Raw genomic sequence first — 56,012 nt, 5'->3', positions numbered from 1 at the left:
GTCGTCCGCGAGCAGCGTGCGGTATTTCGCGACGTCGCGCGTCACCAGTTGCTGCAACGCCTCGGGTGCGAGCTCATCGGCGTCGGGCGCAACCGTCGACAGGTCGACGAAGCGCTTCTTCACCGCTTCGCTTGCGACCGCGGTGCGCGCGGCGGCGTTGAGCTTGGCGACGATCTCGGGCGGCGTGCCCTTCGGCGCGAACAGGCCGTTCCAGCCCTGCGCCTCGAACTCGGGCAGCCCGGCCTCGCTCGAGGTCGGCAGCTCCGGCAGCGAGGCGAGCCGCACCGTCGAGCCGACCACGACCGCCTTCACCAGCTTGTCGTCGATCGCCTGCGACACCGAGGCCGCGGCATCGCAGACCCCGTCGATCTGGCTGCCGATCGCATCCGTCAGCGCGAGCGCGGCGCCGCGATAGCCGACCAGCTGCACGTCGATCCCGGCAGCATGCACGAAGCTCTTGCAGATCAGGTAGTTCGACGAGCCGACGCCGGCGTGGCCGAGATTGACCTTGCCCGGATTCTTCTTGGCGTAGTCGATGAAGTCCTTGAGGTCCTTGGCCGGGAAATCCTTGCGCAGCGCGACGATGCCGAAGGTCTTCGCCACCACGGCGATCGGCGCGAAGGAATCGGGCGTGAACGACAGTTTTGGATAGATCGTGTAGGTCGCGGCATTGGTGCCGGCATTGCCGATCGCGATCGTGTAGCCGTCCGGCTCGGCGCGCGCGGCGCGGGTCAGCGCGGTCGAGCCGCCAGCGCCGCCGACATTCTCGATGATGATGCTCTGGCCGAGCGCCGCGCTCATCTGGTCGGCGACCGCGCGCGCAATCACGTCCGAGGTGCCGCCGGCGGTGAACGGCACGATCATCGTGATCGGGCGCTTGGGAAAGACCTGCTTTGGGAGATCCTGGGCGTTGACTGCCGACGCAAAAACGAGTGCCGCAGCAGCGGCAAGGCACCACCGCCCCAGCATTTCCGTTATGCCGCCTTCTCGAACTGCTGGACCAGCCCGGCGAACAGGCCACGGCCGTCGGTGCAGCCCATGATCTCTTCGACGTGATTTTCCGGATGCGGCATCATGCCGAGCACGTTGCCGCGCTCGTTGACGATGCCGGCGATCGAATGCGCGGCGCCGTTGAAGTTGGAGGCCTCGTCGACCACGCCATCGGTCGAGCAATAGCGGTAGAGCACCCGCCCCTCGCCCTCGAGCCGCTTCAGCGTTTCCTCGTCCGCTTCGTAATTGCCCTCGCCATGCGCCACCGGCACGCGGATCACCTGGCCGGCATTGTAGCCGCGGGTGAACGGCGTGTCGGAGCGCTCGACCTTCATGTGCACGTCACGGCAGACGAATTTCAGCCCGGCATTGCGCATCAAGACGCCGGGCAGCAGGCCGGACTCGCAGAGGATCTGGAAACCGTTGCAGACACCGAGCACCAGCCCGCCCTTGGCGGCGAAGTCGCGCACCGCGTCCATCACGGGCGCGCGCGCTGCGATCGCGCCGCAGCGCAGATAGTCGCCGTAGGAGAAGCCGCCGGGCACCACCACGAGGTCGGTACCCCTGGGCAGCGCGGTCTCGGCGTGCCAGACCATCGCGGTCTCGTTACCGGATGCGAGCTTGAGCGCGCGCGCCATGTCACGCTCGCGATTGATGCCGGGGAAGACGAGGACGGCTGATTTCATCGGATCACCTGGTTTTGGGCGCCAGCACGAGCTTCGCTGCGGCGGCAAACTTTGCGTAATTGTCGTTGCTGGCCTTCTCGTCGCGCGCCGAACTGATCAGGCTGGCAGAGCCTTGTCCGCCGATCAGCAAGCCGCTGACTTGATACTCGCTTGCGCCATCGGCCGTCACGGTCAGACGCCGTGCCTTGAACATGCGCGGCGTCGCCGTGCCCTTGTCGCCGTCAACGCCGAGCAGCGTAATCCGCTGTCCGGGCGTCCGCTGCTCCAGCGCCTTGATGATCTGCTCCTGCCCTGCACGGAACTGGTCGAGCGTCATCTGCTTTCCGCCGGTATAATACCGGTAGCTCACCTTGGAGCCCGCGCCGCAGGACGACTGCGCGCAGCGGAACATGTGCACATCTGAGCCGCGGCGCTCGTAGCTCCATCCGCTGACCGTGAACGGCGGCGCCTGCGTCGCGGCGGAAGGTGGCGGCGGCGCCGATTGCGCCGAGACACCGCCGCTTCCAGCAACCGTCAGCAGGGCAGCCAACAACGATCGGACGACGATACGGTCACCGCCAGCAGCGAGGGTGGCTGTTGTCATCTGGCTCGCCCGGCTAGCTCAGGACCTCGACCCGGTAGTTCTCGATCACGGTGTTCGCCAGCAGCTTGTCGGCGGCGGCCTTCAGCGCCGCCTCCGCCTTGGCCTTGTCGGTCGCGGCGAGCTCGATGTCGAACACCTTGCCCTGCCGAACGCTGGCGATGCCATCGACGCCGAGCGACTTCAGCGCGCCCTCGATCGCCTTGCCCTGCGGATCGAGGATGCCCGACTTCAATGTGACAGTGACGCGTGCCTTCACGATTGCCCCTTAAACTTAGCTCTTCACCAGCACCGGGCCGCTGCCGGCCGGACGCTCGTTTTCGATCAGGATGCCGAGCCGTTTTGCCACCTCGGTATAGGCTTCCAGCAGACCGCCGAGATCGCGGCGGAAACGGTCCTTGTCGAGCTTCTCGTTCGACTTGATGTCCCACAGCCGGCAGGAGTCCGGCGAGATCTCGTCAGCGACGATGATCCGCATCATCTCGTTCTCGAACAGCCGACCGCACTCCATCTTGAAATCGACGAGGCGGATGCCGATGCCGAGGAAAAGACCAGTCAGGAAGTCGTTGACACGGATGGCCAGCGCCATGATGTCGTCGATCTCCTGCGGCGTCGCCCAGCCGAACGCGGTGATGTGCTCTTCCGACACCATCGGGTCGTTGAGCTGGTCGTTCTTGTAATAGAACTCGATGATCGAGCGCGGCAGCTGGGTGCCCTCCTCGATCCCGAGCCGCTGCGACAGCGAGCCGGCGGCGACGTTCCGCACCACCACCTCGAGCGGCACGATCTCGACCTCGCGAATCAGCTGTTCGCGCATGTTGAGGCGGCGGATGAAGTGGGTCGGCACCCCGATGTCGTTGAGGTGCTGAAACAGGTACTCCGAAATCCGGTTGTTGAGGACGCCCTTGCCCTCGATCACCTGGTGTTTCTTGGCATTGAACGCAGTCGCGTCGTCCTTGAAGTGCTGGATCAGGGTTCCCGGCTCGGGGCCTTCGTAAAGCACCTTGGCCTTGCCTTCATAAATGCGGCGTCGACGGCTCATTGGGATGTACCGTGTTTTGTTGAAATCCATGAATTTGGGTGCTCCGGATGACTTGGGGTTACGACCCACGACGGAGCTGCCGCGGAGGCCTGGAACCTGAGCTATCCAACTGGAAACAGAACAAGAACCACACCTGTTGGCAACCTATCCGATTGGCCCATTCAGCACAATCGATAGTGCCCCCTTGCGGGTACTTATACCGCCCTATCGAAAAGGGCCGATTCCGCCTGTTTTGCCTGCGGCTTAACGGCTCGTTGTCTTGCCGATTCCTCCCACCTATCTAGGCAGGCATCGGGGCTGCCGCAACGGAGCTGCGGCCCGCATTCAGCAGGGGATTGGAACTTCGGCCATGAGCGAATTCGACAAGCGCGAGGAAGGTTTCGAGAAGAAGTTCGCCCTCGACGAGGAGCAGAAGTTCAAGGCGGAAGCGCGCCGGAACAAGCTGCTGGGCCTGTGGGCCGCCGAGAAGCTCGGCATCACGGGCGACGCGGCCAACGCCTATGCCAAGGACGTGGTGGCCGCCGACTTCGCGGAAGCCGGCGACAATGACGTCCTGCACAAGGTGCTGAAGGACCTCACCGCCAAGGGCCAGCCCGCCACCGAGCGCGATATCCGCGCCAAGATGGACGAGCTGCTGGCCGTGGCCGTGGCCCAGGTGAAAGCGGGGACCTAGGTTCACGCCCGGCTACGCTCCCGTCATCTGCTACGCGCGCCGGACATTGTTCCGGCGCGACGCGTTTGTACCCCTCGCCCTGGTGAACTCAGCGCGGATGATGTCGAGCAGACGGCGCGACGCGGCGCTGAGGAAGCCGCCATGCCGCGTCACCGCGACGACCTCGTGGCTTGCGCTGAGATTGCCGACGCGAATCGTCGCGATCGTCGAGGCGCGCAGCTCCTCCGCCGCATTGCTTTGTGACAAGAGCGCGATCCCGAGTCCGGCCTCGACCAGCCGCTTCTGCGCCGTGAGGCTGTCGACCGGCGTCCAGTCGATCTCGCCGAGCCCGTGGGTCAGGAACAGGGCGAACACGTGCGAGGCGGCGATCTCCCGCCGTCCCGGCACCTCGGGAAACGCGATCCATCGCTCGTCCCTCAGATCGGCGAGCCTGCCGACCCGGCGTCCGGCCAGCGGATGGTCCGGCGCACAGACCACCCCGAGCGGCTCGGCGAACAGCACCTCGCAATCGAGGTCAGCTGAGCGGTCGCGATCGTAGCGCAGCCCGATGGTCGCCTCGCCGCGCCGGATCAAATCGCTGACCTCCGCGCTGGTCGCAGTGCGCAGCGTCAGCGCGACATCGGGATGCCGGCGGGCGAAGCGCTTCAGCACCTTCGAGAGCCGCTCGCCCGCAAGTGTGCCCGTCACCGCCAGCGCCACCGGACCGGAATTGTCGCGCAGCAGCGCGCGCACCGCGTTCTCGGCATCCTGCGCCGCCGCCACCGCGCGTTCGGCATAGGGCACCATCACCCGTCCGGCATCGCTGAGCCGCGTCTTGCCTCCGATGCGCTCGAACAACGGCACACCGAGCTCCTGCTCGAGCAGCGCGATGCGCCTCGATATCGCAGGCTGCGAGCGATGCAGCGCCTTGGCGGCATTCGAGATCCCGCCGCGCCGATGCACCACCAGGAACGTGTTGAGCGCGTCGCTATCCATTGCCGCCTCATGCAAAAAGCTGATGATATCGAGAGAAATAACAAATTTGTCTGATAGTCGAAACCGCCCTATCGCTACTGCCAGTCGCTTTCTTCCAACCATCAGGAGTTCACATGCGCACCCAGGCAGACAAGGCAGCACGGTTTCGCGAGCTGCATCAGCGGAGCGGTGCCTTCATCATTCCAAATCCGTGGGACGCCGGCACGGCGAAGCTGCTCGCGGCGATGGGCTTCGAGGCACTCGCGACCACCAGCCTCGGGGTCGCCAACACGCTCGGCCAGTCCACCATCAGCCTCGATGCCATCATCGAGAACTGCCGGGTGATAGCGGAGGCCACCGACCTGCCGGTCAATGCCGACCTCGAGAATTGCGGCGCCGACGACCCGACGACCGCGGCAAAGGCGATCGCGCGCGCGCCGAAGCCGGCGTCGTCGGCGGCTCGATTGAGGATTCGACCGGCAATCGCGAGCACCCGATCTACGACTTCTCGCTCGCGGTCGAGCGGGTGCAGGCGGCGGTCGAAGCGGCACGGGCCCTGCCGTTCCCGTTCACGCTGACGGCGCGGGCGGAAAACTTCCTCTGGGGGCGCCAGGATCTCGACGACACCATCAAGCGCCTGCAGGCCTTCGAGGCGGTCGGCGCCGACGTGCTCTATTCACCGGGTCTGTACGACCTCGGCACCATCAAGACCGTGGTCTCGGCACTGAAGCGGCCGTTCAATCTCGTGATGGGTTTTGCCGATCCGACCCTGACCGTCGAGCAGTTGTCGGCCGCCGGCGTCAAGCGCATCAGCGTTGGTGGCGCGATGGAGCGCCACGCGCTGGCTGCATTCCTGCGATGTGCCCGGGAAATGAAGGACAATGGCGCGTTCACCTTCGTCCGCGACATGGCACCGGTGAAGGAGGTGCGCGAAGCGTTCGTTGCGGGGTCAGCGGCACCTTGATGACCATCATCACGGCGAGTCGACGGATCGCGCCAACGCGCGCCCGATAACAAGCCCAGCGAAGCATCCATCGCGCAACGCGCAGTGGGACGGATTTGTTTCGTCCACAAAGTGCCTTGCAACTTCTCCGCTCGCTCGTAGCAACGACGGCTGAAACCGCTACGCGCCGCGGGCGATCCTGCAGTGAATTGCGAGTAACGGACAGAGTCAAAGGGCCCCATCGTGGGTCCCCGTTCGGGCGGTCACGGACTAGCGCGCAACGTTTTGAGTTCGATGGCGGCAGCCCAGCCTTCGACAAAGGGCTTCGGACAATCGGCTGCGGCCAACTCAAGCGACCGCCTCGCGTCATCCCTGGCGCCGCGCTGCAAGGCAAGCTCCGCAACATAGAAGTTCGCCTCGCAGACTTTGCTTCTCTTCTTTTCTGGATTGGAATCATCGGCAGCGTCGAGCACTTGCTGCGATGTCAACGTGCCCAGAAAGAGGTTGACGATCGGGGCGGGCCACTTCGTCATGTCGAGATGCGTTGCCACGTCTGCCAACCGGCTCGGTTGATCACTGCGCCGGGCAATGATGTCGCGCCACAAGGCCGCATAAGCGCTTTTCGGATTGAGCCGACCTGCCTCGTCAAAATCCGCCAAAGACTGGGAAAGGGACCCGCGCTGCCAATGGATCATAGCGCGACCAAAATACGCGAATGCGAACGTAGGATTGATCTCGATCGCTTTGCTGTAATCAGCGATACCATGATCAAGCTCACCCTTCGCTCGATACGCGTCCCCGCGATAGATATAGGCAAACGAGCCCTTTGGCTCGATCTCGATCACACGGGTGTAGTCTGCAATCGCAGGGTCGAAGTTGCGCTGCCTGAAATATGCGGCTGCACGTACCTGGAGTCCCTGCACGTTGTTGGGGTAGGAATGAAGAAACTGTGAGACGTCGGCGACGGCGGCCTCAAAATTCTGCTCATCAAAATGCGCTTGGCCGCGAAGATAGTAAGCCCTGCTGTAAGCCCAGCTATCAGATCTCGAGGCCAGCGCGGCAGTGCAACCTGAAATCCGCTCCGAAGGTGGAATTTTCTCGATACTCAGGCACTTTGCCCAGTCCTCGGTGGAATTCGCTCTGACGCCTGGCAACGATAGACTCGTTGCCAACACCGCCATCGCACCTGCAAATAGGCCGCATGTACTTCGTTTCACGTGACTTCCCGCCCCGACCGACAGTCAAGTGAGATAGCATGAGGTTGCAGGACGAGTCAGCAGCTACTTGTATTTGCGATAGCGCGCTCCATTCGGAAAGGCGCGCAGAAAGCGACGCCTTATGTATCCCGGAAATAGTATCGATTGAGAAGGTGCGAACGGAGTTTGAGCGACGGGCCTCACCCTGTCGTTCCGGGATGATCCAAGGGGACCAAACCCGGAATCCTTATGTTCCGGATCGCCGCTCCGCGCCGCCCTCACCCTTCCTTGAAGCCGTATTCCGGCACGTTGCCGCTGGCACCATAATATTTGTAGGGCAGGAACTTGCCGCTCATGGTGATCTTGACGCGATCGCCCTTCGGATTGGCGACGCGCTCCATCGCCATGTCGAAGTCGATCGCCGACATGATGCCGTCGCCGAACTCCTCCTCGATCAACGCCTTCCACGCCGGGCCGTTGACCATCACCATCTCGTAGAAGCGGTAGATCAGGGGATCGGTCGGCGGCATCGGCGTGCCGGTGCCGCGCATCGGCACCTCGTTGAGCATCGCGGTCTCGGCCTTCGACAGGCCGAACAGCTCGCCGGCATTGGCCGCCTGCGGTTTTGTCAATTTCATCTGGCCGAGGATCGCGCCAACGATCAAGACCTCGGAATAGCCGCCGATCTTCTCGCAGATATGCTTCCAGCTCCAGCCCTTCTCGCGCTTGATGTCGAGCAGCTTTTCGGTGAGGTCTTCGCGTTTCATGAGGCTTCCTCCGTGGGGACCGGCACGCAGTAACGACGCCGGCATTGATCAGCGTCCGGCCGCATCTTATGCCGCCGGACGCCGACAAACATGCAGATTTTATGCCGCTTTGCCTGTTACGACGGCAGCGGTCGGCAAGCCTTCGTCGATCGGCAGTGCCGGATCGCGCGACCATTCGTTCCAGGAGCCGAAGTACATCCGCACGTCCTTTACGCCGGCGTTCTTCAGCGCCAGGAAGGTGTTCGAGGCACGTGCCCCCTTGAAGCAGTAGAGATAGACCGGCGTGGTCTGCGAGATGCCGACGGTCGCGCATTCGGCGAGGATCTCGTCCTTTGACTTGAAGCGCGGCCCCTCGCCGGTCGGCTTCATCATCCGATACCATTCGAGCCAGACCGCGCCGGGGATGCGACCCTTGCGCGGGCAGAAATCCTTCCCGTAAGGCGACGAGCTCTCGCCGATCCACTCGTCGACGTCGCGCACGTCGAGGATCGCGACACCCGGCTTGCCGACCGCCGCCAGCATCGCCTTGGCATCGATCATGATGTCGCCGGCCTCCGGCACGATGGCGAATCCGGCCTTCGCCGGCACCGCAACGTCAGTCGTGACCGGCAGGTCCGCCGCCTTCCAGGCATCGAAGCCGCCGTGCAGCACCTTGATCTTGGGATAGCCCAGCATCGCCAGCAGGTAGTAACCGCGGCAGGACTGGCCGAAACCGGAATTCATCGACTGCTCGTAGATCACGGCAGTCTCCTTGCCGGAGAGGCCGGCGGCGCCGAAGGCGTCGGCGAACTTGGTCTTCAGCGCGTGCATGCCCTCCGGCGTCGAAGTCGCAAGATAGGTGAAGATGTCATGCACATTGACCGCGCCGGGCAGATGTCCCGCCGCATAGGCATCCGGATTGCGCGTGTCGATGACGACACACGGCTCCTTTGTGACGAGCTCGGCTAGTTCGCCGGCGGTGATCAGAACGTCCGTCATGGCTCTCTCCTGTTTGCGGTTGCAGTCGTGGTGGTCCCGAACTTGTTTGAGCATGATCTCTTCGGAAAACCGGTCCCCACTTTTCCGGATCATGCTTCAGCCGTCCGCCAGCATCTTGCGCAGCTGCTTGGTGGCGGGCGTGACGATGGCGACGAAATAGGCTTCGCGCAGCCGGCGCTGGGCGCGGTGGCTCATCAGGTAGCCGCGCGCGCCGCAATGGAGCATCGCCGCATGCGCGACCGCGACGCTGGCATCGCCGATACGCAAGCGGAGCGCGACGACGCGGCGCCAGTAGCTATCGTCGGCGTTGTAGGGATCGCCCGCCAGCGTCATCGCCTCCTTCTCGAACTCGGCATAGAGCTCGCGGAATTGCAGCGGCTGCTGCGGCAGATAGCGGTTGACGTGACCGAGCGGCGCGTGGACCTCGTCCATGATGTTGATGCAGTCCCGCATCAGCCCGAGGCCGATGCCGGCCTGCAGCAGGATGAATCCGGCGCGGATCTTCCTGACGAAGGGAGCGGCGGGCTCGGCGAGGATCAATTCATCCGGCACGAACACGTCGCGGAACTGAACGCCGTAGGTGCCGGTGCCGTCCATCGCCAGGAACGGCTTGCACGGCGTCAGCGTGATCGCGGGATCGGAGCAATCGGCCAGGAACATGACCGTGCCGCCGTCCTCCTCCTCGCGCTCGAAGATGGTGCCGAAGTAATGGCCGGGCCCGAGGTTCGACACCCAGGGCAGCGCGCCGCGGACGATGTAGCCGCCGTCGACCTTGCGACCCCTGAGCTTCAGCCGCTCGATGCCGAAGAAGCTCTTCATGGGGTTGGAAAGCCCGGTGCCGCCCAGCACGCGCCCGCGGGAGAAGCAGTCGCCGAAGCGCGCGGCGAGCTTCACATTGGTGGAATTGGCGACGTACCAGACCAGCGTGTTCTGGCACCAGGCCATGAAGGCGGTGGCGCCACAGACCTCGCCGATCGCGGCCATCGACTGGATGGCCCAGCGCAGGTCGGCGGGGCCCTCCTGCGGCACATGGCTGCTCCACGCCCCGACCTCGCCGAGCCGGCGCAGGAATTCGCCGGGATAGATTGAGCCGGCATCGATCGCGGATGCGATTGGTGCCAGCTCCTGGCGGGCGAGGCGCGCGACCTCGTCCGTGATGGTCGGTGCGGGATCTTGAGCTGCGACCCGCGACAAAGCCAGTGAACCCATGGGTGATCTCCGCACCTTGAATTGCCGATTGGCGCCTAAGCGCTGACCTCGAGATTGACGGGGCGGGTGAAGGTGTTGGCGACCGGCGACCACTTCTTCACATGCGCCACCAGCGCGTCGATCTCGCCCTGCGCGATGCCTTCACACTCCATGTCGACCTTGACGCGGACGTCGGTGAAGCCGACCGGCTTCTCGCTGACGTCGCCGGTGCCCCACACCGCCGTGATGTTGAGGTCGCCCTCGAGCTCGAGCTCGAGCTTGTTGACGATCCAGCCGCGATGCACGGCGTTGGCGTGCAGGCCGACTGCAAGGCAGGAGCCGAGCGCGGCGAGCGAGGCTTCGGAGGGATTGGGCGCAGTGTCGTCACCAAGCAGGCCCGGCGGCTCGTCGACGATGTAGGGCGCGAGGTTGCGGATGTAGTTGGCGTGGCGGAACTTGCCCTCGGCCACCGTCTTGCACTTCAAGGTCTTGACGACCTTCGGGTTGGCCTTGCCGTTGGCAATGAGCTGCTCGAGCCCGCCTCTGTCGATCGGCGCGAGGCAGCCGGTCAGTGCGGTTTTCTGGGCGACAGCGGTCATCAGTTTTCTCCCTGGGAGCGATGGAATTGGTCAGGATACCGAACGGTCTGTTTCCTGCACGAAGCGTGCCAGTCCGGCCCCAGATCAAAAGGCGAAATTCCGCAGGCGCTTAAGGGGGTCTGCCTGCGGATTGATCAGCGCCGTCTTGCTCAATCGCCAAGCAGATGCCGCGGGCCTGCGATTATTTTCAGCGCAGGAAGGCGCGCATGAAGATGCGGCTTGATGATTTCGCCGCGCTCCGATTTACTGCCGCGCATGGCCAAATCGATTGCGAAGAAAAAACCAGCCGCGGCGTTCAGCGCCGGCGACGATGAATCGGCGCGCGGACGCCTGCTCAATGCGGCGACGCATCTGTTCTGCAAGAACGGCATCAACGCCACCGGGATCGATGCGATCATCGACGAGGCTGGAACCGCGAAGACCACGCTCTACAAACTGTTCGGCTCGAAAACCAACCTCGTGCATGCGGTGCTCGAGAGCGAAGGCCGGCAGTGGCGCGAATGGTTCATCGGCGCGATCGAGGCCGGCGGCGGCGATCCGCAGACGAAGCTGTCGCGGATCTTCCCTGCCCTGAAATCCTGGTTCGCCGAGGAACGCTTCTACGGCTGCCCCTTCATCAATGCGGTCGCCGAGCACGACAAGGATGCCAAGCAGTTCCGCAACATCGCACTGAAGCACAAGAAGGTGGTGCTGGCGCATATCGAGAAGCTCGCCGCCGAGATGGGCGCGACCGAGCCGGCCGTGCTGGCGCATCAGCTCGCGCTGTTGATCGACGGCGCCATCGTCGCCGCCATGGTGTCGGGTGATCCGGCCGTCGCCGATACCGCAGGCCTCGCCGCAGGCAACCTGTTCGCACCGGCCAGGGCGAAGAAGGCGAAGCGCGCCGGCAGCGCCGTGGAAGAGCTACTCGCGGTCTAAAGCGCGATGAGATTGGGTTGAATTGTCATCGCGCTTTAGTTCATTGTTTGAGCATGATCTTTTCGGAAGACCGCCAAGCACTTTTCCGGATCATGCTTTAGCAGCGGGGGGCGCCGCGCGATCCGCAACGCCCACCGCCTTGTCATCATATCGTCTCTCGGCGCTATTTCAGCGCGTCCGCCACCTTCGCAATGCCGGCATTGGCGCAGACCTCATCCTTCTCGCCGCCGGGCGCGCCCGAGACGCCGACAGCCCCGATCACCTCGCTGCCGGCCTTGATCGGAACGCCGCCGCCGACGCCGACAACATTCGGGATCTGCTTGAGGAAGGCGTTAGCGGGATCTTCCATCTGCTTCATCGTCGCGAGCGAGGTCTGGCTGCGGGTGCGCGCCGTGTAGGCTTTCATTCGCGCGAATTCCATGGTGTGCGGGCCGGTGCCGTCGCCGCGAACCGAGGCCGCGACATTGCCGCCCTTGTCGACGATCACGACCGACACCTTGTAGCCGTCCTTGGTGCACTGATCGATCGCCGCCTGCATGATCGCCAGCGACATCGCCATCGAGACGTTCTTCTCGACCAACGGTGCCTGCGCCAGCGCAGGCGTGGCGGCGAGGATGGTGATGGATTGGAACAAAGACAGACTGACACGACGCATGAAAAAGCCTCCCTGAGAGATGTTGTTGTGCGCCCTATTGAACCCTCGCAGGCGCGGAATAATCCCGCTGCGCCGGACAAAATTCGGAGCCCGCGCGGGCCCCCGCCTTACAGATCGAAATTCGTCGGCAGCATGACGACGTCGCGGATCGTCATGCCGCGCGGCCTAGTCAGCATGAACAGCACGACCTCGGCGACTTCGCTTGCCTCAAGCAGACTGCCCGACGCTTTGGCTTCCGCGAGCTTCTCCGCCGGCCAGTCGGCGAGCAGCGCGCTGATCACCGGCCCCGGCGAGATCGAGCCGACGCGGATGCCGTGCTTGAACACCTGGCGGCGCACCGTCTGGACGAAGCAGTTGATCGCCCATTTCGACGACGCGTAGACCGGCTCCCAGGGCGTCGGAAAATGCGCGGCGAGCGAGCTCGTGACGATGATGTCGCCGGTCCCCCGGGCGATCATGTGCGGCAACACGTCGTGCACGTTCTTCATCACGACATTGACGTTGAGGTTCAGCATCCGGTCGATCGCGGCGCTGTCGGCATCGACGAGGTCGCCGCCGACATAGATGCCGGCATTGGCGTGCAGGATGTCGAGCTGGCCCGCCTTCTCCAGCACGCGCGGCAGCAGCGTCGCGCAGGCCGCGGGATCGAGCAGGTCGATGACCAGCGGGATCACCGCATCGCCGTGCCTGCCGGCGAGCGCCGCGAGCGCGGCGGCGTCGCGGTCGACCATCACCACGCGCGCGCCGACTGCCAGCATCGCCTCGCTGCTCGCAAGTCCGATGCCGGACGCCGCCCCGGTCACGGCCGCGACCTTGCCTTCCAATTGCTTCGCCATCGTCTCCACCCTGTCAGGTCAGTGCGACAGGCATGGCAACACATCGCGGTCGCGCTGTCAGCTGCCATGCGATGCACGACGCGCGCGTCCGGCGCTCACAGGCGGAGCATCGGCGGCCGCGTGGCGAAACGGCGGCGCAGCCATTTTGCCGCCGGTCCAGCCGGCCGCTGCTTGTGCCAGACCACTTCGAGCGCGACGGGATGCGCACCCTCGTCGAAGTCGAGTTCGGGAACCGCCAGTTCCTCGGCGACCTGCGAGCTCGCCATGATGTGCGCCGGGATCAACGCCCAGCCAACGCCGTGCTTGAGGATCTGCAGGATCACCCAATGGCTCTCGACCCACCACACCTCCGCCGCGACGCGCAGCCGGTGCCGCTCGGTTCCTTCGTTGCGCACCGTGACCATGATCTGGCGATGCCGCTTCAGCTCCTCCCAGTCCACCTTTCCATGCGCGAGCGGATGGTTCTTGCCGCACACCAGCTGCAGCGGCACCCAGCCGATGGTCTTGAAGCCGAGCTCGGGCGGCAGCTGCTCCTGCCGCCACATCACGCCGACATCGGCCTTGCCGTCGAGCACGAGGCGGCTGACGTCCTCCATGATCGGAAACAGCAGCTCAAGCTCGACATGAGGAAAGCGCGTGGCGAATTCCGCGAACAGTTCGCCGACCGCGCTCTCCGGATAGAGCTCGTCGATCGCCACCACCAGGCGCTTCTCGACATGCGCCTCGAAGCTGCTGGCAACGCCGATCAGGTGCTCGCGGCGATCGAGGATCAGCTTCGCTTCCGGCAACAGCCGCGCCCCCGCTTCGGTCAGCACCGGGTTGCGCCCGGCCCGGTCGAACAGCGCAATGCCGAGGTCGGTTTCCAAATTGGCGACATGCGTGCTGACGGCCGATTGCGCCTTCTTCAGCAGCCGCGCCGCGCCCGAGAACGAGCCCTGCTCGGCGGCCGCCACGAACGATTCGAGCTGGTCCATGGAAATGGCCATCTATCTCTTTTCCAGATATTATCTAACTTTGTAATCCCACAATATCAGATAGAAACCCGATCACAACGACAAGAAAGGGTTTCCAAATGTCCATGCGTTCCTTCTCCGACCGGATCAGGCACGCAGTCCTGTTCGAATTGATCGGTATCGCCATCTTCACGCCGGCAGCCGCTTGGCTGTTCAATCAGCCGGTCGCCCATATGGGCGTCATCGGCGTCGTCTCGGCGACGGTGGCGACGATCTGGAACTTGCTGTTCAATCTCGGCTTCGACCATGCGCTGGTCCGCTTCACCGGCCGCGTCGTCAAGACGATGCCGATCCGCGTTGCGCACGCGATGCTGTTCGAGGCCGGACTGATCGTGCTGCTGATCCCGTTCGTCGCCTGGTATCTCGCGTCTCGCTGTGGGCCGCGCTGATGATGGATATCTCGATCGTCGCGTTCTATCTGGTCTACGCGTTCGTGTTCAACATCGCCTACGATCGCGTCTTCCCCGTGCGCCCGTTGAAGGCCCACGGTCGCGCGGCGGGCCGGGCGCTGCCGGCCTGATCGGCTGCGATACGCGGCGCGGCTCGGATTATCAGATCCGCCGCGCCGCTCCGCACCCTGACACCGCGCCAATATTCATGATGGCAGCGACTACACACAAGTTCTGCCGCGCTCCTCACATAGATTGATTTGATCCGGCTTGAGCCCTGCGTGGTATTCGAGCCGGCACGCCCGTCAGAGGCTGCCAAACGGCCAACAATGCCAAAACGGCCAACAAGAAGAAGCGGAGGACTGCAATGCCTTGGAACCGTTCGATCCAACCAACTCGCCGTCATCTCATCAAGGGCGCAGCCGCCACGTCGGCCACGCTGCTGCTCGGCAGGCCCGCGATCGCCAAGGGCAAAGCCGAGATCGTGATCGGCAACATCGACGCCTATTCAGGACCGGCTGCGGTCTATTCGTCGATCGGCCGCACGCCCGGCGGCTATTTCAAGATGATCAACGAGCAAGGCGGCATCAACGGCCGCATGATCAAGTACATCACCTATGACGACGCCTACAGCCCGGCCAAGACCGTCGAGCAGGCGCGCAAGCTCGTCGAAGGCGACGAGATCGACGTCCTGTTTGCGCCGCTCGGTGCGCCCACCAATGCGGCGATCATGAAGTACATGAACCAGAAGAAGGTCCCGCACCTCTTCATCGCCTCGGGCGCGACCAAGTTCGGCGACTACAAGAATTTCCCCTACACCATGGGTTTCCAGCCCTGCTACCAGATCGAAGGGCGCGCCTTCGCGCAACACGTGCTCGCGACCCAGGCCGACCCCAAGATCGGCATCGTCTACCAGAACGACGATTTCGGCCGCGACGTGCTGAAAGGCTTCAAGGACGGACTTGGCGCCAAGACCTCCGCAATCGTGGCCGAGCTGTCGTATGAGACCGCGGACCCGACCATCGACAGCCAGGTGGTGCGCTGCAAATCCGCCGGCGCCAACGTGTTCATGAGCATGACCACGCCGAAATTCGCAGCACAGGGCATCAAGAAGATCGCCGAGCTCGGCTGGCAGCCGGCGCATTACATCGGCAACAACGCCTCGTCCGCCGGATCGACGCTGAAGGCCGCGGGGTTCGACGTATCGAAGGGGATCATCTCGAGCGCCTATTTGAAGGATCCCGTCGACGCGGCCTGGGACAGCGATCCCGCGATCCAGAAATGGCGCGCCTTCCTCGACAAATACGATCCGGCCGCCGCCAAGAACGACATCTACGCGGTGACAGGCTATCTCACCAGCCAGATCCTGGTTCAGGTGCTCAAGCAGTGCGGCGATGACGTCTCGTCCGAAAACATCATCAAGCAGGCGGCGAATTTGAAGAATGTCGAATCCGACATGCTGCTGCCGGGCATCAGGATCAACACCTCGTCGACCGACTACTATCCGCTCGAGCAACTGCAGCTGACGCGCTTCAGCGGCGAACGCTACGAGGCGATGGGACCGGTGATCGACGGCGGCATCTCGAAGGCGTGAAGGCAGCAGGCGATATGCGAAGCGCGGACCCTCACCTGGTCTGCGCCTCTCCATCGTCATTGCCTGCCAAAAGCGGCTTTCAGACTATTCTTTTGCCGGCACCGTACGCAAATAGGCGACGATGGCGTCGAGGTCGGCAGCTGCCAGAGTGGCGTAGTAATGGAAGCCCATGGGCGGATTGAGCTTGCTGCCGTCCTTGCTGACGCCCTGAGTGATGGCGCGCTTGATCTCGTCATCAGTCCAGCCGCCAATGCCTTTCGTCTTGCTGGAGCTAATGTTCCGCGAAACCGAGACGCCCCAAGGTCCCGGAAACTTGCCGCCGCCGGCGCCCATGCTGGTCGCAAATTCTCGCCCTTGCGGCCCCATCGGCGTGTGGCACTCCATACAGTGTGCAATCGTGACGAGGTAGAATCCTTGCTGCACCTTGTCGCCCAACATCGCTTCGGTGTACGGGCTTTCACCACCTGGGGGAACAGGATGTCCTTGCGGCATCTTGTAGACTGGCTCCGGCACCGCATTCCTGATCGGCTGGATGGTGTGCAGATAAGCGATCACTGCATCGAGATCGCGATCGGTCATGATCTCGTAGAAGCCGCTTGGCATGATCATGGCGACGTGCGCGCCGTTGCGCTTGATGCCCTTACGTATCAGTTGCTTGAGCTCTGCGTCAGTGTAATTGCCGATGCCGGTTTCCTTGTCTTGCGTGATATTCGGGGCCGTGACCTTGAACGGCGGCTCATCCCATGACAGGCCGCCGGAAAAAGCCTTATCCCGGATCTCGCCCGATGGTCCCTTCGGGGTATGGCAGTTGCCGCAGGTCAGGATGCCATTGACCAGATAATTGCCGCGCTCGACTAGGTCCGATTGTGCGCCGGCCGGGCTGGTCAATACCGCGCCGATAACGAGCGCTAACGATCCGATACGGATCATGACGACGCCTCCAATCAATTGAAATATGCCGATAGAACTCAGATCGATTTCTGACTTCAAGAAGGTCCGTCAACGAAATGCGCGCACGAGTGCCGACGCTGCGAAGGCCGTGCGTAAATCGAGATAGCCGACGCGCAAGAAAAACGAGCGCGCGGATCAATGGTACGATCGCCGCCCTTTCTTTCGGCGCGTGACTGCCGAGGGCTGGCCAGACAAAATCTAGCAGATTTTCCGTGCTTGAGAAGCCAACATGACTCCGCCGAAATTCGGGGCGCGAGACATCAGGATCAACGCCTCGCCGACCAATCGTCATCCGCCCGAGCACGGCGCGGTGGGCTAGCGTTTCCAACCGATCATTCTTGAGGTAGCCTCATCCATCCTGAACGTGACGAGCCGCCATGCTCACGCTCTATTCCTATCCGCCGTTGTTCGGCGTCGCCGACAACAATGGCTATGGCCTGAAGGTGTTCGCTTTTCTGAAGCTCGCCGGCGTACCGTTCCGGCACGAGCACATTTTTGATGCGTCGAAGGCGCCGCGCCAGCAATTGCCCTACATCGTCGATGGCGATGACACCGTCGGCGACAGCGAGACCATTCTCCGCTACGTCACCGAAAAATACGGCGTGACGCTGGATGCCGCGCTGACGCCGGCGCAACGCACCACCGATCTCCTCGTCACGCGCACGCTCGACGATCTCTACTGGGTGATGTCCTACTCGCGCTGGAAGGACGAGCGCTACTGGCCGAAATTTCGCGACGCGCTCAAGCGTGAGCATCCCGACCTCACCGACGACGGCTTGATGAAGGCCAGGGAGTTCAACGCGCAGCGCTACCATTACCAGGGCATCGGCCGCTTCGAGCCCGATGCCGCGATGGCCCGCGGGCTCGCCGATCTCGCCGCACTGGCGAGCCTGATCCCGCCGCAAGGCTATGTGCACGGCAACACGCCGACGTCCATCGACGCCGGCATCTATGGCTTCGTGGCCAACATCTACTTCTACGACATCGACACGCCGTTGAAGGCATTCGTGGTCGCGCACGACGCACTGGCGAAGCACTGCAGGGCCATCCACGCGGCGGTCGCTGGTGTCGCATAGCGCCGGCTCGGCCCAGGGCGCGCACTCGTCAACATGACGAGCCCGCGCCCCGGTTCAGCTCTAACCCGACAAGCGGTCAGTAGTCCCAGAACGCCGGGACCCAACGAAAGGCCTCGCCGGCGACCGCGACATGGCCGATCGACGGGAACGGCATATGCGTCGCCACCAGCAGTTCGCCGCTCTCGGCCAGCTCCCGCAACAGGCGGATGCGAACGCGCGCCGCCTCGTCGGGGTCGTGCTCGAAGCCGTTGTGCCATTCGGGCTGGTCGAATCCGACCGTGAACACGGCGTCGCCAGCGAAGGTCAGCGCCTCGCCGCCGGACGCCATGCGGACCACGCTGTGTCCGGGGGTGTGGCCGCCGGTGCGACGAACGACCACGCCCGGCGCCACCTCGTGCTGCTCATCAAAGGTCCACAGATTGTTGCGGTACTCGTTCGCGAACCGCTTGGCGGTCGCCCGCAGCGCGTCCGGGAATCCCTGCGGCATGTCGGTGCGGGTGAAATCCGGCGCCTCCCAGAACTTGACTTCGGCGGCAGCAACATGGATCCGCAGGTCCGGACGCAGCCTTTCCTTGACGCCATCGACGAGCAGCCCGCCGACGTGGTCCATGTGCATGTGGGTCAGCACCACATCGGTCACCGACGCAAGGTCGATGCCGGCAGCTTCCAGCCGCTTGATCGTCTGACCGGCGCGCGGAAGGTGCAGGTCAGGATCCGACCCCAGCCCGGCGTCGATCAGGATGGTCTTTCCGCCGCTGCGGACCATCACCACGTTCAGCGCCCAGTCGAACGCATCCGCCGGCAGGAACATGTCGTGCAGCCAGGCCGCGCGGACCGCGGGATCGGCGTTGTGCGCAAGCATTTTGGACGGCAGCGGCAGCACGCCGTCGCTGACCACGAGCACGTCAATCTCGCCGATCCGCAGCGCGTAGCGCGACGGAACCAGCTCTTCGGGCTTCGACCCGACGGCCTCTAAGGGGTTGTGTTGGTTCATGATCGTCTCCTGCTGACCGACCACGCCGCGTGGGGCGCGGTTGCGGTGAATGGAGAGATGTCTAGCGAACCGGCCCTGCCGCTGCCCCAGAGCGATTGTCGTCGTTGCAGAGAGATTGCTGACGATGCAGCTGACAGCTAGCTCGGAATAGCGACGGATGCGTGACTCGCCGGCCGCGCAGCCTACTCGGTGTCGTCCCTATCCTACTCGGTGTCGTCCCTGCCTAGTGCGCAATTGCGCACTAGGCAGGGAGACAAGTGGGGAGAATTGTGTACTCACTCCGCTGTCATCGCCCGACTCGACGCGCTGGTGATGACACCGAACGTGGCGCTTCACTTCCCCTGCTGAAGCCCCGCCTCCAGCCGCAGCAACTCACCATCGAGATCACGCTCGACATCATCCACCTTGATGTCGACCACCCGGTAGTCGCGCGCCTCGAGCCAGGCGCGGCGCTTGGCGCGGTCTGCGGCGATGGCCTCGCTCTCGTTCGCGTTGACCAGCTCGATCGCGGTCCGGTGCACGAAGGAGACGAAGTCGGGGATGTGGCGGCCGACCGGGGTCTGGCGCTTGAACTGGCCAGCGAAGCGGCGGTCCCGCGTCAGCGCCTGCCACAGGATCCGCTCGGCGTCCGTCGGGTTGCGGCGGAGCAGCCGGGCAAGCCCGCGCACCGTGCTGGAATTGTCAGCGGTCGCGCCGCCCCCGCCCTGTTCGGCGAGCAGCGCCCGAAGCCTCGTTGCCTGGGCGCCGTCGAGCACGCCGCCCTTGGCCGGGCCCTTGCGGCCTTCCGCGATCGCCATCACCACGCCGTGCAGCGTGTGCATGTCCTGCTTGGTCGGGTCCATCCGGGTGAAGATGTTGCGCAGGTTCACCAGCATGGTGTCGCGCTTCTCGGCCGGACGCAGGAACTCGACCTTGTCGAGCTCGGCGACCAGATTGTCGAAGAACGCCTGCATCTGGTGCTGGGAGGCCGGCTCGGACCGCTCCGGCATCGCGAACGGCAGCGCACCCGCGGTCGAGAGCTTGAACCATTCATAGCCCATCAGCAGCACCGCTTGCGCCAGGTTGAGCGAGGCGAAGCCGGGGTTGACCGGGAAGGTGATGATGCGATTGGCGAGCGCGACCTCGTCGTTGGTCAGGCCGGAGCGCTCCCGCCCGAACAGGATGCCGGCGCCGCCGCCGGACGCGACATGGCGGACGATCTCGCTGGCCGCCCCTTCCGGCCCGACCACCGGCTTGGCCTGGTCGTGGGCGCGCGCGGTGGTCGCAAACACCAGCGTGAGGTCGGCGATCGCCTGCTCAACGGTGTCGAACAGTTCGACGGAATCGGTGATGTGGTCGGCGCCGGCTGCGGCACGCTGGGCGGCGATGTTCGGCCAGCCGTCGCGCGGGTTGACGATGCGCATCCGCGACAGCGCGAAGTTGCCCATCGCGCGCGCGGCCATGCCGATGTTCTCGCCAAGCTGCGGCTCGACCAGGATGACGACGGGACCGGCAAGGTCGTGCCCTGCCTTGGTCTTGTCGGTGCCGGACATCTCACTTCACTTTCTGATTCAAGATCTGAATATTTTGATTCAGCTTCCGAAGCGGCTGATTCAAAGTCTCATACAGGTCCCCGAAACCAGCTTTGCACCGGTTTTGCGCGGGACCAATTTCTCCAAGCAGATAACAGGGTTAGCCGCGATTGCGAATCCTCAATCGGAATCCCGATCGCACAACGCGAGGGTCGCCGCTTGCGCGCACTTCGCCTTCGGATAGGCTATCAACCACAACCAAAGCGAAGCTGTAAAGGCACGCTTGAGACGCCGGTTGAACGGCGAGGCACTTGGTTCAAAGCACTTTTGGGGGAGACGACGATGCGGGGCAGATGGACGCTGGCGATTGTGGGCCTGATCTTGATCGTGGCGGGGGGCCTGCTCGCCCACTTCACGCAAACCGCCGGCGGCATCCGGATCGAGGATGTCAGGTTCAAGGGCGCCAAGGGCAACACCATGAGCGCCCTGCTCTACATCCCGCCGAATGCGACGACACAAATCCCGGCGCCCGGCATCCTCGCCGTTCACGGCTACATCAATTCGCGCGAGACCCAGGACGGCTTCGCCATCGAGTTCGCCCGCCGCGGCTATGTCGTGCTGGCGCTCGACCAGACCGGCCACGGCTACAGCGACCCGCCCTCCTTCGCCAACGGCTTTGGCGGACCTGACGGCCTCGCCTATCTCCGCAGCCTGCCCTTCGTCGACAAGGAGAACATCGGGCTCGAGGGCCATTCGATGGGCGGCTGGACCGTGCTGGCTGCTGCCGCCGCCATGCCCAACGACTACAAGTCGATGGTGCTGGAGGGCTCGTCCACCGGCAAGCCGTTCGCCGCCGAGGGCACCGCGAGCTGGCCGCGCAACACCGCGCTGGTGTTCGCAAAATACGAGGAATTCCCTGACCTGATGTGGGGCGTCCAACTTGCCCGCGACGTCACCACGAGCCCGAAGCTCTGGGCGCTGTTCAGCACGCAGGCCGCGGTCGAGCCCGGCAAGGTCTATGGCGATCCGGCGGCCGGCACGGCGCGGGTGCTCTACACCCCCGCGATGACCCATCCGGCCGAGCACATCTCGCATGAGGCGATCGGCTACAGCCTCGACTGGTTCGCCAAGACCCTGAAGGGCGGCACCCCGCGCCCGGTCGACGACCAGATCTGGTTCCGCAAGGAGATCGGCACACTCATCGCCCTGATCGGTTTCGTTGCTCTCGTCATCGGGACGTTCGACGGGCTGCTGGAGGCCCAGATGTTCTCCCGCCTGCGGCTGCCGGCGGTCGCCGACGGCACCATGCCGCCGCACCAGGCGGCGAGCGGCCGGCGCTGGACCACGGCGTTCATCCTGTCCGCCTTCATCCCGGCGCTGACCTATTACCCGGCCTTTGCGCTCGGCGGCACCTTCGTCACCCCGAGCGCGGTCCTGCCGCAGGGCATCACCAACCAGATCCTGGTCTGGGCCATCATCAACCTGCTGATCACGCTGGCCCTGATGCGGTTCGCCCCGAAGCGCGCCAGCCGGGCCGGCCTGATCGGTCAATCCGTCGTGATCGCGCTGGCCGCGGTTGCGGTGGGTTATGCCGCGCTCTGGCTCGCCGACCTCGCGTTCAAGATCGACTTCAGGTTCTGGATCGTCGCGCTCAAATTGATGAGCGCAAAGCAATTCCTCATCTTCCTGATCTATCTGATTCCGTTCACGGCGTTTTTCGTCGTGGCGCTGCACGTGCTGCACCGGAATTTCTCGACCATGGATGCGCCACGCGGGGCGCTCTACCTCACCAACATCCTGGCCCTGACGCTCGGTTTCATCGTGTTGCTGGTGCTGCAATACGGCACGATGTGGCTCACCGGAAAACTGTTCAACCCGGTCCCCGACCCCGGTTTCGTGCCGCTCTCGACCATCGTCGCGATCCAGTTCGTGCCGCTGCTGGCGATCGTGGCCGTGATCGCGACCTTCACCTGGCGGCGGACCGGATCGAGCCTGCCGGGGGCCCTGATCGCGGGCCTGTTCGTGACCTGGTACATCGTGGCCGGGACCGCCACTCAGGTCCCATTTTAGGTGAAATGATGGGCTGAAAGTGCATAACCGGTGCGCTTTCGCCCGTCCCCGGGCGGTGCTATAGCGCAGGCGTATTTTCCAACCCGCCGTCAAAAGCGCGCCGTTCCCAAAAGGGCCTCCCCGTCATGGCAAAAATCAAGGTATCCAACCCCGTCGTCGAGCTCGATGGCGACGAGATGACCCGGATCATCTGGCAGTACATCAAGGACAAGCTGATCAACCCGTTCCTGGATGTCGAACTGCTGTATTTCGATCTGGGCATGGAATACCGCGATGAAACCAACGACCAGGTGACCATCGACGCCGCCGAAGCCATCAAGAAGGTCGGCGTCGGCGTCAAATGCGCCACCATCACCCCCGACGAGGCCCGGGTGAAGGAGTTCGGCCTGAAGCAGATGTGGAAGTCGCCGAACGGCACCATCCGCAACATCCTCGGCGGCGTGATCTTCCGCGAGCCGATCATCTGCAAGAACGTGCCACGCCTGGTTCCCGGCTGGACCAAGCCGATCATCATCGGCCGCCACGCCTATGGCGACCAGTACCGCGCCACCGACATCAAGTTCCCCGGCAAGGGCACGCTGTCGCTGAAGTTCGTCGGCGAGGACGGCACCGTGATCGAGCGCGAAGTGTTCAAGGCGCCCGGCGCCGGCGTCGCGATGGAGATGTACAATCTCGACGACTCCATCATCGATTTCGCCCGCGCCTCGCTGAACTACGGCCTGCTGCGCAACTACCCGGTCTACCTCTCGACCAAGAACACCATCCTCAAGGTCTATGACGGCCGCTTCAAGGACATCTTCCAGGACATCTACGACCGCGAGTTCAAGAAGGAATTCGAGGCCAAGGGCCTGACCTACGAGCACCGTCTGATCGACGACATGGTGGCCTCGGCGCTGAAATGGTCCGGCGGCTATGTCTGGGCCTGTAAGAACTACGACGGCGACGTGCAGTCCGACACCGTGGCCCAGGGCTACGGCTCGCTCGGCCTGATGACCTCGGTGCTGCTCACCCCTGACGGCAAGACGGTGGAAGCCGAAGCTGCCCACGGCACGGTGACCCGGCACTACCGCGAGCACCAGAAGGGCAAGGAAACCTCGACCAACTCGATCGCCTCGATCTTCGCCTGGACCCGTGGCCTCGCCCATCGCGCCAAGCTAGACAATAACCCGGAGCTGGCGAAGTTCGCCACCACTCTGGAGAAGGTCTGCGTGTCGACCGTCGAGGAAGGCTACATGACCAAGGACCTCGCGCTCCTGGTCGGCGCCGACCAGCGCTGGCTCTCGACCACCGGATTCCTCGACAAGGTGTCCGACAATCTCGCGAAGGCGATGGCGGCCTAAAGGCTGCCGTCCTGGAATGACAGGTGCGAGCATGACCGAGGCCCTCATCAGAGCCGTCGTGCTCGCATCATTCGTGCTATCAGGGTCGGCGGCATCAGCTGCCGATCCCCTGCCAGACGCCGTCGCGGCGCCCGGCGAAATCCCGGTCCTGTCAGTCCACGCCGAGGGCGTTCAGGTCTACGAGTGCAAGCCCGTCACCGACGGCAAGCTCGCCTGGTCGTTCCGCGAACCGGTCGCCACCTTGATCGCCAATGGCCGCACAGTCGGCCGGCACTATGCCGGCCCGAACTGGGAGCATATCGACGGCAGCGCCGTGACCGCCCGCACCGCCGGCAGCGCGCCCGGCGCGACTCCCGCCGACATCGCCTGGTTGAAGCTCGAAGTGATTTCCCACCGCGGCAATGGCGTGCTCTCGAGCGTTGCCACCGTGCAGCGGATCAACACCTCGGGCGGCGAACTCAGCGGCGCCTGCGACAAGGCCGGCGCGCTGAAGGGCGCGGCGTATTCGGCGGATTACGTATTCCTGCGCCGCGATTGATCCAAGGCGTTTTCGAGCGAAGCGGGTACCGGTTCGCGTGAAGAAAACGCGTCAAGACTAATCACGGAAGCCGCCATCGGTCTCGTGCGGCGCCTGGCCGATCTCCGCGGCGGCAAGGTCACCACCGGCCGTAAGCGGATCGGCGAGCCGCGCCTCTGCCGTCTCTCGGACATGCGCGGCGAGCGCCGGCATACGCTCGATCAGGGCATGGAAGTCCTGTGCATCGAGCAGCAGCAGCTTGGTCTTGCGCGTCGCCGTCACCGTGCCGGAGCGGCTGGTCCGCCTGAGCAGCGCGATCTCGCCGAAGAATGCGCCGTCAGACAACCGCACCCGCTGGTTCGGCAGGTCGATCTCGACCTCGCCGGCGGTGATGAAATACATCGACGACGCCACGTCGCCGCGCCGCACCAAGACCTCGCCGGCCTCGATGGCCTGCGATCGCAACAGCCGCATGATGTCGGCGATGTCGGCGGCGTTGAGATGCGAGAACAGCGGCACCCGCGCCAGCATGCCCCAGGTCACGACGAAGTCGCGGCGCCGGACCTCGTCGGCGAACGCGGTCGAGATGATCGCAACCGGCAGCGCGATCATCGCAAAGCCAACCACGATCGCGATCACGGTGACGATCCGGCCGAGCGGCGTGACCGGAACGACGTCGCCATAACCGACGGTACCGAGCGTCACGATCGCCCACCACATCGCCTGCGGCATGGTGCCGAACTTGTCCGGCTGCACCTTGTGCTCGATGGCATAGAGCAGCGAGGCGAACAGCAGCACTGCGCCGGTCAGGATCACCACGCAGCCGAACAGCGTGCGCCGCTCGGCATGCAGCGCCGCCAGCAGCGAGCGCATCGCGGTCGAATAGCGCACCAGCTTGAGGAACGGCAGCATGCCGAACAGCACCAGCGCGGTCTTGTCGCCGATCGCAAGCGCAATGGCCGACGGCAGGAACGCGAGCAGATCGATCACGCCGAGTGTCGAGAAGGCGTAGTCGAGCCGCGCCTGTAGCGGCGTCACGTCACGCAGGGAATGGCCAACCACGCTCCAGAGCCGGGCGGCATATTCCAGCGCGAAGGCGGCCACCGCCGCGATCTCGACAGTCGTGAGCAGCCAGCCGAACTGCGCGTCGATCTCGGGCACGGAGGCCAGGATCGCCGCCAGCACATCGACCGCGATGATGGCGACGATGATCCCGGCAAACCGCGCGCCGCCCGAATGCGGCAGATCATTGCGCTCGAGCAGCTCGTAGAGGCGATCGCGCAGCCGGGAGGCGCTGATCGTGGGCTTGAGCGGAGCCGTCGCCACGATCAGCCTCTCCGTCAGGCGCCGGCCGATGCTTGTTGAGTCATGGCCTGTTCGATCGCCGACAGCGCGGCGTCCGCCTTGGCGCCGTCGGGCCCGCCGGCCTGCGCCATGTCGGGGCGGCCGCCGCCGCCCTTGCCGCCGAGCACCTCGGAGCCCTTGCGGACCAGCTCGACCGCGTTGAAGCGCGAGGTCAGATCGGCGGTGACGCCGACCACGATGCCGGCCTTGCCGTCCTCGGTGACGCCGACGATCGCGACCACGCCCGAGCCAATCTGCTTCTTGCCGTCGTCGACCAGGCTCTTCAGATCCTTGGTCTCGACGCCTTCGACCGCACGCGCCAACAGCTTGACGTTGCCGACCTCGCGAACGCCGGAGGCCGCGCCGTTCGACGCACCACTACCGCCGCCCATCGCGAGCTTCTTGCGGGCGTCAGACAAATCGCGCTCGAGCTTCTTGCGCTCTTCCATCAGGGCGGTGATGCGCGCCGGGACGTCTTCGATCGTGGTGCGCAGCTCGGCCGCCGCGGTCTTCGCCAGCGCCATGGTGTCGTTGGCGTGCTTGCGTGCGTGACGCCCGGTCAGCGCCTCGATGCGGCGGACGCCGGAGGCGACAGCGCTCTCGCTGGTCACCGAGATCAGGCCGATGTCGCCGGTGCGGCGGACATGGGTGCCGCCGCAGAGCTCGACCGACCAGCCGAGCGCGTTCTGGCCATGCTCGCGGGCGCTCTTGCCCATCGAGACGACGCGGACCTCGTCGCCGTATTTCTCGCCGAACAGTGCGCGTGCACCGGCCTCGCGGGCGTCGTCGACAGCCATGACGCGGGTCGTCACCTCGTCATTCTCGAGCACGACATCGTTGGCGATGTCCTCGACCCGGGCGAGTTCTTCCGGCGTGATCGGCTTCGGATGCACGAAATCGAAACGCAGGCGATCGGGCGCGACCAGCGAGCCGCGCTGGGCGATGTGATCGCCAAGCACCTGGCGCAGCGCCTCGTGCAGCAGATGCGTCGCGGAATGGTTGGCGCGGATCGACGAACGCCTGGCGTGGTCGACCTCGAGCTGCAGCGCGGTGCCGGCCTTCAACGTGCCCTGCTCCACCGTGCCGACATGGACGAACAGATCGCCGGCCTTCTTCTGCATGTCGGTGACGCGGAACTTGACGCCCTCGCCCGTGAGCACGCCGATATCGCCGACCTGGCCGCCCGACTCCGCATAGAACGGCGTCTGGTTCAGCACGATCGCGCCGCTCTCGCCGGCCTTGAGGCTATCGACCTCGGCGCCGTCCTTGACCAGCGCCGTCACCGCGCCTTCCGCGCTCTCGGTCTCGTAGCCGAGGAATTCGGTTGCGCCGAGCTTCTCGCGCAGCGGAAACCAGATGGTCTCGGTCGCCGCCTCGCCGCTCCCTGCCCACGAGGCACGCGCCTTCTCGCGCTGGCGGTTCATCGCGTCGGTGAACGATGCCTGATCGACGCTGATGCCGCGCGACTTCAGCGCGTCCTGCGTCAGGTCGAGCGGGAATCCGTAGGTGTCGTACAGCGTGAACGCGGTGTCGCCGTCGAACATGTCGCCCTTCTTGAGGCCGGCGCTCTTCTCGTCGAGGATCGACAGGCCGCGCACCAGCGTCTTGCGGAAGCGGGTCTCTTCCAGCTGCAGCGTCTCCTCGATCAGCTTCTCCGCGCGCACCAGATCCGGATAGGCCTGGCCCATCTCGCGGACCAACGCCCAGACGAGGCGATGCATCAGCGGCTCGCTCGCGCCCAGCAGCTGCGCGTGGCGCATCGCGCGGCGCATGATCCGGCGCAGCACGTAGCCGCGGCCCTCGTTCGACGGCAGCACGCCGTCGGCGATCAGGAACGCCGACGAGCGCAGATGGTCGGCGATGACGCGATACGACGCGACGTTCTGCGCATTCGGCCCGTGGCCGAGCGCCGACGAGGCCGCATCGATCAGATGGCGGAACAGATCGGTCTCGAACACGCTCTCGACGCCCTGCAGGATGCACGCCATGCGCTCCAGGCCCATGCCGGTGTCGATCGAGGGACGCGGCAGCGCCACGCGCTCCTCCTTCGTCACCTGCTCGTACTGCATGAACACCAGGTTCCAGAATTCGAGGAAGCGATCGCCGTCCTCCTCCGGGCTGCCCGGAGGTCCGCCCCAGATGTGCTCGCCGCGGTCGATGAAGATCTCGGAGCACGGACCGCACGGACCGGTGTCGCCCATCGCCCAGAAATTATCCGAGGTCGGGATGCGGATGATGCGGTCGTCCGAGAAGCCCGCAATCTTCTTCCAGTAGCCGGCCGCCTCGTCGTCGGTGTGGTAGACGGTGACGAGCAGCTTGTCCTTCTTCAGCCCGAAATCCCTGGTGATCAGATTCCAGGCGAGCTCGATCGCGCGCTCCTTGAAGTAGTCGCCGAACGAGAAGTTGCCGAGCATCTCGAAGAAGGTGAGATGGCGCGCGGTGTAGCCGACATTGTCGAGGTCGTTATGCTTGCCGCCGGCGCGCACGCATTTCTGCGACGTCGTGGCGCGCTGATAGCCGCGCTTCTCGACGCCGGTGAAGACGTTCTTGAACTGCACCATGCCGGCATTGGTGAACATCAGGGTCGGGTCGTTGCGCGGCACCAGCGGCGACGACGCCACGATCTCGTGGCCGTTCTCCTTGAAGAAGTTCAGAAATGTCGACCTGATGTCGTTGACGCTGCTCATGTTCATCCAATCGGAAAAAGGGGCCGGCCAGCCGCAAAAAGGCGTCATTTTCCGGCCGAACGCTTTTAGACATTGCCAGCTGCGGTGTCCAGAAACTGTGCAGGCGGATCATGGGCTTGCCGCGGCAGCACAAAGCCCGTGGGATAGTTGCTGCAGCTGCGTTGACAGTCTTGGTGGCGCCGTGTTTTCTACCTACCTGTTACCCGTCACGTCGGGAGAGACCGGTCCTGCTTTGGGCCGGCGCCGAAGGAGCAACCGCCCCGGAAACTCTCAGGCAAAAGGACCGCGTGACGTCTGACATCTGGAAAGAGGCGCAGGGGTTCTCCCCGATGCGTCCGCCGACGGGATAATACTCTCAGGCACAGCGACAGATGGGGCTTTCTGCAGGTTTCTCAAGGGGAAATGGGTCCCCGCGGGAACCGCGAGGGCCCTGTGATGCTTGCGCACGAAAACTCCCCGCTGAAACAGACCCCGCTGCACGCCCTGCATCTGGCGCGCGGCGCCAAGATGGTGCCGTTCGCCGGCTACGACATGCCGGTGCAATACACGGCCGGCGTGCTCAAGGAGCATCTGCACACCCGCAAGGACGCCGGTCTGTTCGACGTGTCCCACATGGGTCAGCTCGCGCTGAAGGCCAAATCCGGCAAGGTCGGCGACGCGGCGCTCGCGCTGGAGAAGCTGGTGCCGCAGGACATCGTCGGCATCGCGCCGGGACGGCAGCGCTACGCGCAGTTCACCAACGACGACGGCGCCTGCTCGACGACCTGATGGTCGCGAATTTCGGCGATCATTTGTTCCTGGTGGTCAACGCCGCCTGCAAGGACGAGGACGAGGCGCATCTGCGCGCCCATCTCTCCGATACCTGCGAGATCGTGTCGCTGGCCGACCGCGCGCTGATCGCGCTGCAGGGGCCGAAAGCCGAATCGGCGCTGGCGAAACTTTGTGCAGATGTCAGTTCGATGAAATTCATGGACGCCGGCCCACGCCGCGTCGCCGACATCGACTGCTTCGTCTCACGCTCCGGCTACACCGGCGAGGACGGCTTTGAAATCTCCGTTCCGGCCGACAAGGCCGAAGCCCTGGTCACCGCACTGCTCGACAATCCCGACGTGCTGCCGATCGGCCTCGGCGCGCGCGACAGCCTGCGGCTGGAAGCCGGGCTCTGCCTCTACGGCCATGACATCGACACCACGACGACGCCGGTCGAAGGCGCGCTGGAATGGTCGGTGCAGAAGGTTCGCCGCAGCGGCGGCGCCCGCGCCGGCGGTTTTCCGGGCGCCGACAAGATCCTCACCCAATTCGCACAAGGCGCATCGCGCCGCCGCGTCGGCCTGAGGCCGGACGGCCGCGCGCCGGTGCGCGAAGGCGCCTTGCTGTTCGCCGATGCCGCCTCGACCGAACAGATCGGCAAGGTGACCTCGGGCGGCTTCGGCCCGAGCCTCAATGCGCCGGTTGCGATGGGCTATCTGCCGACCGCCCTCTCCGCCGCCGGCACCACCGTTTTCGCCGAGGTGCGCGGTCAGCGGCTACCGCTGAAAGTCGCCGCCACGCCCTTCGTCCCCAATACCTACAAACGCTAAACGCTGAAGGATCGACCCCATGACGACGCTGTACACGTCCGACCACGAATGGCTCCGCATCGAGGGCGACGTCGCCACGATCGGGATCACCGACTACGCGCAGTCGCAGCTCGGCGACGTCGTGTTCGTCGAGCTGCCCAAGGTCGGCCGCAGCCTGAAGAAGGCCGAAGCCGCCGCTGTCGTCGAATCCGTCAAGGCCGCCTCCGACGTCTATGCGCCGATCACCGGCGAGGTGATCGAGGTCAACGAGGCGCTCGCCGCCGAGCCCGCGCTGGTCAATTCGGACGCCGCCGGCAAGGCCTGGTTCTTCAAGCTCAAGATTGCCGACAAGGGCGAGCTCGGCGGCCTGATGGACGAGGCCGCCTACGCCGCGCACACCGCCTAAAGGATCACCCGAGGATCAGCCCATGAACGCGCCCTTCAAGCCGATCAACGAAGCCGCCACCGATTTCGTCCGCCGCCACATCGGACCGTCGCCGCGCGACGTCAACGCGATGCTGGAAACGGTCGGCGCCGCGAGCCTGCAGGCGCTGATGAACGAGACGCTGCCGGGATCGATCCGTCAGAAGGCGCCGCTCGATCTCGGCCGTGCGCTGAGCGAGACCGAGGCGCTCGCGCATATGAGCGAGCTCGCCGCGCAGAACCAGGTGTTCACCTCGCTGATCGGCCAAGGCTATTCCGGCACCATCCTGCCCGCCGTGATCCAGCGCAACATCCTGGAGAACCCGGCTGGTACACGGCGTATACGCCGTATCAGCCGGAGATCAGCCAGGGCCGGCTCGAAGCCCTGTTCAACTTCCAGACCATGATCTGCGACCTCACCGGGCTCGACGTTGCCAATGCCTCGCTGCTCGACGAGGCAACTGCGGCCGCCGAAGCGATGGCGCTCGCCGAGCGCCACTCGCAGGTCAAGGCGAAGGTGTTCTTCGTCGACAAGGAGGTGCATCCGCAGACGCTCGCCGTGATGCGCACGCGTGCCGCCCCGCTGGGCTGGGCGCTGCTGGTCGGCGATCCCCTCACCGAGCTCGACAAGGCCGACGTGCTCGGCGCGCTGCTGCAATATCCGGGCACCACGGGCGCGGTACGCGATCTCCGGCCGGCGATCGCATCGCTGCACGCCAAGGGCGCGCTTGCGATCGTTGCCGCGGACCTCTTGTCGCTGACGCTGCTGACCTCGCCCGGCGAGCTCGGCGCCGACATCGCGATCGGCTCGGCGCAGCGGTTCGGCGTGCCGATGGGCTATGGCGGACCGCACGCCGCCTATATGGCGGTGCGCGACACGCTGAAGCGCTCGCTGCCCGGCCGCATCGTCGGCCTCTCGGTGGATTCGCGCGGCGCACCGGCCTATAGGCTAGCATTGCAGACCCGCGAGCAGCACATCCGCCGCGAGAAGGCGACCTCCAACATCTGCACCGCGCAGGTGCTGCTCGCCGTGATCGCCTCGATGTATGCGGTCTATCACGGCCCCGAAGGCCTCACCCATATCGCGCGCGGCGTGCACCGCCGCGCCACCGTGCTCGCCGCCGGCCTGCGCAAGCTCGGCTTTGCGCCGACCAGCGAGGCATTCTTCGATACCGTGACCGTCGAGGCTGGCGCGAAGCAGATCGAGATCGTCACGCGCGCGCAGGCGGAGCGGATCAATCTGCGCATCGGCGCGACCACGCTCGGCATCGCGCTCGACGAGACCACCACGCCGGAAACTGTCGAGGCGGTGTGGCGGGTGTTCGGTGGCAAGCTCAGCTTTGCCGAGATCGAGGCGGCCGCGCGCGAGGCGCTGCCGAAGGAGTTGCGGCGCAGCAGCGCCTTCCTCACCCATCCGGTGTTCAACACGCATCGCTCGGAGACCGAACTCTTGCGCTACATGCGCAAGCTCAGCGACCGCGACCTCGCGCTCGACCGCGCGATGATCCCGCTCGGCTCCTGCACGATGAAGCTGAATGCCACGACCGAGATGATCCCGCTGACCTGGCCGGCGTTCGGCAATCTGCATCCGTTCGCGCCAGCCGATCAGGCCAAGGGCTATCACGCGCTGTTCAAGCGGCTGGAGCAATGGCTGTGCGACATCACCGGCTATGACGCGGTGTCGCTGCAGCCGAATTCCGGCGCGCAGGGCGAATATGCCGGCCTCCTTGCCATCCGTGGCTATCACCTCGCGCGCGGCGAGCCGCACCGCAAGGTGTGCCTGATCCCCTCCTCCGCGCACGGCACCAACCCGGCCTCGGCCGCGATGGTCGGCATGGAGGTCGTGGTGGTCGCCTGCGATGCGCGCGGCGACGTCGACGTCAACGATCTCCGTGCCAAGGCGGAGAAGCATTCGGCCAATCTCGCCGCCGTGATGATCACCTATCCGTCGACCCACGGCGTATTCGAGGAGCATATCAGCGAGATCTGCGACATCGTGCATGCGCATGGCGGCCAGGTCTATCTCGACGGCGCCAACATGAATGCGCAGGTTGGCCTCTCGCGGCCCGGCGATTACGGCGCCGATGTCAGCCATCTCAATTTGCACAAGACCTTCTGCATCCCGCATGGCGGCGGCGGCCCCGGCATGGGCCCGATCGGCGTCAAGGCGCATCTTGCGCCCTATCTGCCGGGTCATCCCGCAACCGATGGGGCGACCGCGCACGCCATCGGCCCGGTATCGGCGGCGCCGTTCGGCTCGGCGTCGATCCTGACCATCTCCTACATCTACATCCTGATGATGGGCGGCGAAGGGCTGACGCGCGCCACCGAAGTGGCGATCCTCAACGCCAACTACATTGCCGCACGGCTGCAGCCGCACTTCCCGGTGCTGTACCGCAACGAGCGCGGCCGCGTCGCGCATGAGTGCATCGTCGACCCGCGGGCGCTGAAGACGACCAGCGGCGTCACCGTCGACGACATCGCCAAGCGGCTGATCGACTACGGCTTCCACGCGCCGACCATGAGCTTCCCGGTGGCGGGCACGCTGATGATCGAGCCGACGGAATCGGAATCGAAGTTCGAGATCGACCGCTTCTGCGACGCCATGATCGCGATCCGCAGCGAGATCGCGGAGATCGAGAACGGCCGCTGGAAGGTCGAGGCCTCGCCGCTGCGTCACGCGCCGCACACCGTCCACGACATCGCCGATGATGCCTGGAACAGAGCCTACACCCGCACCGAGGGCTGCTTCCCGGCCGGCGTGTCGCGGTCCGACAAATACTGGAGCCCGGTCGGGCGCGTCGACAATGTCTACGGCGATCGCAACCTGGTGTGCTCGTGCCCGGCGATCGAGGCTTACGCGGAGGCCGCGGAGTAGCGCGGCCTCTGTTGCGGGATGTCGTGCAACATCCACCGGGGATGGTTGCCACGAGGTCCAGGTCAAAACGTCGAAAACAACCCCATGCACAGTAGGGATTGGGGCGACTGGTCATCCGCGGGCACTAGATCCAGTGGGTAGGACGGGTAGAGCCAACGGGTCCGCGATTCGGCTATGGCAGGGAATGCGCGGGAGCGACCGACGCCGCGGCAGGAGGAGACATGCGCGAGGAATTCTGGTTTCACTTCCCGTTTCGCGTCCGCTATTCCGAGGTCGACGCGCAGGCCGTGGTGTTCAACGCCCACTATTTGACCTATTTCGACACCGCTATCACGGAGTATTTCCGCGCGCTCGGCTACGACTATCTCGGCGAGGTGGCGCGGACCGGGATCGACTTCCACACCGTGAAGTCGGTGGTCGAATACAAGGCGCCGATCCGGTTCGACGAGGACATCGAGGTCTGCGTCCGGGTCGCGCGGATCGGCCGCTCCTCGATCAACCTGGCGCTCGCGATCTTCGCCAAGGGCTCCGACGACCTACGCGCAACCGGCGAGATCATCTGGGTCGCGACCGACCAGACGACCCATCAATCGGTCGCGGTGACGGACGACCTGCGGGCGCTGGTCGCGAGCCGGGAGAAGGCGCTGGTGCCGGGTTGAATTGACTACGGCTTGGTCAGCGTCGGAGCAATGCGCCAGAGATTGTCGTTGGTGAGGTGCGTGCCGCCCCACCAGCGATCGATCGGGTTATGGCTGCTGAAGTCTTCCTGGTGCGCGATGATCGCTTCGCCGAACTCGGTCAGCCGCGGATAGCTTGCGGCGTAGCGCGCGTGCCAGCTCCTTTTGCTCTGCGGTCGTTCGAGATCAGTCACTGCAGGCGACGGACCATCCGTGAGGCCGTCGAGCAATGAGAAAAGTTCGAGTTCTCCGAACACATTTCCGGGGCGCCAGAGACGATGAAGTAGTCCAAGCGCTGAAAAGCCGTCGTAACGTGCGATCAGCTCAAGAAGTCGCATTTCAGTTGCGCCAAGCCCCGTCGCGCGGGAGGGCAATTCTGCAACCAAGGCAAGCTGCGCCGACCTCAGAAATGGCAGTGAGCTAAGGTCACTCTGCAGGCAATCCAGAAAGGGCATTGGGGTGACTGCGCAATAAGCCGACCAGATCGCACTTCCGGTGTTGAGTTCGACCGGGCCGACGTCGACCGTCAAAACATCCTCTGGTTCGGGCATCTCTTCAGCCGGCACCGTCAGATCGAAATCAACAAGACGCAACTTCAACCTGGCCGCTGTCTCGGGATGATATCTGAAAAAAGCCAGAAGGAAGACCAGCTGCAGCTGATCGTTCGGATATTGTTCGAACCAGAGCTCGACAACGTCATACGGTTCGCAATACTCGACGAGCGAAAGGTGCCTGCGAGCCCGGACTTCATCGGAGAACAATCTCCATGAACACCAATCCGACCAATGACGACCCGGGCCCTGGCTGGAACGCGCGCCAAAATAATCTTCGAACTCTTCTACCGGGGGCAACGGCCCCCAAACGAAGCGAAAGCGAAATTCAATGACCGCTTCTGCCAGACCCGAGCGCGCGAGACGGATACCGGAACCAGTCAGAATCAAACGCTTCATCGTCCAGACCTCGCCGAACGCAACACAAAACAAAACGGGCGCCGATGACGTCGGCAACTCAACGTCCTCAGCGCCCGTTTGCAGCGAAATGATTGAGCCTTACTCTTCCGTCGGCTCCTCGCCGTCGGCGTCGCGCTCCGGCGTGCCGGCGAGGATCTGTTCGGAGATCAGGCCGGAGTTCTGCCGGATCGCGGCTTCGATCTTGGTGGTGATGTCAGGGTTGGCGCGCAGGAACGCCTTGGAATTCTCGCGTCCCTGGCCGAGCCGCTGGCTGTCATAGGAGAACCACGCGCCGGACTTCTCGACGAGGCCGGCCTTGACGCCGAGGTCGAGGATCTCGCCCATCTTGGAGACGCCCTCGCCGTACATGATGTCGAACTCGACCTGCTTGAAGGGCGGCGCCAGCTTGTTCTTCACCACCTTGACGCGGGTGGTGTTGCCGACCACCTCGTCGCGCTCCTTGATCGCGCCGATGCGGCGGATGTCGAGGCGGACCGAGGCATAGAACTTCAGCGCGTTACCGCCGGTGGTGGTTTCCGGCGAGCCGTACATCACACCGATCTTCATGCGTATCTGGTTGATGAAGATCACCATCGTGTTCGACTTGTTGATCGAGGCGGTGAGCTTGCGCAGCGCCTGGCTCATCAGGCGCGCCTGCAGGCCCGGCAGCGCATCGCCCATCTCGCCCTCGAGTTCGGCCTTCGGCACCAGCGCGGCGACCGAATCGACCACCAGCACGTCGACCGCACCGGAGCGCACCAGCGTGTCGCAGATTTCCAGCGCCTGCTCGCCGGTATCGGGCTGCGAGATCAGGAGCTCGTCGATGTTGACGCCGAGCTTGCGCGCATAGACCGGATCGAGCGCGTGTTCAGCGTCGATGAAGGCGCAGATGCCGCCCTTCTTCTGGCCTTCGGCCACCGTGTGCAGCGCCAGCGTGGTCTTGCCCGAGGATTCGGGCCCGTAGATCTCGACGATGCGTCCCTTCGGCAGGCCGCCGACGCCGAGCGCGATGTCGAGCCCGAGCGATCCCGACGACACCGTCTCGACATCCATCGAACGGTCGTTCTTGCCGAGCTTCATCACCGAGCCCTTGCCGAACTGGCGCTCGATCTGGGAGAGCGCGGCTGAGAGGGCCTTGGACTTGTCCATGGAGGATCCTTCGACGATACGCAGTGCGGTGGCGGACATTTGGGATGTGCTCCTTATGGCGAGGATTCGCTAGCGGGACAAACGGGCGGATGAGATCGGCAGAAAAGCGTTGTTGATAGGAATCTCGTACCACGTTTGTTCTATGTTCGCAATATGTTCTTTCAGAGCTTTCGGGTACTGTCCGTATTTAAGCCCCAGTGTCCTAGATTGAATTTGAAAGTGTCCTAGTTCGGATTAAGCGAACGGAAACCATGACTTATCTGACGCTCTCGGTAGGACCACCAGGCAGCGATCACCGAATGTTCTGCCTATCCCCGGATGTTATACGGTCATAAGATTTACTATGCAGTTTGTGCCAGTTCCCGCCCTAGGGTTATCCGTGGGTGAACAGAATTGCCTGCGAAATCTTTGACGCTAATCAAGGCTGCGTCTGACTGTTTCAGTGCATAGGTAAGACCGTAGCCAAAAACGATTTCCAGCCCGTCGTTGCGGTTATGGCCCCGGACTCCTAGGCACTCCGGGGCCGCCCTCGCCATTGGTGGAAGGCAGCAGCAATGATCGTTCTCGATGAGGTTGCGATGGCCCTAGCTGATGCAGAAGCAAAGCTCAAAGAAATGCAGCGCGACGTCAGCGCGATCCGCTCTCCGACGCTTCGCGAGGAGTTCGAGGAGACGATGGAGGCGTACCGCGAGATAATCAAGCATCTGCGAAGGTGCTATCATTAGGGCACGCGCCGAGCAAACTGCCGCTTTAGCCCGCAGGTAAGGCCGCCTCAGTTGGCAGCCTACGCCGCTTTGACATGCACATTCAAAGCAACGTGGAGCACTAACCCACTATCCTGATTCTGCCCCAAAGAAACGGCCCCAGCGAGGGACCTAGGTGAACGGCTCCGGCAATGTCCCTGTGGGCACGGGGCCAACGCACCGGAGCCGTTCAGACACGCCCGTGCAGAGCGCGCTCTACACGGTACCGGGAAAAAGTGGCAATCGGCGATAGCGATCCCGGGGTACCCCTCACTGTGTCCTAATTTCCGATAGCGGGTAGCGTTCTTTATGAACGGGCGCGCCGCGCGCCAAATTGTTCATGCGTTCGGATCTCAGATGGCTCTTCGGTATTTACGAAAAATCCCCCGGCTTTTAAGGCCGGGGGCGGGAGTTTTTTCCTATGCATCAACTAAAATACCGGGACAAGCCCCGATGATTGATGCCTAGCACACCGCGGTTCCATCCATCCACAGAAATTGCCACTTTTTCCCGACTTCGAAACGACGGTACGTGCTACCAGCGATTCCGGGTCGGCTATCTCACTCAGCACGGGACGCCCGGCCCAGCTCATCGCCGGTCGTCTCGAGAGGGACGACCGGCGCGAGCGAATGCAGGTGTCCTAGTTTGTTCTTGCGACTGTCCTAACTAGGCCAGCACCGAGATTTCGGTACTGTCCGTATTTGAGCCCCCGATCCTAATTCGAATCCTAGAGTGTCCTAAATCGTTTAGCCGGAATGTTTGGGCCGTTCTCGGCAGGACTGCTGAGCCCGATGCACGGTCTTGGGCATAACGAGTTTCTATAGGGCGGCAAATTCGTTCCCTACGTGGTTCTCCGTAAGGCCATCAGCTATTGCCTACGCCATCTCCCCGTAGTTTCACGGATCAAATGTTACCCAGTGGCATATGTTGGGCTCGCGCTGGTTGTGGCAAAATACTGCTTGGCTTTATTGAGCAGTTCGGGGAGTGAGCCATGGCGGACTTTATTTTCACGGCGAACATTGCCCATTACGATCAACTGCTGTCGACGGAAACGGACCCGACCAAGATCGCGATGCTACGCAAACTGCGGGCCGAGGAAGAAGCCAAGCTAGCCGAGTGGCACAAGCAAAATCCAACGCAGAAGGCGGGGTAAACTGAAATTCGTATCGTTGCCCGGCATGATGACTCTTCAAGAATACGAGGAGCTAGCAGCCAAGTACGAGCGGCTGATCGAGATGCTGCGCGATCCGCACGACCGTTACCAGCTTGAGAAGCTTGCCAATAGCTATCGCGCACTTGCTAACAGTGCGTCCGTTCTAGATCGATGTGCCAGGGTCCTCGAAGCGCTAGAACAGGGCCGGATGAAGTAAGGCCGCCTCAGTTGGCGGCCTCTTTCATTGCATGAAATCAGGCTCTTCATCGCCGTCTTGATCGGCAAGAATCTCTCTATCGAGGCTGTGAAGGAAGCCGCGCGCCGCTACAGCCCTGCCGAAGTAACAGCAGTAAGCCGTCAGAGAGAGAAGCGGGCCGGTTCGCACGGCTCCTGTCGTCCAGATCAGCAGCCTAAAGAAACGGCCCCAGCGAGGGGGCCAGTTCAAACGAGAGGGCCGCGTCACGCGAACGGCCCGACCGGGCAAATCTGAAAATCATCTGAACTGAAAACCTGCCCCGGCTTCAAAATCCTAGATCGCTTCGCATCCGCAGCAATTCCGGAAAAGCACGTAGTGTCCCAGTTTGTTCTCGCGACTGCCCTGTTTCCGACGCTGGTAGCTAGTTTGAAAATCACAGTAGCCTGAATTGGTTGGGCCGCGATCTCAGTAGGACCACTGACCGGTATGCCCATAACAATTTCTATGGGGCGGCAAACTCGTTCCCTACGTGGTTCTCCGTAAGGAATGGCCCGGAGCTCTCAGTTGGGTGAACGGAGTTCCTATCTCGATTTGCGCACGATAAACTTGGATCCCCGGATAGGGGGACACCGATGAAGGACATGAAAGCGCACTTGGAGAAGCTTCGCGTCGAGGCGGAAGAGTGCGAGCTGATCAGCAAGCTGGCGACCAACCCAATCAAGAAAGAACTGTTCGCAAAGCTAGCAGCACATCATCGCACACTTGCCAATGAGGTCGAGCGCACAATGAACGAGTCGAAATAGGAACCTTACGCGAGGCTGACGATTAGAGTTCGCGTTCCGGACAGGAACCTAGAGCAAGGGGTGAATGCATGGGACCGAAGAAGCGCCGCCGTTATGCCCCGCAGGCAGATTTGCTCGAAGCGCGGCTCCTGGAGCGCGCTCGAGAGCTACGCGATCAGGCCGCAGCTCTACTCCCAGGTATCGAGAAAGACGCGCTATTGAAGCTCGCCCGCCAAGCTGAAGCTGGGGCGAGCATGACCGAATGGCTGCGCGTTCCTGGCTCTGCTTAAGAGGTGCCGTCATGCATGCACGCCACCATCATATCGATAGCGTAGAAATCGCCTTTGCCTGTACTGCGGCCGTGTCCCTTGCGGGCTTGATTGCCAGCCTTGCCTGGCTCTTTATGCGATGAAGCAAGGCCGCCTCAATTGGCGGCCGCTTTCGCGTCCCGCTCCAACCGCTTCTGCTGTCGTTTCAAGTCGTCCTCAAGCGCTTCCAGCATCGTCTCATCAATCACGCCGCTCGCGACGAGCTTGAGATAGTCTTGCGGGTTATGGCTCACCGCCCGCCCGGCGCGAGTGGCCGGTTTTGGTTTTGCGAGTAGCCTCAAAAATAAGTCCCAGCGCCCCGGGGAAGAGCGCTGGGACTGAAGGCGACGGCGGACCGTGGGGGCAGGATTTCGCCCTCGCCAATTGCCTAATTTTCCCGACACTGAATCGTTCCTAAAGAGTGACCGGTTCTGAAATGGCGGTTGGCCTGTTTCGGCCGTACCGAGATTGCGCGCCTGGCCGGACCCAGGCCCCGGTGTCCTGAGCTAGAACCGGGAGTGTCCTCATTCGGATTAAGCGAACGGCCATCAATCGATATGCAGTTTGTGCCACGCACGCCGTATTATGCACGGTTCTGGGCATATAAATTTCGATGGTGCGCAATCTGTTCGCGGTCCTCCGGAACAAAACGCGACCACCCGCCAAGTTTGAATCCTGACTTGCCCCAATCCAGGATGACGGCATGCCCAGGCTGGTCAAACCCCACGCCCGCAAGCCGCCTCCACAACACGGAAGCCGCGCGCTAGTGACCGTGGCCGAACTCCGGGAATGGCAGACGCACGGCATCGCGTGCGTGGTCCTCGACGTTGAAACCTGACAGGACGTGACCAGGATTGTACTGGCCCAGGCCGCGGCGGCCTCCGGATCGATGGCGTCAAGAAGCGGCCCCAGCGAGTGGGCACTGACCGGGGCCGAGTTGCACTTTGGTCGTCCCGATGCTGCCCGGCAGGAACAGCACCCGAACAAGCGATAACCCGGAGCGTGCTGCGCTCGTTCCTTTTCCAGCACGCCGGCGTGTGAACGCGGCTCGGCTTGATGTCGGACGCGCTCTGGCCTCCGATGGAACCAACCGACGTCATCGCCCGGCCGATGTTCTCAGTAAGACTACCGAGGCGGCATAGTAAATGTTCTGGCCCCATCATTTTCCATGGGGCGCCATCCGTTCTTGCCGCTCGGCGCTCATCGCTTTGGGCCAACCTGAAAGGCGTCGCGCCAGCGCGGGCGAAGAGGTGATGCGCGAAGGTCAGTCGCTCAGAACATCGTCCGTGATAGCCAATTTGGGACATGCCCTTTGGCACAGATTGTATAGGCTTCGCGGTATCAGGATTTTGCACACCTTCCTGGGGCTAGGGCCAGCGCCGTCCGCATCTTTTTCAAGCGGGCGGCGTTGTGCTGTCGGGCATCCGATCGCGTGAAAAGGTCCGCAATCGCGAACGCAGAACGGGCTCATTTCCGGAGCGGCTGGCGTAATCCGTAGTTCTCCGGGCCAGAACAAAGTTCCGCGAACAGGCGGATCCGCCCCCGCCCCAACTGCCCCGGATTATCAACGAGTTACCAGCGGATTTGGCGATGCGACGTGTGTTTGGCACAATCTGCATACTACCTTGGTACCCCTCCTGACCCCCAAAAAAACTACGTAGCCTTCACGGGAAGACTCGGGTTCCGCCAGTGTTCGTGACATTGGCTCGCCGGGCCGCACCGCCAGACACGGCGTGCCGCCGGCAGATGGATCTCCTTCGGGATCCATGACGACGCCCAGACGGGCGTCGCAGTTCACAACATCGTTGTACGGGTGCTAATCATTGCTACAACCTTTAGTTTAAATATCGACGACCGCCATTCCTTCGCGGAACCGTTCCAGATGATTCACAAGGGCGTCGAATTCAGCGTCACGCAGGTCACGGCCGGCGTCTGGAAATGGCGTTTCCAGATCGGCGATCGGGTCTACACCGGCAAGACCGAAGCGAAACTCGACCTGCTGGCGATCCGCCGCGTGCAGCTGCGGATCGACCGCGAGCTGAACAATCTCGGGCTGGGACGGCCCCGCGGGCAAAGCGATCAGGATTGAGGCGCCGGCTGGATTGGCTCCGCTGCGCCGGCCAACAGGCCGCGCTTCAGTCCGCGCTGGCCAGCCGCCGCATCGTGAACTCGATCTCCCCGCCGGGCAGCTCGCGCCAGCTCTCGACCGCGCTCATATAGGCGGCCTTCGGATAGCGCTTGAGAAAGGCGCGCGCACGCAGGCGGGCCTGATCACGCGGCAGGCTGAAGGTCTCGCGCAGATAGCCGTCATCCGGCCGACGCCGCGCGGCCATCCGGCTGGCGAGATCGCGCGGACGAAACACCATTGCCGCAACTCCGGACCAACTGACGACGCCCCCAATATAGGGGCGGCGCCGAGAGAATCCGAGTCTGCGGCAACCGGCGAAGCCGGCCCGAACGGGGCTTACTGGCTGCGCTGCGCGGAGCCTGCAGGCTGCGCGGAGCTACCGGTCTTGGTCTTCGGCTTGGCCGGGTGGGTGGCCGCCTTCGGCGCATCGCTGCGCACCGCGCCCCAAGGATCGGACGATCCCTTGGCATCCGGGATCTTGCTCAACGAGTCCTTGTAGGCCCGGTCTCTGACCGCGTCCTGATCCTTCTCGTCCTGGGTCTTGGTCTTGACCTCGGGCATCAGATTGACGTTCGGCATTTGCGCATAGGCCGGTGCCGACAGCAGCGCCGCGACCGCAACTGCGCACAAAACTCTCATCACAAGGCTCCCTGCATTTTCGCCAGCGGTATATCACCGCAAGAAACCGGTCGCCAAGCGTGTCTGGCCAAGCGCGCCCGTCCCTGCCCTAGAGGTGATCCGACTTGCAGGATTTCGGCGACTGCATCCAGTCGTCCCAGATCGGACCGCATCGCGTGCATCCGCCAAGCGCAAGTCCGATCGCAAGCACCCCACCCAGCAGCACCAACCTGCGGAACATGTACGCCCCCGCCACTGACGAGGGCGAATTGGGCGCCAAAACTGGGGCATTTTCAAGCCGGGCACGGCGCTTGCAGCGCGGCGCAAACGCCTCGGAGCGCATCGGAGCGCAGCGGACGCGCGACGGTTTGACCGGGCGGCTCGGCAAATTACAGTGCGCAACAAAGCAGAAAAGGAATCGACGACATGACTTTGGCGATGAGCTGGGACGAATGGACGCGGCACGACGGAACGGCGCTCGCCGCGCGCGTCCGGAGCGGCGAGCTGACGCCCCGGGAGCTGGCGGCGCAGGCAGCCGCCGCGGTCGCCAAGGTCGATCCGGCGCTCTCCGGCGTGGTCGAGCTGTTCGACGACGTGATCGCCGATCCCGCGCGCGACGGCGCCGATCTCAACGGCCCGTTCGCCGGCCTGCCCTTCCTGATGAAGGATCTCGGCCCGACCTTGAAGGGACGGTTGCAGGAGATGGGCTCGCTGATGATGCGCGGCAACCGCGCCGCAGCCGACACCTTCCTGACCGCGAAGCTGCGCAAGGCCGGCCTCAATCTGATCGGCCGCACCACCACGCCGGAGTTCGGGGTCTGCAGCTCCGCCGAGAATCCCGCGGTCTATGTCACGCGCAATCCCTGGAACACCGACTACACCACCTGCGGCTCGTCGGCGGGCAGCGCGGCGATGGTCGCCGCCGGCGCCGTCCCGATCGCGCATGCCACCGACGGCGGCGGCTCGATCCGGATTCCCGCCGGCGTCAACGGCAATATCGGACTGAAAGTGTCGCGCGGCGTGTTCTCGCTCGCGCCGCATCTGTCCGACCTCACTGGCCTCGTCTCGATCCAGGGCTGCCAGTCCCGCACGGTGCGCGACACCGCGGCCTTCGTCGACGCCTGCCGCGGACCTGCGCCCGGCGAGTTCATGCCGTTCTGGACATCGCCGGAGCCGTATACAGCGATGATCGCGCGCGACCCCGGCCGGCTCAAGATCGCGCTGTCGCACACCTGGGGCGACTATCGCGCGACGCCGCATATCACCGCCGAGCTCGAGCGGGTCGGACGCTTCCTCGAAGGCCTCGGCCATCAGGTCGATTACGCGCTGCCGTCGCTCGACTACGCGGAAGCCTTCGCGGCGCAGACCACCTGCTACATCAGCAATTTCGCCGTGGTGATCGGCAACATGCTCGCGGCGCGCGGCCTGACGCGGCCGCCGGCGGAGCTGATCGAGCCGATCAATATCCGGATCTGGGAGCACGGCCGCGACACCAGCTTCGCCGACCGCGCCCGCATGCAGGCCGTATTCAACACGACGGCGCGCGGCTTCGGCGCCTTCTTCGAGGACTGGGACATCATCCTGACGCCGATCACGGCGCTGCCGACGCCGAAGATCGGCACCACGGAATATCTCACCATCAGCGATAACCCGTCGGTGCTGGACTGGTTCGGCAATCTCTGGCGCAACTTCGCCTTCACGCCGCTCGCCAATCTCTGCGGCATCCCGGCGATCTCGCTGCCGCTCGCGACCAACGAGCACGGCCTGCCGCTCGGCATCCAGGCGATCGGAAAGCAGGCCGATGACGGCCTCCTGCTGCAGCTCGCCGCCCAGATCGAGCGGGCGATCGACGGCAAGTGGAATGACGGCAAGCGGCCTGGCGTGCATGTCACGCGCGATTAGGCGATAGATTAGAGAACGATAAATCAACAGGGGAAACGGGACGTCATGCAGCAGGCCGGTGAATTCGGGATCGACGAGGCGCGACGGGTGCTTGGCGACGTCTTTGCGCCGTGGGTGCAGGATCTCAATCTGTCGATCGAACAGTTCGAGTTCACGCCGCCGCCCGGCAACGCTGCCGATTGGCAGCCCGGCGCCATCCTGCGCATGCCGTTCTCGGAACGGCTGTGCCGCAATGGCGGCATCGTCTGCGGCCAGGCGCTGATGGCGTTCGCCGACACCGCGATGGTGCTCGCCAACCTCGCGGCCAACAAGGGCTACCGTCCGATGACGACGGTCGACCAGACCACCCATTTCATGCGCGCCGTGACCGCCTCCGACGTACTGGCCGACGCGCGCGTGGTGCGGCTCGGCCGCACCATGAGCTTCGGCCGCGTCACGCTATCCTCCGCCACCGACAACAAGCCGGTGGCGATGGTGTCGAGCGCGTTCGCGATGCTGCCGGGATAACTACTTGCCGAGCACGGCCTCGGCGGCGTTGACGATGCTGATGGTCGGATTCTTTCCGCAATAGGTGCCGAACTTCTTGGCGTTCTCGGTGAACACGTCGGTGTCGATGATCGCCTCGTCGGAATCGCCCTTGTACCAGCCGTCCATCCAGACTAGCACCATCTTGATGGTGTCGTCGCCGCCTTCGACGAATTGCTTGCAGGTCATGGTCGAGAGATCGAGGACGGTGGCGTTGGCCGGCGCGGACGACAGCGCGAGCGCGGCGGCAAGCATGATCGAGGCAGTGATCTTCATCGCAATCTCCATGGGCAAAATGATCTGAAATGAACAGGCCGCCGGGCACCCGGCGCGTCCGCTCGCGACCTCGTAAGCGAAGCGTCGCGGCGAGCGCAAGCATGACATCGTGCGCGCGCGTGCTCACGTCGTTTCGGTGCACGCATTGAGAACCGATGTCGCTGATTTGTCATGCAGCGCGCAACATGCGCGCTGCCGCACTACGCCGCAGCGACGCGACGCTTCCTGCGCCAACGCCAGAGCAACCCGATCAGCACGATCAGCACCACACCGGCCGCGAGTGCCTTCGCGGTAAACCGTCCACCGGGACGATCGATCAGACGCGTCCACAGCGACGCGCTCTCGCCCTGACGCGGCAGGCGAAACGCAACCACGCTGTCGCCGATCGATGTGCCGCCCTCGGAATGGCCGCCCGCGCCGATCACGACATACTGCTCGCCCTTCCACAGATAGGTCATCGGATTGGCGACGCCCGGCACCGGAAGCCGGCCGAGCCACAGCTGCTTTCCCGACTTGACATCGAACGCGCGCAGATACGCATCCATCGCACCGGTGAACAGCACGCCGCCCGCGGTGATCGCGACGCCGTTGACCAGCGGCGTGCCGGTATTGAGCGCGATGCCGAGCGGCGCGACATCCTCGCTGGTGCCGACCGGCGAGTGCCAGAGGATCTTGCCGGCCTTCAGGTCAACCGCCACGGTCTCGCCCCATGGCGGCTTGTTGCACGGCGTCCCGATCGCCGTCATCGCCAGCGCCCGCGACATCGCAAACGGCGCCCCCTCCTGCTGGCCGAAATCATGGCCGGGCGGCGGATTGAAGCCCCTGGCCTGATCGCGCGGAATCAACGTGATGACGTGCGCGGCATGACTGACATTGGCGAACAGGATCTGGTTGACCGGATCGAACGCGGCGCTGCCCCAGTTCACGCCGCCGCCGGTCATCGGATAGACGATCGTGCCTTGCGTCGACGGCGGCGTGTAAAGTCCCTCGTTGCGGGATTGTGCAAGCAACTTCGTGCAAGTCGAACTCCGGACGCCCGGCAGCAGGCCGCCGATGTCATCCGCGGTCATGCGCTGCGTCAGCAGCGGCGGCACGTGGGTCGGGAACGGCTGCGTCGGCGAGAGCTGCTCGCCCTCGGCGCCGTTCTGCGGCACCGCGCGCTCCTCGACCGGCCACATCGGCTTGCCGGTGTCGCGATCGAGCACGAACACGAAGCCCTGCTTCGTCGGCTGGATCACGACGTCGCGCATGCCGTTGCCGGTGTCGATCCGCGCCAAGGTCGGCTGCGCCGGCAGGTCGTAGTCCCAGACGTCGTGATGCACGGTCTGGAATGCCCATACCAGTTCGCCGGTCTCGATCCGCAGCGCGACGACGGAATTGGCGTGCTCGTCATTGCCGGGGCGCTTGCCGCCCCAGAAATCGGGACTGGGCGATGTCGTCGGCAGGAATACCAGTCCCCGCTCCTCGTCCACCGACATCGGCGCCCAGACGTTGCTGTGGCCGGCCTCTATGCCGCTGTGCACCAGCGGATCGAAGGTCCAGCGCGGCTGGCCGGTCCGTGCATCGAAAGCCCGCACCGCGCCGATCGGCGCGTCGACCCTGCGGTTGTCGCCGATCGCGGACCCGACCACGACCACGCCGTGGCCTGTCACCGGCGCCGACGTGATCTGAAATTCGCCCGGCCATGCGAGCTTCATCCCGGCGTCGATCTTGATCTCGCCGGCATTGCCGAAATCGGCGCAGGGCTTGCCGGTCCTGGCATCGAGCGCGATCAGGCGGGCGTCGTTGGTGCCGGTGAAGATGCGTGACTTGCAGGCCGCACCTTCGGCCGCACGATCATCCGTCCAGTGCGCGACGCCGCGGCAGACGAAGCGGTTGGCCGGCCGCTGCGCCATGCTGATCTTCGGATCGAAACGCCATTTCTGCGCACCGGTGCCGGGATCGAGCGCGATCACTTCGTTGAACGCGGAGCAGAAGATCAGGCTGTCCTCGACGAACAGCGGCGTCACCTCGAACTTGGTGCGCTTCATGACCTCGGGCGGGCGAGCATCGAGATCGCCGGTGCGGAATTCCCAGCCGCGTACCAGCGTGCCGACATTGTCCGCCGTGATCTGCGTCAGCGGCGAGAAGCGTTGTCCCCCGCGATCGCCGCCCCAATACTCCCAGGCGAGCGCCGGTTGGATGCAAAGCACCAGAGCGGCGAGCAGGCGAAACAGGGACCGCATTGCGTCCTCCCGCAAGATGCGATCATCGGACGCCGCATCTCATGCGGGAAAGCCTTTACGCGATTGGCGGCTCAGTATCCACCCCTGTGGTAGCCGCCGCCATAATTGCCGCGATAACCGCCGCGGATGCCAATCCCGATTCCGATCGGTGGTCCGACAGGCTCGTAGACCACGGCCGGCGGCGGCCGGCGCACCACCACGACGTCGTCCTCGACCACGACGCGCGGCGGCCGCTTGCCTGCGCGCCGCGGCGGCGGATCGGGAGCGACGCGCTTCTTAGCCGGCGCCGCGGCCTTCTGCTGCTCCGGCGGCGCGGCGTTGCAGGGACAGGTCGGCGCCGCCAGCGCGACATTGGTCGCGGGCACGCTGAGCGCGGTGGCCGGCGTCAGGTCGGGACGGTAGCGCAACCGTTCGATCATCTTGCGCGCGGTGGCCGTGAGATCGCTGTCGGGATACAGCACGAGGAAGCTGCGATAGGCCGCCGCCGTGTTGGCGAGTACGGCGTCGTTCCACGCCACCATGCGGCGATGCCGGTCGAGCCAGTCGCGCGCCTGCAGGCCGCGCGGCGTGCCGGCGAAAACAGCGGCAAAGGCTTCATAGGCTTCGTCGGTACCGTCAACCACGATCAGTTCGTTGGCAGCCTCGATCGGCTTGCCCTGCAAGTCGCGCTTCCATTCGTCGACGGTGCGCTTGGCCGCGGCCGGCGCCGGTGCCGGTGCCGCTGCTGGCGTTGCTGAGGGACCTGCCATGAAGCGGAAGTCGTCGGTGAGCGACGAGGAGTCCCACGGTGTCTGGCGGCCATCGGTCGCCTTGTTCACGGCAAGACGGACACGCTTGAACGTATCCTCGATCGGGATCCCCGGCTCCTTCGCTGAAGCCAGCAACGCGGTCGTGTACGGGCTGTTGGCGCCGCTGCCGTCCTCGGCCTCGGCGCCCGGTGACGTCGAGAATGACACGAAGGTGCCGGGCGCACCGATCCTGGCGTCGACGATGGCAAGCCCGTGCCCCGCGGTCTTGCTGAGTTCCGGGAACGGATTGTTGCGGCAGGCATCGAGCAGCACGATGCGCATCCGGCTCGGCACCGAGGTCAGCGTATTCAGGATGTCGTTGAGAGAACCGCCTGGATCGGAATGTCGGCCTCACGCTTCGGATCGACATCGACCGGCACCAGATAGTTCTCGCCATCGATCTGCAGGCCATGTCCGGCATAGAACACCAGCGCTACGGTGTCGGCGCCCTTCGCCGCCACCTGACCGGCGAAATCGCTGATCCGTGCGCGCATCTCATCCTGGGACAGATCCGATGCCGCGGTCACCGCAAATCCGGCATCGGTCAGCATCTGCGACATGGCCTTGGCGTCGTTGGCCGGATTGGGCAGCGCGGGCACCGACTTGTAGGCGGACTGCCCGATCACCAGCGCCAGGCGGCTTTCCGCCGATGCCGGCGCCGCACCGAACAGGATCGCGGCCGGAACGAGCAGGCTGAGGAGCGAACGGCGCAACATGGCGGCCTCCGACAAATGACGTCGGAGATGGGTCGAAAGCCGTCAGGTGAAGGTTCATGCCGTGCGGCAATGTGCTGCCGCCGACTTCGATGATTGTGTCGAGACGTCGCAGGAACCCGATGCGCCCTCGACGAGCGCCGGCTGTTCGGCTGACTATTTCGGTTTCTTCGCCGGATCGGTGGCCGGCTTGGTGACGCCCCAGGGATCGTATTTCTGCTTGGGCTCGGGAATCCGATCGAGCGCGGCCTTGTAGGCCTTCTCGTCGATCTTGGGCTTCTGCTCCGTCTTCCTGTCGTCGCCTCCGCCGCCTCGCCGGCCCTGGGCCAGGGTCGGTGTCGCGATCAGCGCCAGAATGACGGCAGCAACCGTGAAGCGTTTCATGTCAGTCTCTCTCCCCCGCAGCCGTAGAAACATCCGGCAACACCCCTACCCCAGGATAACTTGTCGCTCGACATTTGTTGATCGACAAAGCGTCGCGCGATGCGAATTCAGCCCCACCAGGGGGGCGCAATCTTGACGGCGGTACATTAAATTCGCCGGATGGGACAGGGACCAGTAAAACTGGCGGCGCTGCTGGCCGGCGCCGCCTTCATGTTGAGTGGCTGTGGGCTCGCGGATAGCCACGCGGTGTGGCCGGAGATGTTGAAGGTCAAGTCGAGCGAGCCGGCGCCGCTCGAGACCCCTCCGGATGTCAAGCGGCTGGTCGCGGGCAAACTGGACTCGGTGTTCACCGCGGGCTCGCAGCCGTCCCATGTGCGGGTCTCCGCTCCGCTGCACGACCCGCGCGGCACCGGCTGGACCGCCTGCGTGCGCGCCGAACTGACATCTGTGATCGGCAAACCGCTGGGGACGCAGACCTATCGCGTCTTCATCAGTGAGGGCGCGATCTTCGATCGCCGGCAGGTGGAAGCCGACGACAATTGCGTGACCGAGACATACGAGCCGGTCGAGGGCGCCGTTACGGCAGACGCGCAACGAAGCGCCAAACCCTAGTCTGAGACGTCGGCATGCGCCGGCCAAGCCTGATCGCGCATGTCGTGCGGGCCCATGTCGATCGTCGCACGAAACTCCGTTCGCAACGCAGGTCAGACGTTGCTGACGCCGCCGTCGACCACCATGTCGGAGCCGGTCATGAACGAGCTCTCGTCCGAGGCCAGGAAGACCGCTGCTGCCGCCAATTCCTCGGGACGGCCGATCCGGAGCATCGGCGTGTAGTTGGAATACATCTTGCGGATCGCGGCGGCTTGCTCGGGCGTCGACGCCTGGGAGTCCATGATCGGCGTGTCGACCGGCCCCGGGCTCAGCAGGTTGGCGCGGATGCCGCTGTCCTTGAACTCGGCCGCCCAGGTCCGCACGTAGGAGCGCACCGCCGCCTTGGTGGCGGCATAGGTCGAGTGGTTCGCCAAGCCCATATAATGCATGGCCGAGGACACCAGGATGATCGATCCTCGCCGGCCATCATCGGCAGCATCTTCTGCACCAGGAACAACGGCCCTTGGCCATCAGGTTGAACGTGCGGTCGTAGTGCTCCTCCGTGATCTCACGCAGCGGCACTTGTTCGGTGAAGCCGGCGTTGGATACGACCACGTCTACCCTGCCCCTCGCCTTGCGAACCGTCCCGGCGACACGGTCGAGATCATCGAGCCTGGACGCATCCGCCTGGATCGCGGTGACGCCGCCGCCGATCAACTTTGCCGCCGTGTCGAGCGCGTCCTGGCGGCGGCCGAAGATGAACACATCCGCGCCTTCCTTTGCGAAGCGTTGCGCGATGGCGAGCCCAATGCCGCTGTTGCCGCCGCTGATCACCGCGACCTTGCCTTCCAATCTCGACATGTCAGTTCCTTTGCGTTGCGCACCCGGATCGTCCGGAGACCCTGCAGCTAGGCGCGCCCGCACCGGCCGCTCAGTGCGGACATGCGCACACCGGTGGTGCAAGAATGATCCGGACGACAGGCGTTGCGGGTGGTTTCTCGCAGGACCATCCTTTTCGTGCGACTGCGGGCGGCTCGGTCGCCGCGATGGTGCGATCGCCGGCCCGCATATGCTGAACGCCCCGTTAACATTACCGCTCGAATTGCCGGATGACCTCAACGGCATTTTCCATTTCTTTCCGCTAGCGTTGCCCCCGATGAACGCAAGGCCGATCAGCCTCGCGGACCGGGGAAACATGGGACGTGGCCGATATTGCTGACCAGGCAGTGATCCGCCGTGCATCGCGCAAGGATGCCACGGACGATCGCGCGTTGCCGCCGTTGTCTGCGGCGTCGGTCGGTGCATGGCGCGCACTTGCCGAGCGCGCGATCGAGCCCAACGGCTACTATCAGGCGGACTGGGAATTGGCGGTCGATGCCTCCGCGCGCGGCCGCACCGGCGCATCGCTGCTCAGCGCCGCCGGCGATGCCGGGCAATTGATCGGGCTGCTGCCGGTCGTGCCATTTCGCCGAATCTATCGGATCCCCTTCCCCGCACTGGTCGGGGCCGAACCCTACGGCACGCTGTGCACGCCGCTGCTGGATCGCGATGTCGCTGAGCAGGCCGTCGGCCAGTTGTTGCAGCAGGCGCGCAACGCGGGCGCGCATGCACTGATCCTGCGCACGATGTCGCTCGACGGCCCAGCCATGGCGGCGATCCGCACGGTGCTCGCAAGGGATGGTTTGCAGCCGCGCCTGCTGAGCACCTATCAGCGCGCGCAGCTCGATGCGACGCGTGATGCCGACGAATTGCTGCGCGACGCGCTCGGGCCGAAGAAGCTGAAGGAGCTGCGGCGCCAGCGCCATCGCCTGTCCGACCATGGCGCGGTGCGCTTCGACGTCGCGCGTACGCCGCGCGCCGTTGCAGTGGCGCTCGAGACGTTCCTTGCGCTCGAAGCCGGCGGCTGGAAGGGCCAGCGCGGTACCGCGCTCAGCCAGCATGCCGGCGATGCGGCCTTCATCCGCCGCGCAATGGCGGCGATGGCCGAGGCCGGGTGCTGCGAGATCATCACGCTGCATGCGGGCGGCACGGCGGTCGCAGCCGGCATCGTGGTGCGCCATCAGGACCGTGCGTTCTTCTTCAAGATCGGCATCGACGAGCGCTTTGCGAAGCATTCGCCCGGCACGCAGTTGACGCTGGAACTCACACGCCATCTCTGCGCCGATCCGGCGATCAACTCGGCCGATTCCACCGCGGCGCCCGGCCATCCCATGATCGACCCGATCTGGCGCGGCCGCTTCGCGATCGGCGACGTGCTGCTGCCGCTGCGGCGCCGCGATCCGCTGGTCGGCGCCATTCATGCCGCGCTGACCCTGAACAATGTCGCCTACGAGGCCGCGCGGAGCACCGTCCGCTTCATCCGCAGCCGGCGCGGCAAGCCCGGCTAGCACACCCCCTCTTACACAACCCCGCGCGGACCGGTAGGCTGCAGACAACGGCCTTGAGCCGATGGCGTCGTGATCGGGCGTGAATGTGACGATCCAGCAATGCTACGTCCGACAGGACACGTTGACCGACCCTGGCGAGTTCGCCGGCGCATATGACGATTTGCCGGAGACGATCTCTGGACTACGCGAGGTTGTCTCGGGGCTGATCGTTCATGTCGCGTTGGCTGAGCGGTACGGCATCCCGCCTGACACGCCGATGGTCAGGCAAACCCAGCCGGTCGCGGATCGCTTGAAATCGATCCAGGCGTCGTTCGCCGGATCGCTCACCGCGGCACGGCCGCCGCGCAGTCGCACGTTCGGTACCTGTCGCGACTACGCGCTCCTGCTGTGCAGCATGCTGCGAAGCCGGTCGATCGCGGCGCGGGTGCGCTGCGGCTTTGCCACCTACATCGGCGACGACATCTATCACGACCACTGGATCTGCGAATACTGGTCACCGGCCGACAAGCGCTGGCGGCAGGCCGACGCGCAGCTCGATGCGCTTCAGATCGACCAACAGCAAATCACGTTCGACTGTGCGAACCTGCCGAGCGATGCATTTCTGACGGCGTCGCAGGCCTGGCGACTGGCGAGGAGCAACGCGGTTGCGGCCGGTGCCTTCGGCCATGCCCCGACCACCGGCCTGTGGTTTCTTCACGTCAACGTCTACCGCGACCTGCTGTCGCTCACGAACCGGCAAATCTCCGCCTGGGATGGCTGGCGCGACGCCCCGCCGGGCGGCAAGGTCCTGAAGGTCGGCGCGCTTGCCGAGCTCGACCGGCTGGCCGAACTGGTCACGGCGTTCGAGGACGGCGCGGAGCCATTTGCCGTGCTGGATGCGGCGGCATCACGCTGCCTGACGCCATCCTGGCTTTCGTAATGCCCAGGCGCCGCATGGTTTACCCTTTCGTAGCCATGCAGACACATCAAGAAACGATCGGCTCCGCCGTCAGGTTGGTGTCAGCCGGCCCTTTTAGCGTCGCGATGTGCTGTTTCTCAGGCGGCGCATGCCCTTGCCTGGAAAGCCTCATCCGATGGAAACGTCGGGTGAGGCTTTCTGCGCCGGTGTCCCTTACTGCAACGGCGAGTGCGGCGCCGGCAGCATGATGGTCGAGTGCATCTCCTCGAGCAGCAGCGTGCCCTTGCCCAGGAATTCCTGCCAGGCCGGATCCTTCAGCGCGGCGCCGCGCGCAGCAGCGCGGGCGTTGAGATCGGGATAGGCCCAGATGTGGCAGACCTCGTTGGGCTGTCCGGAATCGGTGTGCCAGAGGCCGACGATCTTGGAATATTTCTCGCGCTCCGGCATCACGCCGGTGATCAGGTCGAGCCATTGCTTGACGCCGCCGAGCGGCTTGGCGCGGTAGTTGCGGAATTCGTAGATGTTGCCCTTGGTGGCAGGCGCCACCGGCGGAATGATTGCATTGAGCAGCCGAACCTCCTGACGCACCAAGAGCGGACGGATCGCCGGAATGTATTCGCCGGTCCAGCGCGGATTCTTCGAAAGCTCGGCGCGCAGCCGGGTCCGCTCGTTGAGATCGGCGTAGCTCCACATGTGCATGACCTGATTGAGCGGTCCGATCTCGGTGATCCAGTAGCCTTCCAGCTTGCCGAAATTATCGCCGCGGATATCGCGCGAGATCGTGCTCGCCGCCTTCACCATCTCACCGACGGCTCCAGGACGGACCGTGTAGGTGCGCAGCTCATAGATCATGGTTGTCTCCCTGATTGTTTCCGATGGACGATGTAGGCAAATGAAAAAGCCCGGCGCGAGCCGGGCTTTCGATGGTGCTCGCGGACTACTCCGCTGCCTGTGCGTTGATCTCGGCCGAGACCTGGCGGATGGCGCGGGCGAGCTGCTCGGCCGGCTGGGCGCCGGAGACCGCATATTTCTGCGCGAACACGAAAGTCGGCACGCCGGAGATGCCCTTCTCGGCAGCCTCCTGGGCCTGCGCCGAGACGAGGGCGACATCCTCGTCGGTGGCTAGACGCCTGCGCACATCGTCGGCGTCGAGACCGACATCGGCGGCCGCCTGCACCAGCACGTTGACATCGGTGAGATCACCGCCGTCGCGGAAGTACAATTCCATCAGCCGCTGCTTCATCTCGGCCGCCTTGCCCCTGGCCTCGGCCCAGTGGATCAGGCGGTGGCAGTCGATCGTGTTGGGCTGGCGTTTGACGAGCTCGGGATGGTAGGTCAGCCCCTCCTCATTGGCGGCGGCGACCACGCGGCCGGCGATGCCCTTGTAGGCCTCGACCGAGCCGAACTTGGCGGTCAGATATTCGTCGCGGCTGATGCCCTCGCGCGGCACCCAATTGTTGAGGAAGAACGGCCGCCAGTGCACCTCAACCGGCACGTCGGGCACCAGCTTGAGCGCGTCCTCGATGCGATGCTTGCCGATGTAGCACCAGGGGCAGACGACGTCGGAGACGATGTCGAGGCGAAGCGGCTTCAGATCGCTCATGGCAGGGGTTCCCGGCGGAAATGGAACCCCAAAGGTAGGCAGAAAGCGCCCCGAGACAAGCCGCTATTTCATACTGGCTGCCATCTGCCGCATCCGCTCGGCGGTCAGTTCGTCGGCCGGGAAAAACGTCTCCAGCGCCAGTTCCTGCAGCGTGATGTCGACCGGGGTGCCGAACACCATGGTGGTCGAGATGAAGCTCAGGATCTCGCCATTGAGTCGCAGCTTGAACGGCAGCGCGACATTGTTGTCGGTGGTGATCGGCGCCGAGCGCGCCGGGATCGGATAGGACTTCAGGTCCTGGTAGAGCTTGAGCAGCTCCGGGTCGGCCGTGGCCTCGCATTGCCGGTGCAGCCGCTCCAGAAGATGCGCGGCCCATTCGGCGAGGTTGACGGTGCGCGGCGCGAGGCCCTCCGGGTGGAACGCCAGCCGCAGGATGTTGAAGGGCTGGCCGAGCAGCCGCTGCGGCACGCCCTCGAGCAGCGGCGCCACCATGCGGTTGGCCGAGACCAGATTCCAGTGCCGGTCATAGGCCAGCGCCGGATTGGGCTCGTGCGCCTTCAGCACCAGGTTGATCGCCTCGCGCGCCGATTTCAGCGCCGGATCCTCCAGCGAACGTTGCGGGAATGCGGGCGCGAAACCCGCGGCGACCAGCAGCACGTTGCGTTCGCGTAAGGGCACGTCGAGGCGCTCCGCCAGTTTGAGGACCATGTCGCGCGACGGCGCCGAGCGGCCGGTCTCGACGAAGCTCAGATGCCGCGCCGAGATCTCGGCATCGACGGCAAGGTCGAGCTGGCTGAGATGGCGGCGCTGCCGCCACTCGCGCAGGTGCTCGCCGATCAGGACGGGTTTTGCGGGCTCGGCCCGCGCCAGGGATGCATGTGCGTTCATGGTGCAAAACCTACCATGCGGAATTCGCCCGTTCCATTACGCCTGAGGTAATCGAATTGGCGTGCAGGGCGGCTCATCTTCCACGGCACAGGAGATGACCATGCTGATGCTGTCCCTTTTCCGCGCCTTCGCCGCCCTGCTCCCGTGGCTGGTCCATCTGGCCACCTGGCTGGTCGCGCGCTCGCTCAACCTGCCCCAGCCGCTCGTGCACGCGACCGGCCTGTGCGTGTTCGCGCAGGTCTACGCGGTCGAGATGAGAGTCGGCAAGGCGCTGTGCCCGCCTCGGCTGTGGCGTCAGCTGCAGTCCCTGTTCCTCTGACCAACCCCGTCCCAACCCAAGGAGATGCTGCCATGATCCATTCGTCCCCGCTGCTGCGCCGCGCTTTGCTTGCCGATGCCGTGTTCAGCGGCGTATCTGCGGTCGCAATGGTGCTCGACACCAGCACGCTGGCCTCGCTGCTCGGCCTGCCGGAAGTGCTGCTGCGCGAGACCGGGCTGTTCCTGATCGCCTACACCGCGCTGGTCGGCTGGCTCGGCGCAAGGACCTCGCTGCCGAAAGGCCCCGTGATCCTCGTGGTCGCCGGCAACGCGGCCTGGACGCTCGCCAGCATCGCGCTGCTGCTCTCGGGCGCGCTGTCGCCGAACCTCTTCGGCACGATCGTGATCCTCGCCCAGGCAATCGCCACCGGCGTGTTCGCCGAGCTGCAATATGTCGGATTGCGGAGGAGCGGAGCGATGGTTACGGCGTAGAATCCAGTTCTTTAAAAAAAGCACCCG

At 64.4% G+C, this 56,012-nt stretch carries 53 protein-coding genes, 6 pseudogenes and 1 riboswitch (1 of these 60 running past the window's edge); of the genes and pseudogenes, 26 read left to right on the top strand and 33 right to left on the bottom strand.

The annotated features are described in order from the left end of the window. The 5 genes in view from ALC15_RS22610 to purC are tightly spaced (at most 15 nt apart) and all read right to left on the bottom strand, a layout consistent with a single transcriptional unit that may run on beyond the window. Positions 1-969 carry the 5' portion of a tripartite tricarboxylate transporter substrate-binding protein gene (locus ALC15_RS22610; RefSeq protein ID WP_050629161.1) on the bottom strand. 9 nt of this gene lie to the left of the window's left edge, so the window shows 969 of its 978 coding nt (coding positions 1-969); its start codon is at positions 967-969; the stop codon falls past the left edge of the window. 5 nt (positions 970-974) lie between these two features. Then, a complete protein-coding gene (gene purQ, locus ALC15_RS22605) occupies positions 975-1,676 on the bottom strand; it encodes a phosphoribosylformylglycinamidine synthase subunit PurQ (protein WP_050629160.1) in 702 nt (233 codons plus the stop codon). Positions 1,677-1,680: 4 nt separating this feature from the next. Continuing rightward, positions 1,681-2,259, bottom strand: coding sequence for a hypothetical protein (locus ALC15_RS22600; RefSeq protein ID WP_244486212.1), 579 nt, complete (start codon positions 2,257-2,259; stop codon positions 1,681-1,683). Between the two features lie 13 nt (positions 2,260-2,272). Continuing rightward, entirely contained in the window at positions 2,273-2,515 is a 243-nt protein-coding gene (gene purS, locus ALC15_RS22595) for a phosphoribosylformylglycinamidine synthase subunit PurS (protein ID WP_021077860.1), read from the bottom strand. A 15-nt stretch (positions 2,516-2,530) separates the two neighbouring features. Beyond that, positions 2,531-3,298, bottom strand: coding sequence for a phosphoribosylaminoimidazolesuccinocarboxamide synthase (purC, locus tag ALC15_RS22590; protein WP_016843454.1), 768 nt, complete (start codon positions 3,296-3,298; stop codon positions 2,531-2,533). Positions 3,299-3,647: 349 nt separating this feature from the next. On the opposite strand from purC, the gene ALC15_RS22585 reads away from it, so the two are divergent. Next, complete coding sequence (locus tag ALC15_RS22585) at positions 3,648-3,971, top strand: DUF1476 domain-containing protein (protein ID WP_050629159.1); 324 nt, start codon at positions 3,648-3,650, stop codon at positions 3,969-3,971. Positions 3,972-4,001: 30 nt separating this feature from the next. Here ALC15_RS22585 and ALC15_RS22580 read toward each other — a convergent pair whose 3' ends face one another. Further along, complete coding sequence (locus ALC15_RS22580) at positions 4,002-4,946, bottom strand: LysR family transcriptional regulator (RefSeq protein WP_050629158.1); 945 nt, start codon at positions 4,944-4,946, stop codon at positions 4,002-4,004. A 113-nt stretch (positions 4,947-5,059) separates the two neighbouring features. On the opposite strand from ALC15_RS22580, the pseudogene ALC15_RS22575 reads away from it, so the two are divergent. Further along, positions 5,060-5,889: pseudogene (locus tag ALC15_RS22575) on the top strand (isocitrate lyase/PEP mutase family protein). 242 nt (positions 5,890-6,131) lie between these two features. Here the strand turns inward: ALC15_RS22575 and ALC15_RS22570 are convergent. The 5 genes from ALC15_RS22570 to ALC15_RS22550 all read right to left on the bottom strand — a co-directional run bounded on the left by ALC15_RS22570 (position 6,132) and on the right by ALC15_RS22550 (position 10,596). Continuing rightward, the gene (locus ALC15_RS22570; RefSeq protein ID WP_050629157.1) at positions 6,132-7,049 is read right to left on the bottom strand and encodes a tetratricopeptide repeat protein; all 918 of its coding nucleotides are present in this window, start codon (positions 7,047-7,049) and stop codon (positions 6,132-6,134) included. A 293-nt stretch (positions 7,050-7,342) separates the two neighbouring features. After that, positions 7,343-7,831: a cyanase gene (gene cynS, locus ALC15_RS22565; RefSeq protein WP_050629156.1), complete on the bottom strand. Its 489-nt coding sequence runs from the start codon at positions 7,829-7,831 to the stop codon at positions 7,343-7,345. Positions 7,832-7,930: 99 nt separating this feature from the next. Next, entirely contained in the window at positions 7,931-8,809 is an 879-nt protein-coding gene (locus ALC15_RS22560; RefSeq protein ID WP_050629155.1) for a sulfurtransferase, read from the bottom strand. Positions 8,810-8,905: 96 nt separating this feature from the next. After that, entirely contained in the window at positions 8,906-10,018 is a 1,113-nt protein-coding gene (locus ALC15_RS22555) for an acyl-CoA dehydrogenase family protein (RefSeq protein ID WP_050629154.1), read from the bottom strand. Between the two features lie 35 nt (positions 10,019-10,053). Next, on the bottom strand, positions 10,054-10,596 hold the full coding sequence (locus ALC15_RS22550) for an OsmC family protein (RefSeq protein WP_050629153.1): 543 nt from the start codon (positions 10,594-10,596) through the stop codon (positions 10,054-10,056). A gap of 255 nt (positions 10,597-10,851) precedes the next feature. On the opposite strand from ALC15_RS22550, the gene ALC15_RS22545 reads away from it, so the two are divergent. After that, complete coding sequence (locus ALC15_RS22545) at positions 10,852-11,514, top strand: TetR/AcrR family transcriptional regulator (protein ID WP_050629152.1); 663 nt, start codon at positions 10,852-10,854, stop codon at positions 11,512-11,514. 163 nt (positions 11,515-11,677) lie between these two features. Here the strand turns inward: ALC15_RS22545 and ALC15_RS22540 are convergent, their stop codons facing one another. From ALC15_RS22540 to ALC15_RS22530, 3 genes are all read right to left on the bottom strand, one after another. After that, positions 11,678-12,169 carry a GlcG/HbpS family heme-binding protein gene (locus ALC15_RS22540; protein ID WP_050629151.1) on the bottom strand — a complete coding sequence of 164 codons (492 nt, stop codon included), beginning with the start codon at positions 12,167-12,169 and terminating at the stop codon, positions 11,678-11,680. Between the two features lie 107 nt (positions 12,170-12,276). Next, on the bottom strand, positions 12,277-13,005 hold the full coding sequence (locus ALC15_RS22535) for an SDR family oxidoreductase (protein WP_050629150.1): 729 nt from the start codon (positions 13,003-13,005) through the stop codon (positions 12,277-12,279). A 95-nt stretch (positions 13,006-13,100) separates the two neighbouring features. After that, entirely contained in the window at positions 13,101-13,991 is an 891-nt protein-coding gene (locus tag ALC15_RS22530) for a LysR family transcriptional regulator (protein ID WP_050629149.1), read from the bottom strand. Positions 13,992-14,083: 92 nt separating this feature from the next. Here ALC15_RS22530 and ALC15_RS22525 point away from each other — a divergent pair. Both ALC15_RS22525 and ALC15_RS22520 read left to right on the top strand, forming a co-directional pair. Next, positions 14,084-14,538: pseudogene (locus ALC15_RS22525) on the top strand (PACE efflux transporter). 236 nt (positions 14,539-14,774) lie between these two features. Further along, positions 14,775-16,001, top strand: coding sequence for an ABC transporter substrate-binding protein (locus ALC15_RS22520; RefSeq protein ID WP_050629148.1), 1,227 nt, complete (start codon positions 14,775-14,777; stop codon positions 15,999-16,001). An 84-nt stretch (positions 16,002-16,085) separates the two neighbouring features. On the opposite strand, the gene ALC15_RS22515 is transcribed toward ALC15_RS22520, so the two are convergent. After that, positions 16,086-16,991 (bottom strand): c-type cytochrome, encoded by a 906-nt coding sequence (locus tag ALC15_RS22515; RefSeq protein ID WP_244486211.1) that lies wholly within the window; start codon positions 16,989-16,991, stop codon positions 16,086-16,088. A gap of 338 nt (positions 16,992-17,329) precedes the next feature. Here ALC15_RS22515 and ALC15_RS22510 point away from each other — a divergent pair, with 338 nt between their 5' ends. After that, positions 17,330-18,028 (top strand): glutathione S-transferase family protein, encoded by a 699-nt coding sequence (locus ALC15_RS22510; RefSeq protein WP_050629146.1) that lies wholly within the window; start codon positions 17,330-17,332, stop codon positions 18,026-18,028. Between the two features lie 76 nt (positions 18,029-18,104). On the opposite strand, the gene ALC15_RS22505 is transcribed toward ALC15_RS22510, so the two are convergent. Both ALC15_RS22505 and ALC15_RS22500 read right to left on the bottom strand, forming a co-directional pair. Beyond that, positions 18,105-19,022, bottom strand: a complete 918-nt coding sequence (locus ALC15_RS22505; RefSeq protein WP_050629218.1) for an MBL fold metallo-hydrolase — start codon at positions 19,020-19,022, stop codon at positions 18,105-18,107. Positions 19,023-19,354: 332 nt separating this feature from the next. After that, positions 19,355-20,554, bottom strand: coding sequence for a TrmJ/YjtD family RNA methyltransferase (locus ALC15_RS22500; RefSeq protein ID WP_050629145.1), 1,200 nt, complete (start codon positions 20,552-20,554; stop codon positions 19,355-19,357). Positions 20,555-20,875: 321 nt separating this feature from the next. On the opposite strand from ALC15_RS22500, the gene ALC15_RS22495 reads away from it, so the two are divergent. The 3 genes from ALC15_RS22495 to ALC15_RS22485 all read left to right on the top strand — a co-directional run bounded on the left by ALC15_RS22495 (position 20,876) and on the right by ALC15_RS22485 (position 24,481). Next, complete coding sequence (locus ALC15_RS22495; protein WP_050629144.1) at positions 20,876-22,603, top strand: alpha/beta hydrolase family protein; 1,728 nt, start codon at positions 20,876-20,878, stop codon at positions 22,601-22,603. Positions 22,604-22,728: 125 nt separating this feature from the next. Further along, a complete protein-coding gene (locus tag ALC15_RS22490; RefSeq protein ID WP_050423623.1) occupies positions 22,729-23,943 on the top strand; it encodes an NADP-dependent isocitrate dehydrogenase in 1,215 nt (404 codons plus the stop codon). 31 nt (positions 23,944-23,974) lie between these two features. Further along, positions 23,975-24,481, top strand: a complete 507-nt coding sequence (locus ALC15_RS22485; RefSeq protein ID WP_050629217.1) for a DUF3455 domain-containing protein — start codon at positions 23,975-23,977, stop codon at positions 24,479-24,481. A 57-nt stretch (positions 24,482-24,538) separates the two neighbouring features. Here ALC15_RS22485 and ALC15_RS22480 read toward each other — a convergent pair whose 3' ends face one another. Together ALC15_RS22480 and alaS are read right to left on the bottom strand one after the other, a co-directional pair. Beyond that, positions 24,539-25,789: a cyclic nucleotide-gated ion channel gene (locus ALC15_RS22480; protein ID WP_050629143.1), complete on the bottom strand. Its 1,251-nt coding sequence runs from the start codon at positions 25,787-25,789 to the stop codon at positions 24,539-24,541. Between the two features lie 11 nt (positions 25,790-25,800). Continuing rightward, positions 25,801-28,491, bottom strand: a complete 2,691-nt coding sequence (alaS, locus tag ALC15_RS22475) for an alanine--tRNA ligase (RefSeq protein WP_050629216.1) — start codon at positions 28,489-28,491, stop codon at positions 25,801-25,803. Positions 28,492-28,692: 201 nt separating this feature from the next. Then, positions 28,693-28,787, top strand: a riboswitch (glycine riboswitch). Between the two features lie 139 nt (positions 28,788-28,926). Between alaS and gcvT the strand changes: the two are divergent. The 4 genes and pseudogenes from gcvT to ALC15_RS22455 all read left to right on the top strand — a co-directional run bounded on the left by gcvT (position 28,927) and on the right by ALC15_RS22455 (position 34,010). After that, positions 28,927-30,071: pseudogene (gene gcvT / locus ALC15_RS22470) on the top strand (glycine cleavage system aminomethyltransferase GcvT). Positions 30,072-30,090: 19 nt separating this feature from the next. Then, the gene (gene gcvH, locus ALC15_RS22465) at positions 30,091-30,456 is read left to right on the top strand and encodes a glycine cleavage system protein GcvH (RefSeq protein ID WP_050629142.1); all 366 of its coding nucleotides are present in this window, start codon (positions 30,091-30,093) and stop codon (positions 30,454-30,456) included. Positions 30,457-30,478: 22 nt separating this feature from the next. After that, positions 30,479-33,351 (top strand): annotated as a pseudogene (gcvP, locus tag ALC15_RS22460) (aminomethyl-transferring glycine dehydrogenase). Between the two features lie 221 nt (positions 33,352-33,572). Next, positions 33,573-34,010 (top strand): acyl-CoA thioesterase, encoded by a 438-nt coding sequence (locus ALC15_RS22455; RefSeq protein WP_050629141.1) that lies wholly within the window; start codon positions 33,573-33,575, stop codon positions 34,008-34,010. Positions 34,011-34,015: 5 nt separating this feature from the next. Here the strand turns inward: ALC15_RS22455 and ALC15_RS22450 are convergent, their stop codons facing one another. Both ALC15_RS22450 and recA read right to left on the bottom strand, forming a co-directional pair. Further along, positions 34,016-35,035, bottom strand: a complete 1,020-nt coding sequence (locus tag ALC15_RS22450) for a hypothetical protein (RefSeq protein ID WP_244486210.1) — start codon at positions 35,033-35,035, stop codon at positions 34,016-34,018. 42 nt (positions 35,036-35,077) lie between these two features. Beyond that, positions 35,078-36,166, bottom strand: coding sequence for a recombinase RecA (recA, locus tag ALC15_RS22445; RefSeq protein ID WP_050629140.1), 1,089 nt, complete (start codon positions 36,164-36,166; stop codon positions 35,078-35,080). Positions 36,167-36,681: 515 nt separating this feature from the next. Between recA and ALC15_RS44230 the strand changes: the two genes are divergently transcribed. The 5 genes from ALC15_RS44230 (at position 36,682) to ALC15_RS45495 (ending at position 39,291) form a co-directional block, all read left to right on the top strand. Continuing rightward, positions 36,682-36,852 (top strand): hypothetical protein, encoded by a 171-nt coding sequence (locus tag ALC15_RS44230; protein ID WP_157860933.1) that lies wholly within the window; start codon positions 36,682-36,684, stop codon positions 36,850-36,852. A 1,009-nt stretch (positions 36,853-37,861) separates the two neighbouring features. After that, entirely contained in the window at positions 37,862-38,023 is a 162-nt protein-coding gene (locus tag ALC15_RS44870) for a hypothetical protein (protein WP_167350161.1), read from the top strand. A 16-nt stretch (positions 38,024-38,039) separates the two neighbouring features. Next, positions 38,040-38,240, top strand: coding sequence for a hypothetical protein (locus ALC15_RS22440; protein ID WP_162240502.1), 201 nt, complete (start codon positions 38,040-38,042; stop codon positions 38,238-38,240). Positions 38,241-38,851: 611 nt separating this feature from the next. Beyond that, positions 38,852-39,022, top strand: a complete 171-nt coding sequence (locus ALC15_RS44865; protein WP_167350160.1) for a hypothetical protein — start codon at positions 38,852-38,854, stop codon at positions 39,020-39,022. 68 nt (positions 39,023-39,090) lie between these two features. Continuing rightward, positions 39,091-39,291: a hypothetical protein gene (locus ALC15_RS45495; protein ID WP_050629138.1), complete on the top strand. Its 201-nt coding sequence runs from the start codon at positions 39,091-39,093 to the stop codon at positions 39,289-39,291. Between the two features lie 134 nt (positions 39,292-39,425). Here ALC15_RS45495 and ALC15_RS44225 read toward each other — a convergent pair whose 3' ends face one another. Beyond that, positions 39,426-39,563 (bottom strand): hypothetical protein, encoded by a 138-nt coding sequence (locus ALC15_RS44225; RefSeq protein WP_157860932.1) that lies wholly within the window; start codon positions 39,561-39,563, stop codon positions 39,426-39,428. A gap of 1,628 nt (positions 39,564-41,191) precedes the next feature. On the opposite strand from ALC15_RS44225, the gene ALC15_RS22430 reads away from it, so the two are divergent. After that, positions 41,192-41,398: a hypothetical protein gene (locus tag ALC15_RS22430; protein WP_050629137.1), complete on the top strand. Its 207-nt coding sequence runs from the start codon at positions 41,192-41,194 to the stop codon at positions 41,396-41,398. Between the two features lie 46 nt (positions 41,399-41,444). Here the strand turns inward: ALC15_RS22430 and ALC15_RS22425 are convergent, their stop codons facing one another. From ALC15_RS22425 to ALC15_RS22415, 3 genes are all read right to left on the bottom strand, one after another. After that, positions 41,445-41,675, bottom strand: coding sequence for a hypothetical protein (locus tag ALC15_RS22425; protein ID WP_050629136.1), 231 nt, complete (start codon positions 41,673-41,675; stop codon positions 41,445-41,447). Between the two features lie 98 nt (positions 41,676-41,773). Beyond that, entirely contained in the window at positions 41,774-42,076 is a 303-nt protein-coding gene (locus ALC15_RS22420) for a hypothetical protein (RefSeq protein WP_050629135.1), read from the bottom strand. 88 nt (positions 42,077-42,164) lie between these two features. Further along, a complete protein-coding gene (locus ALC15_RS22415; protein ID WP_050629134.1) occupies positions 42,165-42,296 on the bottom strand; it encodes a hypothetical protein in 132 nt (43 codons plus the stop codon). A 185-nt stretch (positions 42,297-42,481) separates the two neighbouring features. Between ALC15_RS22415 and ALC15_RS22410 the strand changes: the two genes are divergently transcribed. Beyond that, the gene (locus ALC15_RS22410; RefSeq protein ID WP_050629133.1) at positions 42,482-43,957 is read left to right on the top strand and encodes an amidase; all 1,476 of its coding nucleotides are present in this window, start codon (positions 42,482-42,484) and stop codon (positions 43,955-43,957) included. 45 nt (positions 43,958-44,002) lie between these two features. Next, positions 44,003-44,464, top strand: a complete 462-nt coding sequence (locus ALC15_RS22405) for a PaaI family thioesterase (RefSeq protein ID WP_050421254.1) — start codon at positions 44,003-44,005, stop codon at positions 44,462-44,464. On the opposite strand, the gene ALC15_RS22400 is transcribed toward ALC15_RS22405, so the two are convergent. The 4 genes and pseudogenes from ALC15_RS22400 to ALC15_RS22385 all read right to left on the bottom strand — a co-directional run bounded on the left by ALC15_RS22400 (position 44,465) and on the right by ALC15_RS22385 (position 48,868). Then, entirely contained in the window at positions 44,465-44,758 is a 294-nt protein-coding gene (locus tag ALC15_RS22400) for an HdeA/HdeB family chaperone (protein ID WP_028339845.1), read from the bottom strand. Positions 44,759-44,958: 200 nt separating this feature from the next. Next, a complete protein-coding gene (locus ALC15_RS22395) occupies positions 44,959-46,983 on the bottom strand; it encodes a pyrroloquinoline quinone-dependent dehydrogenase (RefSeq protein ID WP_050629132.1) in 2,025 nt (674 codons plus the stop codon). A gap of 71 nt (positions 46,984-47,054) precedes the next feature. Continuing rightward, positions 47,055-48,487: pseudogene (locus ALC15_RS22390) on the bottom strand (caspase family protein). A 153-nt stretch (positions 48,488-48,640) separates the two neighbouring features. Further along, a complete protein-coding gene (locus tag ALC15_RS22385) occupies positions 48,641-48,868 on the bottom strand; it encodes a hypothetical protein (protein ID WP_050629131.1) in 228 nt (75 codons plus the stop codon). A 159-nt stretch (positions 48,869-49,027) separates the two neighbouring features. Here ALC15_RS22385 and ALC15_RS22380 point away from each other — a divergent pair, with 159 nt between their 5' ends. Continuing rightward, entirely contained in the window at positions 49,028-49,480 is a 453-nt protein-coding gene (locus ALC15_RS22380) for a hypothetical protein (RefSeq protein ID WP_050629130.1), read from the top strand. Positions 49,481-49,572: 92 nt separating this feature from the next. Here the strand turns inward: ALC15_RS22380 and ALC15_RS22375 are convergent. After that, positions 49,573-50,320, bottom strand: a pseudogene (locus ALC15_RS22375) (SDR family NAD(P)-dependent oxidoreductase). Positions 50,321-50,661: 341 nt separating this feature from the next. Between ALC15_RS22375 and ALC15_RS22370 the strand changes: the two are divergent. Together ALC15_RS22370 and ALC15_RS22365 are read left to right on the top strand one after the other, a co-directional pair. Next, positions 50,662-51,846, top strand: coding sequence for a GNAT family N-acetyltransferase (locus tag ALC15_RS22370; RefSeq protein WP_050629129.1), 1,185 nt, complete (start codon positions 50,662-50,664; stop codon positions 51,844-51,846). Positions 51,847-51,925: 79 nt separating this feature from the next. Further along, positions 51,926-52,765, top strand: coding sequence for a transglutaminase domain-containing protein (locus ALC15_RS22365; RefSeq protein ID WP_050629128.1), 840 nt, complete (start codon positions 51,926-51,928; stop codon positions 52,763-52,765). 192 nt (positions 52,766-52,957) lie between these two features. Here ALC15_RS22365 and ALC15_RS22360 read toward each other — a convergent pair whose 3' ends face one another. The 3 genes from ALC15_RS22360 to ALC15_RS22350 form a co-directional block, all read right to left on the bottom strand. Further along, positions 52,958-53,596, bottom strand: coding sequence for an NIPSNAP family protein (locus ALC15_RS22360; RefSeq protein ID WP_050629127.1), 639 nt, complete (start codon positions 53,594-53,596; stop codon positions 52,958-52,960). Positions 53,597-53,681: 85 nt separating this feature from the next. Beyond that, positions 53,682-54,347, bottom strand: a complete 666-nt coding sequence (locus tag ALC15_RS22355) for a DsbA family oxidoreductase (RefSeq protein ID WP_050629126.1) — start codon at positions 54,345-54,347, stop codon at positions 53,682-53,684. A gap of 63 nt (positions 54,348-54,410) precedes the next feature. Continuing rightward, positions 54,411-55,235: a helix-turn-helix domain-containing protein gene (locus ALC15_RS22350; protein WP_050629125.1), complete on the bottom strand. Its 825-nt coding sequence runs from the start codon at positions 55,233-55,235 to the stop codon at positions 54,411-54,413. A 94-nt stretch (positions 55,236-55,329) separates the two neighbouring features. Between ALC15_RS22350 and ALC15_RS22345 the strand changes: the two genes are divergently transcribed. Beyond that, on the top strand, positions 55,330-55,554 hold the full coding sequence (locus ALC15_RS22345) for a hypothetical protein (RefSeq protein WP_050629124.1): 225 nt from the start codon (positions 55,330-55,332) through the stop codon (positions 55,552-55,554). Between the two features lie 32 nt (positions 55,555-55,586). Next, positions 55,587-55,985 carry a hypothetical protein gene (locus ALC15_RS22340; RefSeq protein ID WP_050629123.1) on the top strand — a complete coding sequence of 133 codons (399 nt, stop codon included), beginning with the start codon at positions 55,587-55,589 and terminating at the stop codon, positions 55,983-55,985. Positions 55,986-56,012 lie beyond the last annotated feature (27 nt).

The organism is Bradyrhizobium viridifuturi (genome assembly GCF_001238275.1).
In the GTDB taxonomy this organism is placed as follows: Bacteria; Pseudomonadota; Alphaproteobacteria; order Rhizobiales; family Xanthobacteraceae; genus Bradyrhizobium; species Bradyrhizobium viridifuturi.
The sequence above is the reverse complement of the archived record's forward strand: the minus strand, read 5'-3'. Positions and strand labels throughout refer to the sequence as shown.

Excerpts from the sequence above, each read along its gene's own strand:
- ALC15_RS22415 (WP_050629134.1), bottom strand. The coding sequence starts at position 42,296 with ATGTTCCGCAGGTTGGTGCTGCTGGGTGGGGTGCTTGCGATCGGACTT.
- recA (WP_050629140.1), bottom strand. The coding sequence starts at position 36,166 with ATGTCCGCCACCGCACTGCGTATCGTCGAAGGATCCTCCATGGACAAG.
- ALC15_RS22395 (WP_050629132.1), bottom strand. The coding sequence starts at position 46,983 with ATGCGGTCCCTGTTTCGCCTGCTCGCCGCTCTGGTGCTTTGCATCCAA.
- ALC15_RS22510 (WP_050629146.1), top strand. The coding sequence starts at position 17,330 with ATGCTCACGCTCTATTCCTATCCGCCGTTGTTCGGCGTCGCCGACAAC.
- ALC15_RS22585 (WP_050629159.1), top strand. The coding sequence starts at position 3,648 with ATGAGCGAATTCGACAAGCGCGAGGAAGGTTTCGAGAAGAAGTTCGCC.
- ALC15_RS22540 (WP_050629151.1), bottom strand. The coding sequence starts at position 12,169 with ATGCGTCGTGTCAGTCTGTCTTTGTTCCAATCCATCACCATCCTCGCC.
- ALC15_RS22420 (WP_050629135.1), bottom strand. The coding sequence starts at position 42,076 with ATGAGAGTTTTGTGCGCAGTTGCGGTCGCGGCGCTGCTGTCGGCACCG.
- ALC15_RS22550 (WP_050629153.1), bottom strand. The coding sequence starts at position 10,596 with ATGACCGCTGTCGCCCAGAAAACCGCACTGACCGGCTGCCTCGCGCCG.
- ALC15_RS44230 (WP_157860933.1), top strand. The coding sequence starts at position 36,682 with ATGATCGTTCTCGATGAGGTTGCGATGGCCCTAGCTGATGCAGAAGCA.
- ALC15_RS44865 (WP_167350160.1), top strand. The coding sequence starts at position 38,852 with ATGAAGGACATGAAAGCGCACTTGGAGAAGCTTCGCGTCGAGGCGGAA.
- ALC15_RS22580 (WP_050629158.1), bottom strand. The coding sequence starts at position 4,946 with ATGGATAGCGACGCGCTCAACACGTTCCTGGTGGTGCATCGGCGCGGC.
- ALC15_RS22495 (WP_050629144.1), top strand. The coding sequence starts at position 20,876 with ATGCGGGGCAGATGGACGCTGGCGATTGTGGGCCTGATCTTGATCGTG.
- ALC15_RS22530 (WP_050629149.1), bottom strand. The coding sequence starts at position 13,991 with ATGGCCATTTCCATGGACCAGCTCGAATCGTTCGTGGCGGCCGCCGAG.
- ALC15_RS22385 (WP_050629131.1), bottom strand. The coding sequence starts at position 48,868 with ATGAAACGCTTCACGGTTGCTGCCGTCATTCTGGCGCTGATCGCGACA.
- purC (WP_016843454.1), bottom strand. The coding sequence starts at position 3,298 with ATGAGCCGTCGACGCCGCATTTATGAAGGCAAGGCCAAGGTGCTTTAC.
- ALC15_RS22400 (WP_028339845.1), bottom strand. The coding sequence starts at position 44,758 with ATGAAGATCACTGCCTCGATCATGCTTGCCGCCGCGCTCGCGCTGTCG.
- ALC15_RS22570 (WP_050629157.1), bottom strand. The coding sequence starts at position 7,049 with ATGGCGGTGTTGGCAACGAGTCTATCGTTGCCAGGCGTCAGAGCGAAT.
- ALC15_RS22360 (WP_050629127.1), bottom strand. The coding sequence starts at position 53,596 with ATGATCTATGAGCTGCGCACCTACACGGTCCGTCCTGGAGCCGTCGGT.
- ALC15_RS22555 (WP_050629154.1), bottom strand. The coding sequence starts at position 10,018 with ATGGGTTCACTGGCTTTGTCGCGGGTCGCAGCTCAAGATCCCGCACCG.
- cynS (WP_050629156.1), bottom strand. The coding sequence starts at position 7,831 with ATGAAACGCGAAGACCTCACCGAAAAGCTGCTCGACATCAAGCGCGAG.
- ALC15_RS22430 (WP_050629137.1), top strand. The coding sequence starts at position 41,192 with ATGATTCACAAGGGCGTCGAATTCAGCGTCACGCAGGTCACGGCCGGC.
- ALC15_RS22535 (WP_050629150.1), bottom strand. The coding sequence starts at position 13,005 with ATGGCGAAGCAATTGGAAGGCAAGGTCGCGGCCGTGACCGGGGCGGCG.
- ALC15_RS45495 (WP_050629138.1), top strand. The coding sequence starts at position 39,091 with ATGGGACCGAAGAAGCGCCGCCGTTATGCCCCGCAGGCAGATTTGCTC.
- ALC15_RS22380 (WP_050629130.1), top strand. The coding sequence starts at position 49,028 with ATGGGACAGGGACCAGTAAAACTGGCGGCGCTGCTGGCCGGCGCCGCC.
- ALC15_RS22410 (WP_050629133.1), top strand. The coding sequence starts at position 42,482 with ATGACTTTGGCGATGAGCTGGGACGAATGGACGCGGCACGACGGAACG.
- ALC15_RS22500 (WP_050629145.1), bottom strand. The coding sequence starts at position 20,554 with ATGTCCGGCACCGACAAGACCAAGGCAGGGCACGACCTTGCCGGTCCC.
- ALC15_RS22455 (WP_050629141.1), top strand. The coding sequence starts at position 33,573 with ATGCGCGAGGAATTCTGGTTTCACTTCCCGTTTCGCGTCCGCTATTCC.
- ALC15_RS22340 (WP_050629123.1), top strand. The coding sequence starts at position 55,587 with ATGATCCATTCGTCCCCGCTGCTGCGCCGCGCTTTGCTTGCCGATGCC.
- ALC15_RS22520 (WP_050629148.1), top strand. The coding sequence starts at position 14,775 with ATGCCTTGGAACCGTTCGATCCAACCAACTCGCCGTCATCTCATCAAG.
- ALC15_RS22485 (WP_050629217.1), top strand. The coding sequence starts at position 23,975 with ATGACCGAGGCCCTCATCAGAGCCGTCGTGCTCGCATCATTCGTGCTA.
- ALC15_RS44870 (WP_167350161.1), top strand. The coding sequence starts at position 37,862 with ATGGCGGACTTTATTTTCACGGCGAACATTGCCCATTACGATCAACTG.
- ALC15_RS22545 (WP_050629152.1), top strand. The coding sequence starts at position 10,852 with ATGGCCAAATCGATTGCGAAGAAAAAACCAGCCGCGGCGTTCAGCGCC.
- alaS (WP_050629216.1), bottom strand. The coding sequence starts at position 28,491 with ATGAGCAGCGTCAACGACATCAGGTCGACATTTCTGAACTTCTTCAAG.
- ALC15_RS22405 (WP_050421254.1), top strand. The coding sequence starts at position 44,003 with ATGCAGCAGGCCGGTGAATTCGGGATCGACGAGGCGCGACGGGTGCTT.
- gcvH (WP_050629142.1), top strand. The coding sequence starts at position 30,091 with ATGACGACGCTGTACACGTCCGACCACGAATGGCTCCGCATCGAGGGC.
- ALC15_RS22505 (WP_050629218.1), bottom strand. The coding sequence starts at position 19,022 with ATGAACCAACACAACCCCTTAGAGGCCGTCGGGTCGAAGCCCGAAGAG.
- ALC15_RS22600 (WP_244486212.1), bottom strand. The coding sequence starts at position 2,259 with ATGACAACAGCCACCCTCGCTGCTGGCGGTGACCGTATCGTCGTCCGA.
- purQ (WP_050629160.1), bottom strand. The coding sequence starts at position 1,676 with ATGAAATCAGCCGTCCTCGTCTTCCCCGGCATCAATCGCGAGCGTGAC.
- ALC15_RS22425 (WP_050629136.1), bottom strand. The coding sequence starts at position 41,675 with ATGGTGTTTCGTCCGCGCGATCTCGCCAGCCGGATGGCCGCGCGGCGT.
- ALC15_RS22350 (WP_050629125.1), bottom strand. The coding sequence starts at position 55,235 with ATGAACGCACATGCATCCCTGGCGCGGGCCGAGCCCGCAAAACCCGTC.
- ALC15_RS22490 (WP_050423623.1), top strand. The coding sequence starts at position 22,729 with ATGGCAAAAATCAAGGTATCCAACCCCGTCGTCGAGCTCGATGGCGAC.
- ALC15_RS22355 (WP_050629126.1), bottom strand. The coding sequence starts at position 54,347 with ATGAGCGATCTGAAGCCGCTTCGCCTCGACATCGTCTCCGACGTCGTC.
- ALC15_RS22345 (WP_050629124.1), top strand. The coding sequence starts at position 55,330 with ATGACCATGCTGATGCTGTCCCTTTTCCGCGCCTTCGCCGCCCTGCTC.
- ALC15_RS22560 (WP_050629155.1), bottom strand. The coding sequence starts at position 8,809 with ATGACGGACGTTCTGATCACCGCCGGCGAACTAGCCGAGCTCGTCACA.